Below are 49,962 nucleotides of genomic sequence, written 5' to 3' on the forward strand. Positions count from 1 at the left end.
CTACCCCCTCCCCGGGGAGGACATGGACGCCGCCGTGCTGCGCGAATGCGCCGCCGTGCGCCGCAGCATCGGCATCCTCGACGGCTCCACCCTCGGCAAGATCGACGTCCAGGGTCCCGACGCCGGGGTGCTGCTCGACATGGTCTACACGAACATGATGAGCACCCTGAAGGTCGGCATGGTCCGCTACGGCGTCATGTGCGGCGTCGACGGCATGGTCATCGACGACGGCACCGTGATGCGCCTGGCCGACGACCGGTTCCAGGTCTTCACGACCACCGGCGGCGCCGCGAAGATCCTCGACTGGATGGAGGAATGGCTGCAGACGGAGTGGCCGCACCTGTTGGTGCGGCTCACCTCGGTCACCGAACAGTGGGCCACGTTCCCCGTCGTGGGGCCGCGCTCGCGCGACGTGATCGGTGAGGTCTTCCCCGACCTCGACGTCACCAACGGCGCGTTCCCGTTCATGGCGTGGCGCGACACCTCCCTCGGCGGCGTCCACGTACGGGTCGCGCGGATCAGCTTCTCCGGCGAACTCGCGTTCGAGGTCAACGTCGACGGCTGGCACGCACCCGCGGTGTGGGCGCGCCTGATCGCCGCGGGTGAGAAGTTCGACATCACCCCGTACGGCACCGAGACCATGCACGTCCTCCGCGCCGAAAAGGGTTACCCGATCATCGGTCAGGACACCGACGGCACGGTCACCCCGCAGGACCTCGGGATGAGCTGGGCCGTGTCGAAGAAGAAGCGCGACTTCATCGGGAAGCGCTCCTTCACCCGGGCGGAGAACCAGAACCCGCTGCGCAAGCAGTTCGTCGGACTGCTGCCCCTCGACAAGCAGACCGTGCTGCCCGAGGGCGCACAGATCATCGAAGAGGCGTTGGACGGCATCCTGCCCCCCGCACCGGTGCCGATGCTCGGGCACGTCACGTCGAGCTACCTCAGCGCCGAACTCGGCCGCCCGTTCGGGCTCGCCCTCGTCAAGGCCGGCCGGGCCCGGCTCGGCGACACCCTGCACGTCCCGGTGGACGGAAACCTGGTCGCCGTCGAGGTCACCAGTTCCGTCCTTGTCGATCCCGAAGGAGCACGTCGCGATGGCTGACACCCTCGTCCCCCTCAGCCCCCTGCACGGCTGGGACCAGAAATTCTCCGAACTCCCCGAGTCGGTGACCATCACCGAGGAGCCGTTCGTCGCGATGGTCGACCTGTGGGTCGACCCGGCGGGACCGGGAGCCGCGGCCGCCGCGGCGGTCCTCGGGTTCGACCTCCCCACCGCGGCGTCGACATCCGCCGGCACCGACGCGACGACCGCGGTCTGGCTCGGTCCCGAGGAGTGGCTGATCACCACGCGGTCACAGCCGGCGCCCGCGCTCGAGTCGGACCTGCGGGCGGCGGTGACACCCCACGGCGGTGCCGCGATCGACGTCTCCGGACAGCGAACCACCCTGCGGCTGCGCGGCGCTCACGCCCGCGACGTCCTCGAGAAGGGGTGCTCACTGGATCTGCATCCCACGGTGTTCGTCCGCAGCACTGCGGCGCAGACCATGCTCGGCCTGGCGGGCGTGATCCTGATCGCGCTCGACGACCGGGGAACCGACTACCGGATCCTCGTGCGGTCGTCGTTCGCCCGGTATCTCGCGGAGTGGCTGATCGACGCCGCCGAGGAGTTCGGCGTCGACCCCGTGTAAGCGACAGCGTCGGTTCGGTGGACGGCGCGGCGTCGTCCACCGGACCGATTCCCCATTCTGGAAGGAGGTGCGCCCGAATGGTTCCGTTGCCGACGCTCACCGCCACCGGCCCCGGCCGACTGCTCGAGGCTCTCGCACGCGATGTTCCCCTGGTCTGCGGGATCGTCAACGTGACCCCGGATTCGTTCTCCGACGGTGGCCGGTACCTCGACACCACTGCGGCGGTCGAGCACGCCCTGTCTCAGGTCGCGGAAGGCGCCGATCTCCTCGACGTCGGGGGCGAGTCGACCCGCCCCGGGTCCCGCCCGCCGTCCGTCGCGGAGGAGATCGCGCGCGTGGTGCCGGTAGTCGCGGCCCTCGCGATGTCGACGTCGGTCCCGATCTCGGTCGACACCTCGAGACCGGACGTGATGCGGGAGGCGGTTGCGGCAGGCGCGTCGATGATCAACGACGTTCGTGCCCTGCGACTTCCCGGTGCGCTGCGCGCTGCCGCCGATCTGGACGTGCCCGTGTGCCTGATGCACATGCGCGGCGATCCCGAAACGATGCAGACGTCGCCGGAGTACGGCGACGTCGTGTCCGAGGTGCGCCGGTTCCTCGTCGACCGTGTCGGCGCCTGCCGGTGCGCGGGAATTCCCCTCGAGCACCTCATGGTCGACCCGGGGTTCGGCTTCGGCAAGACCCTCGCCCACAACCTTGCACTGTTGTCCGAGCTTGGGCAGATCACGGATCTCGGTGTTCCCGTGGTGGCCGGACTGTCCCGGAAAGGCATGCTGGGCACGATCACCGGTCGCAGCGTCGACCACCGTCAGGCCGCCTCGGTGGCCGCTGCGCTGATCGCCGCACAGAACGGGGCAGCTGTACTCCGGGTGCACGACGTGGCCGCCACCGTGGACGCGGTGTCCGTGCTCCGCGCGCTCGTATATCCTGGTCGCGCCAACTCCAGTCACCCGTCGAATCGAGCCTCCGCACTGTGAACACCTCCGTGTCCGCCGCCGGTCTCGCGACCATCGGAATTGCCGAGGCACAGCTGATCGGTGCCGGTGCACAGCTGATGGAGACGATGTATCACGATCCGCGGACCGGCCTGCGGCACGCGGAGCGTCACCTGCGGCGTCTGGCCCGTTCCGCGACCGTGCTCGGGTACGAGTTCCGGGAACGAGACGTCCGGCGCCGACTCACCCAGCGGCTGTCCGGCCTCGGCGCGGCTCGGGTCCGCGTGCGCCTGCACCGCGACGGCGGTGTGGACGTCGACGTCTTCGGGCCGCCGGTCGCACCCGCGTCGGTGTCTCTCGTGCTCGACGACGAGCCCGTCGACTCCCGGGACGTCCTCCTCGGACACAAGACGACGTTGCGCGAGCGATACGACCGCAGACGGCACCGCCATCCCGGGGCCGGCGACGTCGTGCTGGTCAACGAACTCGGACATGTCACCGAGACCACGATCGCCAATCTCGCCGCCCGCATCGACGGCGTCTGGTGGACACCACCATTGGCGTCGGGGTGCCTGCCGGGTGTCGAGCGGTCCTGGCAGCTCGACCGCGGGCTGATGCGCGAACGCGTTCTCACGCCGGGCGATCTCCTGACCGCCGAGGCGCTGGCCGTGACGAGCTCACTCAAAGGCATGCTGCCCGCGACCCTGCAGCCGTAGCCGCTTCGTTTCCGGACGTTTTCCAGACCACCTCTTGACCCGCCTCCGCGGCTGACCTACTGTTATCGCACACACTGATATATCAATATCAGACCTATTGGATCACATGCGCGACTCCGCGACCACAACGCCCGACTGTCAAAGGAAAAGGCATGAGAGCTGGAAAGATTCCCTCGGATCGACGGTTCACGGCAACGCACAGCTGGTTGGCCCTCGCACCGGGACAGAGCTTCTCCGACTACCCGCTCCGGGCCGGGGTCACGGACACGGCACTCGACGAGATCGAGGTGGTCGGGCTGGAACTTCCGGCAGTGCGCAGCACGATCGAGGCGGGCGCACCCTGCGCGCTCGTCTGGACGTCCGCGCGGACCGTCGTCACGGTGTTTGCGCCGATCAGCGGACTCGTCACGATGACGAACACCGACGCCCTCGCAAACCCGCAACTCGTCGCCGACGATCCGTTCCACCGCGGCTGGCTGTTCGCCGTCCTCCCCTCGCCGACGTCGTCCGCCTACGGACTTCTCACCCCAGCGCAATACGCGAACGAACTCAGTGAGGCGGTGTAATCCCATGACCATCAGCGTGTTCGACCTGTTCTCCGTCGGCATCGGCCCCTCGAGTTCGCACACCGTCGGACCGATGCGGGCCGCCGCACGGTTCGTCTCCGACGTCCGCGCCCTCGACGCTCTGCCCGCAGTCGCGGATATCCGCGTCGACCTGTACGGGTCGCTCGCAGCCACGGGAGCGGGCCACGGAACGATGTCCGCGGTGCTGCTCGGACTCGAGGGGTACTTTCCCGAGAAGATCGAGACCGAGGAGATGGAACGACGTCTCGAGGAGATGCGCAGCACCCGGCACATCAGGGTCGGCGGATCCCACGAGGTCGCGCTCGCCGAGGACGAGATCGTTCTCCATCCGCTGACCATCCTGCCGCTGCACCCGAACGGGATGAGAATCACCGCGTCCACCGCCACCGGCGTCGAGATCCACAGCGAAACCTATTTCTCCATCGGCGGCGGCTTCGTCGTGACCGAAGCGGAGAGCGCGGAGCCACCGGCCACCGCCACCGGCGGACTGTCGTTCGGGTCCGCCAAGGAACTCCTCGACGTCGCGGCACGCCACGGCTACGCCATCAGTGACGTGATGCTCCAGTTCGAACGCGAAACGCGGTCGACCGTGGAGATCTACGAACGGCTCCTCCATATCCGCGACGTCATGGTGGAATGCGAGAAGCGCGGGATCGCGCGCGACGGGATCCTTCCCGGCGCTCTGCGCGTGCGCCGGCGTGCACGGGACTGGTACCTCCGCCTGAATCAGGAAGATCCGCACCGTGATCCCGCCTTCGCCGAGGACTGGGTCAACCTCGTCGCACTGGCCGTCAACGAGGAGAACGCATCCGGCGGCCGGATCGTCACCGCGCCGACCAACGGGGCCGCGGGCATCATCCCCGCGGTGCTGCACTACGCGGTTCACTACACCCCGGCCGGGAAGTCGGATCCCGACGACACCGCGATCCGCTTCCTCCTCGCCGCCGGCGCCGTCGGATCGCTGTACAAGGAACGCGCGTCGATCTCCGGAGCCGAGGTCGGCTGCCAGGGCGAGGTGGGTTCCGCGGCGTCCATGGCCGCTGCCGGGCTTGCGGAGATCCTCGGCGGCACAACGGAACAGGTGGAGAATGCCGCGGAGATCGCGATGGAGCACAGCCTCGGACTCACCTGCGATCCCATCGAAGGGCTGGTGCAGATTCCGTGCATCGAACGCAACGCGATCTCGGCGGGCAAGGCCATCAACGCCGCTCGCATGGCCCTGCGCGGCGACGGCACCCACCGGGTCAGCCTCGACCAGGTGATCGAGACGATGCGCTCGACCGGCGCAGACATGCTGTCGAAGTACAAGGAAACGTCGACCGGCGGTCTGGCCGTCAACGTCCCGGTCAACTATGTCGAGTGCTGACGTGATCACCGACGAACTTCGCCTTCTCCCCGCCCGCGCCGCGCAGTTCATCCGGCGGCACCCGGTTCCGAAGCGCGGCGACTACACGCCCGAGACCCGGCTGTCGGTGCTCGACGTCCTCGTGCACTGTGCACCGGTCCGCGGCGACGCCTTCGTGGCCTTCCAGCTACTGAGCCGGCGCGAGCTGCCCGGCTCGTACCTTCTCCACGTCGACGTCGTGGACGACGCGCTGTCCGCCCTCGACACGTTCGCCGTCACCGAGAACGAATGCGAGCAGAGTTTCGGCCCGAACTGGCAGGACGTCGTGCGACACGCCGTGGAAGCGGCAGCCCTTTTGCACGGGGACTTCGGAGCACTGACGCGGACGACAAGCGTCGTCGACAGCCGCAGGCGGCTCGGCGCGTGGGCCTGCGCACGTGATGCGGCCTGGGAAGCGGGCCGGATCAAATCCTGGTACCGCGCCCAGGACGCCGCGTGGGAACGGCACTTCATGGACGAGGCGACAGTGCGCGAGGACGAGCAACTGTGCGCGGACATCGCGACCGCGGTGCGCGACGCGGCAGCAGCGCACGCCGTGTCGGATCTCGTCGGGCGGCACGATTTCACCAGCGCGCACTTCGACACCCTGCTCGCCCCGTGGCGGACGGCCGCCGCGCACCTGCTGCCGCGAGGCGATTACTGCGCGGCCGCGAGCACGGTGTCGACGAACGTCCGCGGCAGGTCGGGATGACCGTTCTCCCGCAGCGCCGCCAGCGCCGCGACGACGTTCGGGCCGCCGTCGGGTAGGAACCGGGTAAGCCCGTGCCGGGCGCACTCCGCCGCCGCCGGCAGCAGCATCGCCTGCGCCTCGTCGCGACGTCCGGCCGCCCACAGGCACGACACGAGCAACCGGACCGCCTGCAGCCGGGCCCGGTGCCGCCCGGTCCCGTCGAGTTGCCGAACCCAGTCGTTCGCCCATTCGCACGCGAGATCCGCGTCCGCCGGATCGCCCTGCGCCGCGAGCAACGTGATGGCCGCCTCTTCCTCGAGTTGCGCCGTCGCCAGGTCGAGCCCGTTCGCCGGGGTGCGCCGGGTCTCGCGTGTGACGGGCACGAACCCGGGTGCCGGGGGCAGCCCGATCCGCACCCGCTCGTTGTCGACGGCGGCCCGCAGCCGGGGCAGGGAGAACGTCTCGGCCGTCCGCACCCCCTCGTCGAGTTGTCGTGCCGCGGCGTCGCGATCGCCGCGCACCGCCATGATCCGCGCCCTGAGGCAGTAGTGGCGGATCATGAAATCCGGTGCGCCACCGAGCGCGGCGGCGTCGAACGTCTCGTTGAGCAGCTCGTCCGCTTCGTCGATCCGGCCCTGCTCGTAGTGGACTTCGGCGAGAAGCGTGCGGGTGAGCCGCGCATGCTGCGACTGCGTGTTCTCCGCCTCCCGGACCAGCTGGAACGCCTTGCGGTACAGCTCCATCGCACCGCCGACATCGAGCTGCTCGAACTTCGCGAGTCCGGCGAAACAGTACCCGTACGCAACGGAGTACGGTCCCGTGTTCTGCCGGTGGTACGGGGCCGCCCAGCTCTGCCTGCGGTAGGCGTCCTCGAACCGGAATTCACACGTGTCCACGAACGTCTCGATGAGAGCGGCCATCGACACCACGAAGGGGTGGTACTCCGTGGGATGGGCGAGGCATTCGGTGACGAGCTCCCGCACCCCCTCGATGCGGTCCGCGGTCGCCTCGATGTCGCCCTGCAGGACATCCGCTTCCACCCGGAGCTGGGCGGCGCGACGCTCGGGCATCTCGCCGCCGTCGATCTGCTCTAGCGCGCGGGTTCGGGCGGCTTGCGCGAGTCCGAGTCGCTGGAGTTCGCAGTTCGCCCATCCGATGGTGAGCTGCAGCCGCGGGCTGGCGGCCACCAGGTCGGCGGGCAGTTTCCCGATCAGGCAGAGCAGCGTCGACATCTGTGACCGATCGAGGAGGTACAGGTCGTCTTCCTCGAGCAGTTCCACCGCTCGCTGCGGTTCCCCGGCCGCGAGGATGTGGTCGACGGCCTCGCCCAGCAGGTGCCGCTCCCGGAACCAGTCGTATGCCCGGCGGTGCAGGTCGGTGATGCGCCCGGGGTGGTCCCGTTCGAGGCGCTGATGGAGGATCTGGGCAAACAGGTGGTGATAGCGATACCACTGGCGGTCGTCGCCCGTCCTCCCGAGGAACAGGTCACGGGCGGCGACCTGCTCGAGTCTCGCTTGCCCGTCCTGCACGCCGCCCAGCGCCGACGCCAGGTCGCCGCACACCTTGTCGGGGACGGACGTGGCGAGCATGAAGTCGAGCATGTCGGGTTCGAGGGCGTCGAGCACGTTCTCGGCGAGATACTCACCGATCGCGTCGGTCCCCGTCCGGAGCTGTTCGATCAGGTTCTCCGGAGTTCCGGCTTCGCGCAACGACAACGAGGCCAACTGCAGTGCCGCGATCCAGCCGTCGGTCGATTCCCGGAGTTGTTCGATCTCGGTGTCCTTCAGGGGAACCTGCACCCGGTCCGACAGGAAGTTCTGCGATTCGCCGAAATCGAAACACAGGTCGTCGGACGCTATTTCGTTGAGTTCATCGAGCACCCGCATCCGGCTCAGCGGCAGCCCCGACCGGCTCCGGCTCGCCACGACGATCTTCAAGTGGTGGCAGCCGTTGTCGAGCAGGAACTTCATCGAGTCGATCGGCCCGGAGTCAGTGATGCGGTGCCAGTCGTCGATCACGACGACGAGGGCCTCCCCGCTGTCGTGAAGCCGGTTGATCAGGGACGTGAGGACGAACCGTTCGACCGCGTCCCCGTGCTCCTCCAGCGACTGGCCCAGATCGGTGACGACCTCCGGGCGTACCCGCCTGATCGCCTCGACGAGGTGGGTGAGAAACCACACCACGTTGTTGTCGTCCCGGTCCACGGTCAGCCACGCGACCGCCGTCCCGGCGTCGACCAGGTCGTCGCGCCACTGGGCGACCAGACTGCTCTTGCCGAACCCGGCCGGCGCGTGGACGAGCGTCAGCCTGCGGTCCCGGCCTGCGCGGAGGACGGCGAGGAGCCGCCGGCGCGGCACGAGCTGCCGGGTGGTGGTGGGTGGGCGGAACTTCGTCACCGGCGCGGGCGGGGTCGGCGGCGTCCGCACGTTGTACGGGAGCCCGGGGCCCCGGGACCGGGTGGATTCGGCGGCATGATCGTGCAGCTGCTCGGGTGCCCGCCGAACCGGGATGTACATGTCGTCGACGACGACACCGTTGCGTCGCTCGACCGCCCGGAGCTCGTTGCCGAAGTCGGCGGCGCCGCCCGGCCTGTCCTCGACCGCGCGGGCCATGGCATGTTCGACTGCGCTGCACACGTCGTCGGGGATTCCGGCATCCCGCAGGTCGGGGACCGCCTGCGTGGAGATCCGCAGGAACTGCCCGACGACCTGCTCACCGCTCCGGCGCTCGTACGCCGCATGCCCGGTCAACGCGCAGAACAGGGTGGACCCGAGACTGTAGACGTCCGACTCCACCGTCGGTGGCCGTCCTTCGAGCACCTCCGGCGCGGTGAACGCCGGGGACCCGGTGATCGAGCCTGCCGTCGTCTCGAATCCGCCGGAGACGCGGGCGATGCCGAAGTCGGTCAATTGCGGTTCGTCGTATTCGGTGAGCAGGATGTTCGCGGGTTTGACGTCGCGGTGGAGCATCCCACCGCGATGCGCGGTCTCGAGGGCGCCGGACATCTTGATCCCGAGCCGCAGCACCTCCTGCCACCCGAGGGGACCCGACCGACGGATCTGCGCCTCGAGGGAACCGAACGAGTGGTACGGCATGACGAGGAACGGCCGCCTGCTCCGGGTCACACCGACCTGGTAGACGGCAACGATGTTCGGGTGCCCGGACGTGCGGCCCATCGCCCGTTGCTCGCGGACGAACCTCGTCACGTTGTCGGGGTCGAGGTTCGACGTCAGGACTTTGACGGCCACCGTGCGGTCGAGGTCCTCCTGCAGGCAGCGGTAGACGACCCCGAACCCGCCGCGGCCGATCTCCACGGCATCGTCGAACCCTGCCGCGGCCAGCTCGGTCGTGATCTCCGGCTGGCGCTGGGTTGCCCACGGATCGTCGTTCGTCATCGGCCCTGCACCACCTCTGACACGCTCCACCCAGAATAGTCCGCGGAGTCCATCCGACGAGCGGAGGCGATGCGGTCAGTCGCGGGTCGCGACGGGTGCCCCGAGTCGGGCCGACACCCGCCTGCCGGATTCCGCGACCGCCCGCCCGAGCGACTCGAGCATGGACTCGGGGACCCGGAACCGTGGGGCGGACAACATGACTGCCGCGACCAGTACGCCGCGATGATCGCGGACCGGCGCCGAGATGCCGACCTCCTCGATCGACGTGCGGCCGTCGTTGACGGCGTATCCGCGGTCGCGGGTGTCACTCAGCTCGTCGAAGTACTCGCCGCGTGACTCCTGCTCGTCGGGTCCGACGAGCAGACGCCGGTCGAAGAGCCGCTCGGTCTCCGCCCGCGGCATCTCGGAGAGGAACACCTGGACGGACGAACTCGCATAGGTGTCGTAGCGGGTGCCCACCGCGGCGGTGTGCTTGACCTGTTTGGGACTGGGAATCTGTTCGACGACGACGGATTCGTGCCCGTTCCACACCATGAGCGCGCTGGTCTCGCCGGTGCGGCGGGTGAGTTCCTCCAGTTCCGGCTGCGCCACGCGGCGGACGTCGAGGTTGGCCAGCAGTGGCCCCGCGAGGGCGATGAGACCGAGGCCGAGCCGGTAGCGTCCGGTGCCCTCGTCACGCTCGACGTAGCCGGCTTTCTCGAGGGTGGCGAGCATGCGGGAGACGCTGCTCTTGTGCAGGTCGACCTTGCGCGCGATCTCGGTGACACCGAGCACCGGTTCGGCGATCGAGAAGGATTCGAGCACCCGGAGACCGTTGAGCAGGACGGACGGGGACGGCTTCGCGTCGGCGTCCTGGCCTTCGAGTCGATCGACGTCGTCCACACTCATGATCGTTGCGCTCCTTCAGTTGTGCATACGCCACCGCCGACCCTGCCACACCCGTGGCAGGGTCGGTGTACCGGTCAGACGCCGAGGATGTTGTGCTCGGGTCCGAACGGGAACCGGGTGATGTTCTCCGCATTGTCCTCGCCGACGACCAGGATGTCGTGTTCGCGGTAGCCCCCGGCGCCCGGCATCCCCTCGGGAACCATGATCATCGGCTCCATCGACACCACCATCCCGGGTTCGAGGACCGTGTCGATGTCTTCGCGCAGTTCGAGGCCCGCCTCGCGTCCGTAGTAGTGCGAGAGCACCCCGAAGGAATGCCCGTACCCGAACGTGCGGTTCGGCAGCAGACCCTCGGCCTCGTAGATCTCGTTCAGCTCGGCCGCGATGTCCTTGCAGACGGCGCCCGGCTTGATCAGGTCGAGCCCGCGGCGATGCACCTTGACGTTGATCTCCCACAGCCGCAGGTGCTCCGCCGACGGCTCCCCGTAGAACAGGGTGCGCTCGAGCGCCGTGTAGTAGCCGGCGATCATCGGGAAACAGTTCAGCGACAGAATGTCTCCGCGTTCCACGCGGCGGCTGGTGGCCCAGTTGTGGGCGCCGTCGGTGTTGACGCCCGATTGGAACCAGACCCACGTGTCGCGCAGTTCGGCGTGCGGGAAGGTGGCCGCGATCTCCCGGATCATCGCGTTCGAGCCGGCGATCGCCACCTCGAATTCGGGGACACCCTCGGTGATCGCCGCACGGATCGCGTCGCCGCCGAGGTCACCGATCCGCGCCCCGTGCTTGATCAGTTCGATCTCCTCGGGCGACTTGATCATGCGCTGGCGCATCGTGGCCTTCGCGACGTCGGTGAACGTCATCCCGGGCAGAACCGCCGCGATCCGGGTCCGCACGTCGGGGGTCAGGTGGTCGTCCTCGACACCGAGTGCGCCGCGCGAGATGCCCTGCTTCGCCAAGACCTGCTGCACGGCGTACTCGAAGTTGTCGCGGCGCCAGTCCGTGTAGACGACGTTCTCGCCGAACGACCGCCGCCACGGCATCCCAGCATCGATGTTGGCGGACACGGTGGTCGAGCCGCCCTGGGTGACGACCAGTGCGTACGGACGCCCGAACGCCGTGTAGAGGAAGTCGGAGTAGTAGTTGATGTTGTGGTAGCTGGTGAAGAGCACGGCATCGAACCCGTTGTCCGCCATGTGCTTACGCAGGGCGACCAGCCTGCGGTCCATTTCCACCGGGGAGAACGTGGGAACGACCTTCTCGCCGTTGGGGATGCTCTTGATGCGCTCCAAGTTCATGATGTTCCTTTCGAGTTGCCGGCGGCATCGCGTGATGCCGCACTTCTGTGGGATGTACGGGTGGTCAGGTGTCGGCCAGGGGGCGCCGGGAGGTTTCGCGGGCCATGAGCATCGCCACCATCGCGACGAGGGCCGCGGCGACGAGATACCAGGCGGGCGCGAGTGTGCTGCCGGTGAGTTCGATCAACAACGTGGCGACGAACGGCGCGGTGCCGCCGAACAGTGCATTCGCGGTGTTGAAGCTGAACGCGAAACCGCTGTAGCGGACCTGGGTCGGGAAGATCTCGGCCAGGAAGGTGGGAAGCGTGCCGTCGTTCATGGTGAGGAACGCGCACAGCACGATCTGGATGAGGACGATTCCGACGATTCCGACGGCGCCGAGCGCACTGAACAGCGGGACGGTGAACACCGCGAAGCAGACCGACGCGGCAATGAGAACTCGCTTGCGGCCGAAGCGGTCCGAGAGCGCACCCATCCCGAAGATGAAGACGATGTAGCAGGCGAGAGCGATCGACGCGGCGACGAACGAGGCCGTGTGGCCGACGTTCAAGACCTCCGACAGATACGTCGGCATGTAGCTGAGGATCAGGTAGAAGCCGACCGCATTGAGGCAGGTGACACCGAACGCGATGGCGATCGCGCGCCGATGGTGGGTGAACAGGATCGACAACGGCGCGTTGGACTCCACCTTCTGTTCCATTTCCTGGAACTTCGGGGTGTCCTCGAGCTTCAACCGAATGTAGCGGCCGATCAGGCCCATCGGCGCCGCGAGCAGGAACGGCAGCCGCCAGCCCCAGCCCTCGAGCTGTTCCGTCGACAGCACCGCGGTCAGCAGTGCCGCGATCAACGATCCGAACAGAAGCCCGGCGGCCGTGGACGCGGGCACGACGCTCGTGAACAGCCCGCGCTTGAGGTCCGGGGCGTACTCGGCGAGGAACGCCGAGGCGCCCGCGTACTCGCCGGCGGCGGAGAATCCCTGCACCATGCGGACGAGCAGCAGCAGGACCGGTGCGAGGTAGCCGATCTGATCGAAGCCGGGGATCAGGCCGATGCAGAACGTCGACGCCGACATGATGAGGATCGACAGTGACAACGCCGTGCGTCGTCCGATCTTGTCGCCGAAGTGCCCCCAGACGAGTCCGCCGATCGGGCGGATGACGAACGAGATGGCGAACACGGCGAACGTGGCCAGCAGACCCGTCGTGGGCTCGGCCTCGGGGAAGAAGACCACCGCGATAACCGTTGCGAGATAGCCGTATACGGCGTAGTCGAACCATTCGACGAAGTTGCCGATGAAGCTCGCCGTGATGACCCGCCGGAGAACACGAGGCGAGGGGTTCACCGCGCCGTCCTCGTCCGATTGCGACGGGGCTGAGGGGGAATTGAGGTTTTGGGCCATGCCCACTCCTTCTCGGGGCGTCGGCGCTTGCCGACTGCGACGAATGGCATTTGTTGCTTTCATTGCAACGGCAATTCGTTCACCGACCATATTGTGCCTAGCGTCACATGTCAACGGTGTTTTGCTTCTCATGACCGGACGGTGGTTGCAATGGATGAACCAAGCCGAAACCGCAGCAAACACGGACGGGAGCGGTTGCGCTACCCCGATCCGCGATTCCCGGCGATGTTCACGGGAATGCAACACCGTTGCAACAGCTGAGTCCGGAGGTGGCTTTCCCGGTCACCCGTGAAAGTCAGAGCGCGCTCGCGTCGACCGCACCGCCGAGATAGAGGCGGGTCGCGAGGTGCACGGCAGCGAGACGTGGCGAACCCGTCGGATCCTCGCCGAGTAGCGCGAAGATCTGATCGAGCCGCTGATACAGCGTCTGACGCTGCACGTGCAGCCGGGCCGCCGCCTCGGTCTTGTTGCACCCGCACTGGAGGTAGACGTCCAGCGTGTCGATCAGACGGCGAGCACGTTCGGGACCGACCGCGAGAAGCGGCCCGAGCAATTCCCTGACGAACGACGTCAGCAGGGCCGGATCGCCGATTCGCCGGCCGAGGCGTTCGAGAGCGAGTTCCGCGGCGTCCACGACGGTGTCGGCGATACCCAGATCGGCCGCGAGGTCGAGCGCGAACCGCGCCTCCGCCAGCGTCTCGGGGAGCCCGATCAGACCGGTGACCACCGGACCCACCGCAACCCGCGCCAACTCCGCCTGCGGTGTCACGCGCAGCGATTCGACCAGCGACGCGCAGGAACCGACTCGGTCGTCGGCCCGGAGCACGACGATCGCGTGCAACTCGTCGCCGGCGATGGACGACACCGTTCCGGCCGCGTACCGGTGCAGTGCCGCATCGACAGCGCCGAGCGATACCGGACCGTCGACCGAACGTCCGACAACCCCGACGTACGACACTCCGTCGGCCATCCCGGCCGCGCGCGCCGCCGCAACGAGACGCTCCGGGGCAGGATTCGGCTGGCAGGCGATCCGCAGCAAGGCCTGCGAGGCGCGGACCGCGGCCGAAGGAGGAAACGATCGCAGGAGGGAGATCGCCAGCGCTGCCGGTGCTCGCTCGACGATCGCCTCTGCGGTGACGCGATCGGCCGGGTGAGCCGGAGAGACCATGAGCGTCGCCACACCGACACCCTGGACGGACACCGGCACGGCGAGCACGCCCGAACCGGTGGCAGGGGCGGCGATCTCGTTCCCGAGGGCCGCGATCACGTCGCCGGTCGCGTCGAGCAGGGTCACGTCACCGGGCAAGAGTCGCGCGAGCACCTCGAGCAACTCGTCGGGTCCGCCACCGCGGGCCAACTCCTCGGACAACGCGTGCGCGACCGCGTCACCACGACGCAGTCGCTGCACCGATTCGTTGACCAGCAGGCCGTTGATCGCCTCGGCTACCTCGACGAACGGAACGACACCACGCAGTTCGACGACCGGCAAACCCGCCTCCGACGCCTCCTCGACCAGCGCAGGCGGGATCTGCGGCAGTTGCGGCCCGGTCTCGATGGCCACTCCGGCGACACGGCGGGCCGACAGTTCACGCACGTACCGCCGCAGTCCGGCCGGGTCGGCAGACGCGAGTGCGAACCCGCCGGTCAGCAGCAACTCGCCGCCGCGAAGGAGGTGCGCGATGTCGATGACTTCACTCGAATGCACCCAGCGCACGGGCTGGGCCAGCAGGTCGGCTCCGGCCCGAACGACCGGGCGTCCGGCAGCGAGGCTCGGGTGTGCGAGGACATCGGCTAACGACAGCGACATGACATTCCGTTCGTTGACGGCCCGAATTTATTGACAAAGTGTAAATGGTGTGATGTGGGTCACGCACCGCATGATGGGAAGCCCCACATGGCCTCACACACCACATGGCCTCACAAAGGAGTCCGATGGTCACCGACACTCCCGCAGACAGTCCCCACCTCCACGACTTCGAAGAAGTACTGCAACCCATCCCCGACGAAGCACGCACGACGCGCGTGTCCGGCCAGTTCTGGATCTGGGCGGGGGCCAATATTGCGCCCATCAACTGGGTTCTCGGTGCCCTCGGCATCGGACTCGGGCTCGGGCTGCGCGACACCCTCATCGTTCTGGTCGCCGGAAACGTCATCGGCATGGCACTTTTCGGCGTCTTCGTTCTCATCGGCCAGCGTACGGGTGTCACCGGTATGGTCTTGTCGCGGGCCGCGTTCGGTCGGCGCGGCGCATACCTGCCGGCCGCGATCCAGGCCTGCCTGGCGGTCGGGTGGTGCGCGGTGAACACCTGGATCGTCCTGGACCTGGTCATGGCACTGCTCGGCAAACTGGACCTCGTCGACCCGCACGAGCGGAACCTGGCAGCGAAGATTCTCGTCGGCGCCGTCATCATGACGATCCAGGTGACCATCGCATGGTTCGGCTACCGGGTCATCGCCGCGTTCGAGCGCTGGACGGTTCCGCCGACGCTGGCGGTACTCGTTCTGATGTCCGTCGTCGCCTGGTTCCACCTCGACATCGACTGGTCCTACGCCGGGCCCACCGGCGAAGTCCTGCACGGCGGCGCCCGGATCGCGGCGATGTCCACGGTGATGACCGTGATCGGAATCGGCTGGGGAATCACATGGTTCACCTACGCCTGCGACTACTCGCGGTTCGTGAGCCGGACGGTGTCCCGTCGCAAGCTGTACCTCGCGAGCACCCTCGGTCAGTTCGTCCCGGTGGTGTGGCTCGGAGTGCTCGGCGCCAGTCTCGCCACGACCAACGGTTCCATCGACCCGGGTGAGCTGATCGTGTCGAACTTCGGCGCGCTGGCGCTGCCGGTGCTGTTCCTCGTGATTCACGGGCCGATCGCCACCAACATCCTCAACATCTATACGTTCTCGGTCGCCGCACAGGCCCTCGACATCAAGGTGCACCGCCGGAAGCTGAACCTGCTGGTCGGCACGTTCGCCCTGGTCGTGGTCATCGTCTTCATCTTCCAATCGAGCCTTGCCACCGTGCTCGAGACCTGGCTGGCGGCAATCGTGGCCTGGATCGCGAGCTGGGCAGGCATCATGCTCGTCCACTACTTCCGCGTCGAGAAACGACAGATCGACGCTCGACGACTGTTCGAGCCGATCGGATCTCGCAGGCTCCCCGACGTCAACTGGACCACGATGGGATGCTTCGTCGCCGGAATCGCCGCAACGTGGCTGTTCATGTACGGCGCCACGAGCCTCACCCAGGGCTTCGCGGCTCGAGCACTCGGCGGGCTCGACCTGTCCTGGCTGGCCGGTGGCGGAGTTGCCGCCGCCCTCTATTCAGTCCTCGGCCCCCGAGCACACCGCCCCTACCGCATCACCGGCCAACCCCCGACACGATCGTCCGCGACCACCGACTCCCCCGACGTCCTCGCCGGCAACTGAACCCTCCCGACACCCAGGAGCACACCGTGAACAACGACTTCACCTGGCCGCAGGGCCACACCGCAGCCGCCGCCTTCACTTTCGACGTCGACGCCGAATCCTGCGTCCTCGCCCACGATCCCACTTCGGCGAACCGTATGTCGCTGATGAGCCACCAGTCGTACGGGCCCCGCGTCGGTGTCCCCCGCATTCTGCGAATACTCGAACGTCAGGACGTTCGCGCAACGTTCTTCGTGCCGGGATTCACCGCCGAGTGCTATCCCGACACGGTCCGCGCCATCATCGACGGCGGTCACGAGGTGGGGCACCACGGGTATTTACACGAACCGATGAAGGGCCTCGACCCTGCGACCGAGGCACGCTACCTCGACCGGGGGCTCGACGCGCTCGAGGAGGTCGCGGGCATCCGCCCCGTCGGATATCGCGCACCCTGGTGGGAAATGAACTGGCACACACCCGAGTTGCTCGCCGATCGCGGGTTTCTGTACGACTCGAGCCTGCTCGACGGCGACAAGCCCTACCTGATGGCGACGAGCCCGGCGTCGGAACGAACACTGATCGAGATCCCCGTCGACTGGGCACTCGACGACTGGGAACAGTATGCGTTCTACCCCGGTGTCACCGGCAGCGGCGTCATCGAAAGCCCCGCCAAGGTCCTGGAGATGTGGACCCTCGAAGCGGAGGCCCACCATGCCGAAGGCGGGTGCTTCGTCCTCACGAACCACCCATTCATCTCCGGAAGACCCTCCAAGGCAGCCGCATTGGAACGACTCATCGAGAACGTCAAGGCAATGGACGGGATGTGGGTGACCACCCTCGGGGACATCGCGGCACACGCCCAGCGTGTCTGCACCGAACCCTTCGTACACACCCGATTCGAAATCCCCACCTTCCCCGACGTCCAGCTCCGGCGGACTTCCCCGGCCCCCGAAACTGTTCGTTCCGAACGGTGAGGGATCCTCAATCGTCGACCGTCACCCCGTACTCGGTGGCGAGCGTGGCGAGATCGTATTCGTACCCCTGCCCCACCGCGCGGAGACGCCACTGCCCGGCGCGTCGGTAGATCTCGGCGAAATGCATCGTCCGTTCGGTCGTGCCGGCGTCCAGAACGAACGATGCGATCGTGCGGTCCGGAGCGTCGACGGTCACCGAGATCGGACCGAGTTCACCGAAGGCGCGATCTCCGCCGATCGCCGCCGATACGGACACGCACTGGTAGTCGGAGTGCAGGGCAGCCAGTTCGATCCGCACTCCTTGCTCGCTGCTGCCGTCGCAGGACAATTCCACGGTGCCGTCCGAACTCGTCGGCGAGTTGTAGAAGAGGAAGTCCTCGTCGCAACCGACCCGGCCGTCTTCGCCGAGAAGAAGCGCAACCACATCCACGTCGAACGCATCGTCCTCGGTGTGGGCGCGCCAAGACGCGTTGACCGTCAGCGATGTCGTCTGTGGTGGCAGGTCGATCACCTCACCGCGAGCGAGCAACGGCGCAACCCACTGAGAAGGCGGTCGGATCGGCTCGCGGAGCGCCCCCCGCTCGGGTGGTGCCGCCGGTTCGAGTGCGGAGTTCACATCGGGGGCGGTGAGCAGAGGCAACTGACGGGCCGACACTCGGTCCATGCGGGGATCGAGTTCACCACCGTCGAGAACGAGGACATCGGTGACTCCTGCGGAGAGATTGACCGACGGCTTGGCACCCAGCTGCACGATGCGGGAGCGCATCAGAACGGAGTCCGCATGCGAGCCACCGACGATGAGCACCCTTCTTCCGTGCCAAGGCTTCGTGGAGGGAACAGTTGTCGCAGGTCGAGGCCGCTGAACTTCGGACGGTGCCGCGGCCCCCTTCGGCTCACCCGGTGTCACGTGCAGCAACATCTCGCCGAGCTGCCGCTCGGTCAGGACAGGAATCCCGTCGGCCACCGCGCGGCGCACCTTTGCACTCGACGAGTGCGGGTCGTTGCAGACGACGACACTCGTCTGACGGCTGACCGAATTCATGACGTCCAGGCCGGCGGCGGTCAACCGTGCGGCGAGCGCAAGACGGGGAACATCCGTACTGCCGCTGACGACCAGTTTCATGCCCTGGACCAGTCCCGCCCCCGGATCCAGCCGACCCGGATTCCGCCACGGAGACTCCACGCGCGGAACCCGATCGGGGTACACCGCCCGCCGATCGGCGCAACCGACGACCGGCAGAGGAAGTCTGAGAGACTCGGCCAGCGAGGCGCTGTGCGCGAAGACCTCCGTCAGCACGAGGGCGTCGTCGTAAGCGTCGTGAGCCCGGTGCTGACGAACCTTCCAGTGCGCGGCCAGAGTGGACAACTTGTGATTGGGGACGTCGATCTCGAGGCGGCGCGACAGGGCGAGGGTGCAGAGCCTCTGCCGTGTCGGCATCGTCATCCCCGCCCGCCGTGCCTCGGCGTCGAGGAAGCCGTAATCGAATGACGCGTTGTGCGCGACCAGCGTCCGACCGTCGAGAAGCTCGAGCAGATCTTTCGCGACCTCTTCGAAACGGGGCGCCCCCGCCAGACGCTGTGGCGTGAGATTGTGGATATGGACCGGCCCCGGGTCGCAGCCCGGGTTGAGCAGAGTCACCAATTCACGCTCCACCGAACCGTCTTCACGCAACGCCAACGCCGCGACGCTGAGCACTCTGTGCGTGGACGAACGAAGACCGGAGGTCTCGACGTCCACGACGACCCAGCGGTGCCCCGTCGGCAATCGCGCCGGCCGGGTCATGGTCGAGGAGGCAGATGACAGCACAGAGCGACTATAGAGCCCGGTTCTCGCCGTTCTGATCGACGACACGGAAATCTCCGGCACATATCGTGCCCATTCTTAATTTCTCGGTAGTTTTTTGTTCAAGTACAGGTCGAGGGTTGTGTCATTCGAGTGAATGACACAGAGGGCCATTGCGCCTCAACAGCTTTCGAAGTCCGTTACCAATTGGCTACTATCCTCGTCACACCGGATGGATTGGCCGTCGTGGCATTTCTCGACCATTCCGTGGAAGCCCCACCCCAGCCCTGAACGAGGTAAACATGAAGGCTCGACGGTTAGTTCTCAGCGTCCTCGGTTGCGCCGCCATTTCGATGGCGGCCGCGCCCTCCGCACAGGCGGCGACGATCTTCGATTTCCTCCCCCCGGAGATCGCGTCCCTGATTCCGAGCGGTTCGGCCGACGCCGTGAACCCCCTCCTGCCGCCCGCGCCCGCCGCGCCGGCAGCACCGGCACCCGCGCCGCAGGTCGCGCCGGCCCCGCAGGCAGCCCCCGCACCGCAGGTGGCTCCGGCACCGCCTGCACCCGCGCCGCGGGCGGGGTACAAGAACTGCACCGAGGCCCGCAATGCGGGTGTGACGCCGATCTACCGCGGCCAGGACGGTTACGCGTCGCACCTCGACCGCGACAACGACGGCATCGCCTGCGAGTAGCCCATCCCCGGCGCGCCATCCGACAGACGCACCCCTCCTGTGCCCACGCACCTCTTTTCGAGCCCGGGAACGGGTGCGTCTACCGGGAAGGGGCGTGTCGGTGTCTCGCAATGCCTCACCCGACGTGCCGGTGTCGCGATTCCCCGTGCGGCGCAGTGCGCTCGGCACTAAGTTCGGCGATGACGGTTGAGGTTCTACGCGAGGGGGCGGTCCGGCATGAGCAGGACACATTTCAGGGCTCTGGCACTGGGCGCGGTCGCGCTGGCCGGGGGTGCCACACTCACTGCGGGCGCCGGAACGGCCGCGGCGGATGTTCTGACCGAGATCAACGGCTGCAGGATTGTGGCGAATCCCGATCCCGACGATCGCACGACCTGCCCCGGCGCGGATCTGAGTTCCGCGAATCTCGCGGGCCTGAACCTGAGCTTCGCCGACCTGTCGGGCGCGAACATGAAACGGGCGAACCTCACCGGCACCAACTTCGCCGCCGCGAATCTGTCGTACGCCGACCTGAGCGACGCGAACATCACCGGAACGAACTTCACGGATTCGCAGCGCAATGCGGTGATCCTGTACAGCACGGACATCGACATCCTCGGCACGATCGTCGGAGACATGAACATCACGACCGAACCCGAATGGTCCACCGACGCCCACGAGCGGGCACTCGCCTCGGTTGTCCCGGTGGCCCCGACACCGACACCGCCGTCGCCGTAATTCACTACTGACCCAGTCACCCGGGCCGCGCACTGCGCGGTCCGGGTTTTTGCATGCCCACACCCCTTGACATTGGATACTCTCACTATCCATTATTAGATAGTAGCGGTATCCAACCTTGGAGGCATCCGATGACGACGATCGACCCCACCCGTTCGACGCACCATTACGACGGCGAACTGGTGGTCTTCCTGATCGGGATGACCATCAACCGACCCTGGCGACCGGACCTGTGGCTGCCCACGTTCCTCGCGATGCCGAGGATGTTGCGCGAGCTGTCCGAAGACCCGGATTCGGGTCTGATGGGCTACCGCCTGACGTTCGAGGGCCGCGGCCCGACAGTGATCCAGTACTGGAACTCCGTCGACAAGCTGTACGCCTACGCCAGTGACAGCCAAGCGAAGCATCGTCCGGCCTGGGCCGCATTCAACCGGCGGGCCCGCAAGGCACCCGGTGCGGTCGGCGTCTGGCACGAGACCTATCCGGTGGACCGCGCCGAGTCGATCTACGTCGGCACGCCGGCGATGGGTCTGGCCCGCGCCACCGCACGTGTGCCCGTCGCACAGAAGTTCAGCCGCGCCCGAGACCGGCTGTCCCGCAGTAACAACACCCACGAACAGTGATCGATTCAGGAGAAGGACCATGGAACCCTTGATCGCCCTCGTTGCCGTCACTCTGGCACTCCTCGTCGCAGGCGCGGCGGGTGTGCGCCGATTCCGGCCGTGGCCCGTTGCCCTGCGGGGCGGACTCGCGGCCATGTTCACACTGACCGGCATGGCCCACTTCGTCGGGATGCGTGCGGAACTCGTCGACATGGTCCCGCCGTCTCTGCCGAACCCCGAGCTGCTGGTGACCGTGACCGGTCTGCTCGAACTGGCCGGCGCCGCGGGACTGCTGATACGACGCACCGCGCCGTGGGCGGCGGGCTGCCTCACCGCCCTGCTGATCGTGATGTTCCCGGCGAACGTGTACGCCGCCGTGGAGGGACTCTCGACGGGACCGTTCGAAGCGCTGATTCCCCGCACCCTCCTGCAGGTCGTCTTCGTGTCGGCGACTCTCGCCGTCGTGATCTCCTCCCTGCGGAGCCGTGCTACGGAATCGCCCTCCGAAGCCCACTCGCCCTCAGCACCCGGCGTTGCACTCCCGCCCGCACTGCATCCTCGGACCCGATGATCCGCACGTGCTTCCGTGCACGGGTGATCGCGGTGTACAGCAATTCGCGAGTCAGCAGCGACGACGCCTCGCCGGGAAGAACCACGGACACCGTGTCGTACTGACTGCCCTGACTGCGGTGAATCGTCATCGCGTACACCGTCTGCACCGCGGACAGATGCGTCGGATGCAACAGGAACGGTTCGTGGCCCCGCACGAATGCGGCGACGAGTTCGTCGTCGTCGCGGCGCACGATCACCCCGGTGTCGCCGTTGTAGATCTTCGTTTCGTGATCATTGGCAGTCACCATCAGCGGCTGGCCCGGATACCAGCGATCCGGGTTCAGCCGCTGCCCCGTCGCCTCCCCCATCCACTCCATCGCCTGCCGCGCCCACCGCTGCACGCCGTACGGACCTTCCCGGTGCGCGCACAACAGGCGATGCTCCTCCGAATGCCGCAGTGCAGCAAGGGCATCACCGGATTCCGCGGCTGCGGTGACCGCGGCGGCCGTCCCCACCACGTCCGTCCGCAGTGCGTCCAGGTCTTCGGGACCGTGGAACGACACCTCGGGGAAACCGCTCGACAGGATCTCCATGACCTCGTCCGGTTCGCCCTTCCGTACCGCGACGGCCAGCTGCGCGATGCCGCCGCCGAACCGCCGCCCGCGGCTGAGCCGCACCACTCCGCCCCGCAATCTGTCCCGTTCTCCCGCACTCAAGGCGGCTTCGAGCGGGTCGTCGGCTGCCTCCAGGTCGGCGCCGACGATCCTGGCGAGCACCGGATTCTCGGTTCCCGTCACCGGCCGGGCCACGAGATCGGCCAGGACCGCGCCCGCGTCGACGGACGTCAGCTGATCGGGGTCGCCGACGAGCACCAGCCGGGTGTCCGGGCGGACCGCCTCGAGGAGCCGGCACATCATCGTCAGCGACACCATCGACGTCTCGTCGACCACGATCGCGTCGTAGGGCAGGTGATTGTTCGCGTTGTAGCGGAACCGGCTACCACGTCCGCGCTGCCAGCCCAGCAGCCGATGCAGCGTCATCGCGGTCAGGTCGGGCGGCAACCCGAGTGCGTCGGACTGCTCGCGCACCGATTCCTGCAACCGCGCCGCGGCCTTCCCGGTGGGTGCGGCGAGCGCGATCCGGAGGCTCGGGCCGGGCTGCCTGGTCAGCAGCGCCAGCACCCGGGCGACGGTGTGCGTCTTGCCTGTTCCGGGTCCGCCGACCACCACCGACGTCCACTGTGTGGCGGCGACCGCGGCGGCGATCCGCTGCCGATCCGGAGCCGGGGCCGGCGCCCCGTGGTCGTGCTGGTCGCGGAACAACGCGTCCAGGCCCTCCTGCAGCGACTGCTCGTCGACGAGGGGATGCCCGACGGCGCGCTGGTCGAGTACCCGCCGGATGGTCGCTTCCTGCCGGAAGTACCGGTCGAGGTAGAGCAGCCCGCCCTCGGCCGTGTCGACGAGCCGCAGCGGTCGCAGCGGACCCGCCGAACCACCCGCGACCAGCGGGCTCCGCCGCAGTGCCTCGACGACGGTGCCGTCGTCCGGCCACGGCAGTGCGTCGAGATCGACTTCGGACTCCTCGTCGACGGTCACCTCACGAATCCGCGTCAGGTCCAGGCACACCGAGCCGGACCGCACCGCCCGCACCGCCAGCGCCGTCGCCAGTACGACGTCTTCCGACGATTCGCCTCCGAGCGCCGACAACCGCAACGCGACGTGCACGTCCGCGGCGGCCAGCACACCGGCCTCGTTGAAGACCCGCAGGATCCCCTTGCCGCGCTGCGCCACCTGCACCTCGGTCATCGCGTCCCCTCGCGCTCGGAGGCCGACCCGGACAGCAGATCGGACAGCTCGGTGATCAGCGCGGCGGGTGGCGCCCAGTCGAAGACACCACAGCCGGGTGGGGTGCCGGGGCCGACCATTCCGCGAACGAACAGATACCGGACGCCCCCGAGGTGCACCGTCGGATCGTAGTCGGGTTGCCGCCAGCGCAGGTAGCGATGCAACGCAACGGAATACAGCAACGCCTGCAGCGGGTAGTGTGCCCGCAACATTTCGGCGGCCATCCTCTCGCGGGTGTAGTGCGCGGTGGTCAGGTCGCCCTGCGCGAGGCGATTGGTCTTGTAGTCGACCACGACGTACCGCGGTCCGGGCAACCGCAGCACGACGTCGATGCTGCCGGTGAGGTATCCGCGCAGCGGGGTCGGTTCGAGTGTCTGCACGGCATCGGCGTACGACCGCAGCGGATCGTCGACGGGAAGGTGGGTGTGCAGCAGCCTGCCGACGCCGTCGAGCATCACGGTGAGCGAGGGTGTGTCGCCACCGGCGAGCGGCAGTTCGAAGTCGAGCTCCGCCAGCAGGTCTGCGGGGGCGATGTCGGCGAGTGTCGGCTCGCCCCCCGCGCCGAGGGGAGTCCGCAGCACGGGCAGCAGCGCCGTCGCCAGCTGGGCGGGGTCGATGTCCGACAGGGTCGACGCGATCACGTCGCGGCAGCACCGCAGGACTTCTTCCTCCAGATCGGGTGCCGCGGTGTCGACGTTCTCGAAGACGGCGTGCACGAGCGTGCCGAACGTCGCGCCGCCGGGCAGTTCGTTCATCGTCGACGGCACCCCCGAAGTGACGTCGGCCGGCGCCTGCAACGGAGGCTCGGCCGGTTCGTCCGTCTTCTCCTCGACCTCGGCCTCACTGCCCACCGCGGGCGCGTCGTGCGCGGACGCGGTCAACGCCGAATACGACGTGCGACGCCAGCGCGTGTCGAGCAGCCGCCGGAAACGCGCGGCTTCCAGGTCTCCGTGGGGCTCACGTTGTGGTGTCCACCCGACCCGCGCGATCGGGTCGGAACCCACCGCCTCGACGGTCACCGTCTCCGGAGCTTCCGCACCCCACGCGGACAACCGTTCCGCGACAACCGGATCCTCGGGGACGGTGACCTTCGGCGGGACCTCCCGCTGCCCGGGCTGCCGCCCCAGGATCATCCGGTGCAGCGGTGCGCCCGCTGTCGTGAACGCCGGTGCCCACCACACCACGAGCCCGCACATCGCCCGGGTCACGGCGACGTACAGCAGCCGCAACTCCTCCCCCGCCTCTTCGGCGTCGTGCCGGTTCCTGCGGTCCGCGTAACCGGGGCTGCCCGGACCGCCGACATCGAGGATGCGTCGCCCGTCGTCGTCGTGCAGCAGCAGTTTGCTCGGTTTCGAGATCTTCGCGGCGTCCCAGGCGTACGGCAGATAGACGAGCGGGAATTCGAGGCCCTTGCTGGCGTGGACGGTCGCGATCTGCACCGCTGCGGCGTCACTGTCGAGCCGTCGGCTGCGGTCCACCCCACCCGAGGACGGATCCTTCATCCGTTCGGTGAGCCAGCGGGTGACGGCCGTCAGACCGAGCGACTGCTCGACGGCGGCACCGTTGAGCAACTGCGCGACGTGCCGGAGATCGGTCAGTGCCCGCTCGCCCGCCGCCACCCGAAGCAGTCTCGCCTCGAGCGCGCCGACCGCGGACAGTCGTTCGAACAGGGCCGCGAAACCGGACTGCGCGAACACGTCGCCGAGCTCGCGGAGCTGCCCGCCGACCTCGGCGACGATGTCGTCGCCGCGAGCGTCGAGTTCCTCGGCGGTGTGTCCGAGCAGCGGGGTGAGCGCGGCCAGCCGCACCCGGTCGGAACGGTGCGGTTGCTCGATGGCCTGCAGAAGCCAGAGCCAGTGCTGCGCAGCCGGAGTCGTGAAGACGCTGGCCCCGCCGGCGAGCACGGACGGCACACCCGCCCGGTCGAGGGCGTCGTGGACCAGCGTGATCTGCGCGTTGGTGCGGACCAGGACGGCGATGTCGCCGGGTTCGACGAGTCGGATGCTCCCCCCGACGTCGAGTGTCGCGCCACCGTCGAGGAGGGCGACGATGTCGGCCGCGAGGTCTGCCGCGATCCGCTTCCGGAGCGGTACCACCGCGGGGTATCCCGACTTGTTGATCGGCCCGGCGCCGGTCCTCGGCAGATACCGCAGCCGCAGCGGCACGGTACCCGTCAGACGCGACTTCGGTCTCGCACCGTCGACGCGGTGCACCACGATGTCGGTATGCCCGAGCGCGGCGCCGCCGTGCAGATATTCGAGCCCGTCGAGGAGTTCCTGATCGCTGCGCCAGTTGGTGGTCAACTCCTGGTGACGGTCCGCCGACCGCACCGCGTCCAGGTAGCTGAGCACCTCCGCCCCACGGAATGCGTAGATGGCCTGCTTCGGGTCGCCGACGAGCACCAGCGTTCCGCTGCCGTGGAACGTTCGGCGCAGAATGTCCCACTGCAGCGGGTCGGTGTCCTGGAACTCGTCGACGAGCACGACGCCGTAGCGTTCGCGGACCCGCCGGCAGGCCGCCGCACCGTGCTCGGGATCGCTGAGGACGCGATGGAGCAGCATCGGGAGATCGTCGAAGTCACGCAGACCCACCGCACGTTTGCGCCGCTCGACTTCGGCGCGCACCGCCTCGGCGAACGCCACCCGATCCCCGGCCGGGGTGCCCCGCGCATCTTCCGGGGCGAGCACCGCCTGCGGGTCGAAGATGGCGGCCCGGGCGGCCGCGGTGGCCTCGGCCGGAGTGAACGGCGCGGCCTCGACCCGACTGTAGGCCCGCAGGTACAGGTCGGCGATCACCTCCGTCGTGAGGTCGTCGGCGGCCTCGACCAGCACCGTGTCGGGGTCGCGTTCGCCCGCGATGCCGAGCCCGTCGAGCATGCGCTGACAGAAGCTGTGGGTGGTGACGATGGTGGCGGCGTCGAAGTCGGACAGCGCCTGCAGCAGGCGCCGGCGGCGCAGCGTCACCTCGTCGGTGTCGGCTTCGGCGAGATGCCGGATCAGTTGATCCGCGCTCAGCCGCGCCGCTGCGGGATCGGCCAATGCGGCTGCGGCGGACCCGAATCGTTCACGGGTGCGTTCCCGCAGCTCCTGCGTGGCCGCCCGGCTGAACGTCACCAGCAACAGCTGCGACAGGTCCACGCCCCCCTCGGCGACGAAGCGGGCGGCCAGACCGACGATCGCGTACGTCTTGCCGGTACCGGCGCTCGCCTCGAGCACCGTCGTCCCCTCCGGCAGCGGACCGAGGAGGTCGAAGCCTCGCGCGCCGGTCACGGCTGCGCCAACGTCTCGGCGGCGAGCAGCGGCGCCCACAGTTGCCGGGCGTAGTTCTCGATGGTCACCGTGTCGCCGAGGACGTCGATTCCTGGTGAGGACCCGTACACGTACGTGATGTGCCGGTCGCGTGAGTCACCGAAGTCACTGCTCCATTCCTTCCGGGCCGCCTCGATCGCGTCCTCCATGCTGCTGCCGCCGTGGCGTCGTTCGGCATAGGCCGCCGACGCGCCCGTGGCGATCGGCAACGGCGCGTGCAGCCCCAGATCGCGCAGTTCGACGAGTCGCACCAACTCCTCCGCTGCGTTCTCGGGTGCGGTGAGGGTCGACCGCCACGCCGGACGGCTGTACGCGCCGCGGCCGGTCGTGACGGCAGTCCACTCGGTCTCGTTGTCGGACGCCGCGACCGCCAGCAACTGCGCCCAGGCGGCGAGACGGTGTTTCGGCCCCAACTTCGAATACGTGGTGCTCGCGATCACCGACCCGTGCACACCGCCGACGGTGCCGGTGAGGCGCCGTCCGGAGCCGACATCGACATCGACGTCCACGGTCTCCGCGCGCCCGACGTGCACGGACCCGCTGACGGCGACGAGCGACTCGACCGCGTGCTCGATACCCCCGAGCACCGCCTCCCCCAACTTGAACGGTGGCAACGTCCCTCGGCGCCACTCCGCGGCGCGGAAGTCGGCCAGTTCGACTCCCGCCAGCCTCGCGACGAGCATCCTCTGGCCGAGATCCCACCGGGCCAGCGGATCGGGCGCCACGTCCAATGCATCGGCGAGGTCCTCGTCCACGTCGGGGACCCGTAACCCGAGCCGTTGCCGCAGAAACGCCTGCGTCGGGTGCACCAGGAACGCGATGAGGTCGGCGAGATCGACGTCTCCCAGCGGCGGCGGCACCAATGGCGCAGGCATGAACGCGGGCTCCGGTTCGGGCGGGTGCTGCGCGGCGCGGGCACCGGCCAGCGCCGCCCGGTCGAAACTGAACGGGTGCCCGGGCCGGAAGTTGCGTGCATCGAACGGCTGCAACGGATGCCGGGTCACGATTCGGGGCAGGGCATCGCTCCCCACGGTGGCCGCCACCGCGTCGAGCAGCTCGGACAGCGGGATCGCCGGCGGCCGGGACATGCCGGTGACGGGGTCGGCGCCCGTGTAGAACAGCAGGAGTTTCTCACTCGCCGACATCACGGCATCGAGCAGCAACTGCCGGTCCTCGCTGCGCGGGTCACGTTCACCGAGAAGGGGATTACGGGCCAGCACGTCGTCGCCGTCCACGCTCACGCCCCGCGGGAAGACCTCGTCGTCGAGGCCGAGGAGAACGACCACACGGTGCGGCACCGACCGCATCGGCACCATCGTGCACACCGTCAGCTCGCCCGTGCGGAAGTTCGCGCGGGTGGGGCGGCCCGCGAGCCGGGTGGCCAGCATGGCGCGCACGTCCGACAGGCGCAGGACCGCGTCGCCGCCGTGTTCCATCGCCGCCCCGAGTTCTCGTCGCGCCTGCGCGAGTTGCCACGTGTCGGCGGCGCTGACGTCGACGACGAGGTCGATCGCCCGGGTGAGCGCGCTCGACCATTCCGCGACCGATTGGGGCCCGCCGAGCCCGCGCAGCGCGACGTCGAGCCGGTCGACGAATTCGGCCAGCCGCCCGGTGAGGTCGATGTCGTTGCTGTCGACGTCGTCGAGCGGCAGCGCCAGGGCGAGCCATTCGCCTTCGGACTCGTCGGCCGCGGCGCCGAGCAGGATGCGGTCGAGCGCGGTGGTGAACGTGTTCTGGGGGAATTCGCCGAGACCGAACGCGGCGCGCTGCCGCGGCCCGATTCCCCAGCGGGCGCCCGTCGCGGTCGCCCACTCCCGGATCCGTTCGAGGTCGTCGTCGCCGAACCGGAACCGTCTGCGCACCGGCGCCGCCGCCGACAGGTCCAGGACCTGACTCGCCGTCACCCTCGCGTCGGCGAGTTCGAGGAGAGCCGACACCACGGCGAGAACCGGATTGGTCTGGTGCAGGGCACGATCCGCGAGCCGGACCCGAAGCCGATGGCCGGGATGCCCGAGCACGTCCTGCCCGAACGCGGCCCGGATCAGCGGGGCGTACGACTCGACGTCGGGGCACATGACGAGCACGTCGCGCGGTTCGAGAGTCGGATCGTCCTCGAAGAGATGCAGGAGGCATTCACGCAGGACCTCCACCTGGCGGGCCGGTCCGTGGCACGCGTGCACCTGGACGGACGCGTCGGCCGTGCACTCGGCGAGCGCGGGCGCCCGGTCGTCCCGGACGTCCGCCTGCAGGCACCCCAGCAGGGAGTCGCGCGGCGGAGGCCCCTCGTGGTGGAGGTCGTCGACGTCGAGGCGGGTCAGCCTCGACTCGAGTTCGCGGACGTCCCGCGCGAGGCTCGACAGCAGCGGATGGGCGACGGACAGCGCGGTGTCGTCGTCGGAGCGTGCGAGAACGCTGCCTGCCGTGGACAGCGACGACCACATCGCGGGACTCGGATGCGGAAGCCACAGGTGCACATCACGATTGACGGCGAGGGCGGCGAGGACGGCGATCTGATCGGTCGCGAGGCGCGTCGGGCCGAACAGCGACAGTCGGACGGGGAGTTCGACGAGGTCCGGTTCCTCGCGCAGCCGGGCGCAGGCGGAGTCGAGCCGCTCGGCGGGAGCGGGGCTGCCGATCCGCTCACGCAGCCGCCGCCACAGTTCGGCCTGCCAGAGAAGGTCGTCGTCGAGTGGACCACCCGCGCCGTCGGTGTCGCGGCCTCCGGCCCAGTCGACCAGCATCGCCGGCCGCTGTGCGGCGTAACTGCGGAACAGATCGGTCAGGTGTGAGGCGGTGGCGTAGCGCCGGCCCGTCCGATGATCGTCCGGGTCGCGGTCCGGGAGGCCGTGCCCGAGGTGTTTCGCGAGGACGGCACACCAGGGCTCACCGAGACAGTCGTCGACGACGCCGAGCAACGACCACAACATGCGGGACGGATTCCACGGGTCGTCGTCGGCGGTTACCCCCGTGGCGGCGGCGAGGCATTCGTCGACGAGCCGGGTCGGGGACGGGAAGTCGATGTTCGCGGCCACCCCGTCCCCGACATCGGGTCGGGCACCGAGCGCGGTCGAGAGTCGCTGCGTGAGCCAGCGCTCCACCCCCTTCGCCGGGACCGCGACGACCTCCCGGGCGAACGGATCGGGCAGCGGGGTCGCGAGCACGTCGCCGAGAGCCGACGCGAGAGTGGTGGAACGCTCGGCGCGATGCAGTACGAGCACGTGGCTTCCCTTCGCTCCCCAACTCCGGTCGGCTCAGACTTACCACAACCCACCGACTCGGGAGGCCCACTCCGCAGGTGAGTGGCAAAGTGTGCCGGGGCACGCTTCGCCACTCACGTCAGCGGCCGGGGCGCGCCTGGGTGAGATGCGGGACCCAGCCGTGGTTGGGCCACTTCTTCAGACCGACCTTGGCGGGGACGATCCGCTTGTTGACGAATTGGCTCTCGAGTTCCGTGTCGGGCTCGCCCGCGAACCGCCACAGGGCCGCGTCGCCGGGCCGTGCGACCGACGACCAGGACTTGGCACGGTATGCGGCACGAACGATGTTGTCCGCGAACACGATCACCGGGATGTCGTCGGTGTTGCGGACGGCAGCGCCTGCCGCCCACGCGCCGCGGGACAATTCGTACACCTCCTCCTGCGTCACGCCGCGCCGGGACGCGGCGGGCACCTCGAGGACGACGCAGGGGGTCGGCAGGTTCGGCACTGGTTCTGCTGCGTACTGCAACACGAGGTCGTCGACGGGTACCGCACGATGCTCGCCCGTGCCACCGGCGAGATTGCTGAGCAGCGCACCCTCGTTCAGCCCCAACGCGCCCACGACTCCGCGCCGCACCGCGCCGGCGACGTCACCGGTGTCGGCGATCCGATGCGCCACGATGTAGTGCTCGACCTCGTGGCCGGAGTCGTAGATCTCGCGGATGCGGGCGATGGTCGCGGCCTTCACCTCGGCGCTGTCGGTCTCCGGATCCTCGAGCGTCTGCCGGTGCTCGTTCTCGGCCAACGCCTCCCACACGTAGCCGTACACCCGGGGGCCCCGCCCGGCGCCGACGTAGAACACCGACCTGTTGCGGGGATCGAGGAGCGCGTAGACGTAGGTGCCGAGTTCCTCGCCCACCCGCTTCGGGAACGGCTGCGGCGCGTGACGGGTCTGATACACCTCTTTCAGGATCAGGCGCAGCGCCGCCAGTTTCAACGCGACGGGGACACCGCCGTCGATGCCGTCGAAGAGTGCGGTGGCCGCGCCCTGCACCGAGGAGAAGGTGTGTCCGATGTGCCGTTCCAGCGACTTCGTGACGTCCGCGAACTGTGCGAACCGCACCCGGGGGTCGGGTGCCGCGTTGTCCAGGTCGTTGGACGCGAGGAAAGTCTGGACCTCGGAATTGTCGAGCCAGCGAGAAGTGATGTCGATCGGGATCGTCCAGACGGTAGCCATGCCCCTACCGTAAGGGAAAACCTGGGTGAAGAACTCGCACGAGGAAGGCTCGAGGAGATTCGAACCCTTTCGACGTCCTACCGAGTGCGGGAGGATGGAGTAGTACCCATTCCGACGCAGGTTGGGAGAATATTCATGACAGCGCCCAGCTACTCCACCCGCACGGCCGTCGACATCGCGGTCGGCATCCTCATCGCCTACCGCGGATGCTCTGAGAACGACGCGTTCACCGAACTCGCGGAGACGTCCCGCCGGCACAAGGTCGCCCTCGCCCGCACCGCCCGCGCACTGATCGCGTTCATCCAGACCCATCACCACGACCTTCCCGCGTCCGACGTCACCGCTGCCGCTCTGCAGTGGAGCCACGCCACTCCGTACCGTGGCGCGTTCGGCACGGCGGCCTGAATTCGGTCGAAGTCTGAGAATTCTCTGGCTTCGACGGCGCGACGCTGCCCAAACCTTCAGACTCGATGTGAGACCGAACGACCAGCGCACCGAGATACGAAGAGGTAACTGAGTTGACGATCCGCAAAATCACGGTAGCCGCGGTAGCGATCGCCGCAGCCCTCACGATGTCCGCCTGTGGTTCCGACGAGCCGTCCGGGCCGAGCGCGACCACCACGTCCACGACCACCGCAGCGGCCGAGACCACCGACGACCTCGTTCTGCCGACCGCGGCCGAACTCAACGCCCTGCTGGCGAAGGGCCTCGACCCGGCCACTCCCCTCGAGGAGAAAATCGCCATGGTGGAGGGTTCGGAGCAGGACCCGAACCTGTTCAATCAGGTCGCGGCCGCCGCCCAGCAGGCGGGTGCGCAGGTCACGGTCTTGGACCCGGTGATCGACAACGGTGACGGCAGCGCCAGCGCGCAGCTGCAGTTGACGATCAACGGCCAGGTGCAGCAGAACACCCTGCCCGCCATCTTCGTGCCCGGCGAGAACGGGACGTGGAAATTGTCGAAGGCGACGGCATGTTCCATCGTGGCGATCGCGCAGCTGACGTCACCGGCCTGTCCGCCCGCCTGATCCGGACTTCCGCGTCACGCGCCTTCCAGGGCCTCCCCGATCTCCTGGACGGCGCGGTTGTGCTGATCGGTGATCAGGATGTGTCCTGCCGCGATGGTCAGGGCAACGGGCCATTCGATGATCTCGACTGCGGCGAGCAAGCCGATCGCCGCGAAGAATGCCAGTTGCTCGGGACGCGGCAGCGCCACCCTGCCGAGGATCGGTAGCTGCACCGCGAAGCTGTGGGCCTCCCGCACCCGCTGGACGGCGTCGCTCTGCGATTCCGCCTCCGACGTTCGTTGGGCCATAGTTCGTCTCCCTTGTCCGTGCCGTTTCCCGGTCAGCCACCTTGATCGCGGACCGTGTCAGCTGTGCTGAGTTCCGTCGCCCAGACCGCTGCCGGTGTCTTCTCCGCCGCCGGGGACCCGTTGACCGGGGTGGTCACCCGCGTCCTCACCCCACCGCTGCGGGAGGTGTACGCCGTGCTGTTGCGGGCGGGCGTGATCGAGATCGTCGACTGATCGCCCACAAACTTTTCGAGCAGCCCCGGTGCGAACGCGGCCGCCGCGGTCGCGGCGCCCGCGCAGCCCAGCGCCTGGGCCCAGCCGACCGGTCCGAGCGGAGTGCAACCGAGGAGCTGACTGACACCGGGAGTACTGACCATGACGGTGAGTGCGGCGAGTGAACCGCCCGCGGTGAGCACCACGAGCGGACTCCGCGAATCGATGAGTGTCTGACCCAGCTGCGTGCCGACCAGCGCCACCAGCCCGACCGTGGACGCCCGGCGTTGCCTGCCCGTCACGCTCGCCAGCGCCCACGCCGTCGTCGCGCCCGCCGCGGTGGCGGCGCCGCGGATCGCGACGGTCCGCCACAGTGCCGCACTGTCCGGGCCGCGACCCTCTCCCCGGGCCTGTTCATTGGGCGGACTGACCGCGAGCGCGGCCGCGGGCAGGGCGTCCGTGAGCACGTTCACCAGCAGGAGCTGACGCGCCGTCAGCGGCGACCGTCCGGCGATCGCGCTGCCGATCAGGGCGAACGCCACCTCCCCTGCGTTCCCACCGAGCAGCACCGACACTCCCGCCTGCACCCGCCGCCACAGCTGACGGCCCTCGTCGAGGGCGTCGAGCAACGCGTCGACACGGCCGTCGAGGAGCACCACGTCCGCGGCGCTGCGGGCCGGGTCGCTGCCGCGCGAGCTGACACCGATCCCCACGCTGGCCGCCCGGATCGCGGCCGCGTCGTTGGCGCCGTCGCCGACCATCGCGCAGACGTGACCGACACGTTCGAGGGTCTGCACGATCTGCACCTTGTTCTCCGGCGACATCCGGGCGAAGACGACGCACTTCTCGACGGCATTCTCCTGCCCCCGGTGCGACAGGGTGTCCCAGTCGCACCCGCTGATCACCTGCTCGGACGACACCGCCAGTCCCAGCTCGTTCGTGATGGCGGTGGCCGTGACGGGATGGTCGCCGGTGATCAGCCGGACCCCGACCTGTAGCCCTTCCAGTTCCGGGAGCAGTCCGGCCGCTTCGGGGCGCGGGGTGTCCGCCAGCCCGAGCAGTCCGACGAGTTGCAGCCCACTGCCGCACAGGTCGTCGAGCACCGCGGTGTCGTCGGCCGCGCGACGCGCCTGGAAGGGCGTGACGGTCCGGCGGGCGACGGCGATGACGCGTAACCCGTCGGCAGCCATCCCGAGAACGGTGCCGTGGACCTCGTCCGCGTCGATGCCGGTGCACGCCGCGACCACGACCTCCGGTGCACCCTTCAGCGACACGTGTGTCCCCGACAGCGAGGCGGAGTAGGACCGTCCGGAGCGGAACGGAAGATAGCTGCTCGGGTCGTCCTCCTGCGGTAGCAGGTCCACTGCCGCGTCGGCGATCGCGACGTCGGTGGCGTGTGCGGCCGGACTGCCGTCGGGGGTCACGGCGCTCCGGCCGGCGCACACGAGCACGTCCTCGCGATCGAACCCCGGCTCCGGGACGGCGGTGACGACCCGCAGGCGGTTCTCGCTCAGGGTGCCCGTCTTGTCGAAGCACACCACGTCGACGCGGCCGAGCGCCTCGACGGAACGGGGCGCCCGCACCAGCGCGCCCGACCTCGTCAGTCGGCGTGCGGCGGCCTGCTGCGCCAGGGTCGCGACGAGCGGCAGACCCTCGGGAACCGCCGCCACCGCGACCGCGACACCACTCGTGACCGCCTGCCGCAGTCCGGTGCCGCGCAGGAACCCGACGGCGGTGACCAAAGCGCCACCGCCCACGCTGACGGGCAGCACCCGGTCGGTGAGGCTTCTGAGCTGCGCCTGCAGACCGACGTGCGACGCACTCGCCGGGGTGAGCGCGCCCGCGCGTCCCGCTTCGGTTGCGTCGCCCACCGCGGTGACGATCGCCGCCGCCGTGCCGGTGAGGATCGTGGTCCCCGCGAACGCCATGCAGGAACGTTCGCTGAGCGGTGCGCCCGGAGTCGGCGACGTCTGCTTGCTCACCGGCAGCGATTCGCCGGTGAGCGAGGACTCGTCGACCTCGACGCCCGACGCCTCGACCAGCCTGCCGTCGGCGGGAACCACCTCACCGGGACCGATCTCGATCACGTCGCCCGGCCGCAACCGCGAGGCCTCCACCCGCTCGGTCGCCCGGTTCTCCGGGGACCCGGCGACGCGGTGTGCGGGCGGATCGCCCGCCGCCAGCAACCGGTCCAGCAGACGTTCCGCGTGCAGGCGTTGCACGGCCGACAGCGCGGCGTTGCCCGCCAGTACCGAGCCCACGAGCACCGCGTCGATCGGCGACCCCAGCAGGGCGCTCGCCGCCGATCCGGTGGCGAGGACGGGGGTCAGCGGATCCGACAGTTCCGTCCGCATCGCCCGGCCGAAATCCCAGGCGAGACCGACCGGCCATGCCGTGAGCCGCCCGATCGCCTCGACCGGGGTCAGCACCAGATTCACCGAGGGACGCCGGGGCGCCGCGGCATTCTCGTCGTCGCGCGGGGGCAGCAGGCGGCGCACGTCCGGCACCGGCATCTCGTGCCAGGCGTGCACCGGGGCGGCGGGTGGAACCTCGGCCCGCAGCACACTGCGCGCGAGGGAATGCCCCGTCCACAATCCTGCCGCCGCGCCGACCGTGACGGGTCCGGGGCCGCGGCCACGCACTCCGGGCAGCATGACGAGCGCACCGAGCATCGACGCCGCCGTTGCGATCTCGACGCCGCGCCTGCTCGCCGTCCGCGCGTCCGGCAGGGCCCGCAGCACCCGCCAGACTCCGACGAGGTCGTCGACCAGCAGGTCCGCACACCACGGCGGCGGGGCGTCGTCGGCGAGGACACCGATCCCGACGTCGGCGGACGACAGTGCGTGCGGCGCCCGGCCGGCGACCACCGCGACCGTCGCTCCGTTCGCCTGCAACTGCGCGACGGCGTCGCGAAGGTCCACATCCAGTGACCCGCTCGAGGGCAGCAGATCGTCGAACGCCGAGCGGAGTCCGCCGAGCGTGTCCACGTTCACCGACACCACCTGGGCGCCCGACGTGCGAGCCTGCGCGAGCACGGCCGCCGCGCTCGGGTGGTGGGCGGGGGTCACCAGGACAGCGGAATCTTCGTCCACGGCGAGTGCGGCGATATCATCCGGAAGGTCGGTCAACGGGTGCCAGCCCACCCCGAGAGCGCCGGCCCCCACGGCAGAACGCGCGGCCTCCCACACTCTCGTCCGGTCGGCGTCCCGAACCGCACGGATACCGCTCACCCGGAGCTCGGCCGTGTGCAGCACCGACGGGTCCACGACCACCGCGTCGACCCGGTCCAGGCAGCGCAGCGCGCCGGGACGCAGAGCCAGCACGGTGTGGCGATCGGCCAGTCCACGGCCGAGCGTCGCGGCGAAGGCCTCGCGTGCGGTGCGCGCCGCCTTCGGCGCGGCGACCAGGGCCGCGTCCGCGGCGCCTGCGACACTTCGGGTCGCTGCCCCCACCGCGGTCGCGCCCACCCACTGCGCGATCGCCGCCCGGTCGACATCCCGCTCCACCGGTCCCGATGTTCCGCGCGCGCGGGCGGAACGACCCGTGTCGTCCGCGGGGTGCCGGGCCAGTTCGGGTTCGCGGCGGTGCCACACCCGCCGGCCCGACCACGCCTCCGCCGTGATCGCCGACCGCAGTGCCACGTCCACGGCGAGTGACGCAGGCGCCCGCCGCAGCACGTCGCCGACGGCCTGAGCGGTAGCGAGCAGCAGTTCGGCGGCGTCCGGCCCGAGCCGGTTCTCGACCATGCTGCGCAATCGGGGCTGATAGTTGACGAACGTGACGGCGGCGGCAGGCAACGCCGCAGGCAGTGCGGGCATCGGAAGCAGGCGAAGGCCGGCGGCCGCGACCAGTCCGGTCGTGACGGCGGCCAGTGCGAGCGCGCGTTCGGCGAGTGCGACGTCGTCGCCGGGAAGTTCTCCGGGCCGGTCACGGACGGCACCGCGAGCGATCGGTCGCGCGACATCCTCCGCGCCCGCGACCACGGCACACAGCGCGGCCACCGACGGTCCGCGCTCGTCGACCGTCACCACCAGCCGGGACAGCGCGCGGTTGAGTTCCGCTCCCACCACACCGGCGGTCTCCCGGACGGCGCCGAGAACGGTCGCGGCCACGTCGTCCCCGCGAGGTCCGTCGAGTCCGCGGACCTCGATCCAGGCACGGCCGTGTCCGGAACTCGTGCGGCGGGCGGGGGTTCCCCCGAGCACCTCGGTGGCGATCTGCGACGCGGTCCGTGCGGTGGTCGCCATCAGATCGGCAGCGACCGTGCCCCCGTAGGACGCCACCCCGAGTCCGACACCGGCGCCGCGCACCGGCAGGGATGCGACGGCAACGAGGTATCGACCGAGTCCCACGGCAGCTACTGCCTGGAACCTGCGCCGAACTGTCGCAGCACGAGCGCCGCCCCGCCCACGGTGACCAGCACCGGCCACTCGACCAGTCCCGCCGCACCGACGGCGGCCAAGGTGAGCGCGGCGGCGGGGGTCGAATGACTGCCGCTCTCCATGCCGGACCGGACTCCGCTCGCCGCCCCTCGGACTCCGCCGACCACACCGCCGATCGCGGCGCCTCCGACCGCACCGACCGCACTGGTCGTCGCGTTCGCAGCACCTGACACGGCGTGCACTGTGCCGTCGACGATTCGCATGACGAGCTCCCATCGGCCGTGGCCACTACCGCCGATGCGCGGCGGATCATGTCTGCGGTACCCACCTCAGGGTATTCTCAACCGTCGCGCGCCGGAACAGTTTCAGGGAACTCTCAGCGATTATCGGATACTGTTCTGCCCCATAGGAATTCGCTCGCCTTGTTCGGTTCGCCAGAATTCCCAGCCGTCGTGGGTTTCGATGTCTCCGCTGATGTGACTGGCAACGGCGGTCGCCGCCGTCGTGGGGTCGGGAAACCGGCGGCCCTGCATCGGACCGCGCATGATCTCCAGAGTCTGCGTGTCGGGGTCGAACCGTCCGACCAGCCGATAACCCTCGAAGTCGGCCACGACCTCGAGGCGGTTGTCGATCAGTTCCTCCAACGCCGCGGTCGCTTTGGCCGGCTTCTTCCGGGCGGATGCGCGGGCGGCGGCGTCGGCGCGCAACGTGGCCGCCGTCGTGGCGCGTTGCGCGTCGCTGTAGCGGCTGGGGTCCTTCTCCCCCGCCAGCCCGAGAAGATCCCAGCGCCCGCGACCGTGCGCGACCCGGCTCAGCGGGATCGCGTGGTGTCCGGTCCGCGTGCGGCCGGGGGTGTCCATCATCCACAGATCCACCTCGGCGCGGATGTCGTCGGCGACCTCGGACGAGGGCACGACGAAGAACTCCTCCGGCGAACTCGCGAGATCCACGAACACCCAGAACTGCGAGCCGGTGTCGTCGTCGTCGAGCGATTCGTCCTGTTTGCGGGCCTGCCAGTCACCGCTGAGCTTGGAGCGCACCCGCACGATGCAGCTCGTGCCGTCGTCGCCCCAGACCTGGACGGGGTTGCGTCGCGAGTGGGTGAGCCGGACTGCCTTGCCACCCCGTTCCACGACATCGGCGATGAAAGCCTGGATTCCCCGGCTGGCGGTGTCTTCCACTGTCTACGTGTCCGTCCCTGATTCTGCGTCCCGTACGCAGGTGGAGAGAGGTGTGGCGACGGGTTTGCGCAGCACGACTCGGCGTTCTTCTCCTCACCTTACGTGCCGAGCCCGGCGCACGGTGACTACCCGACCGCGCGGGCCGCTTCCGCCGCCTCGGCGAAGAACCACGACAACACCAGGGCACCGGGGTCCACGACGCCGCGCGCCGCCTCACCGATGTAGCTGGCCCGGCCGCGCCGCGCGGTGATGTCCGCGGTCGCCTCCGCGCCACGTGCGGCGGCGTCCGCGGCCTCGGCCAGACCGTCGGCCGGACTCTTCCCGGCCGGGGCGGCCGATTCGAGGGCGGCGACGGCCGGGGCGATGGCGTCGATCATCGTCTTGTCTCCGGGTTGCGCCCCGCCGAGTTCCTGGATCGTATCGAGGCCCGCCCGTGCCGCGGCGGCGATCGCCTTCAGGTCCAGACCGTGCGGTGCGTCGGCGGCCACCCGGTAGAACTGCCGGAACCAGACACCGAACAGCGCGCCCGACGTGCCACCCGCATGACCGAGATAGGCGTCGGACAGTGACTCGAACACCGTCTGCGGGGAGTAGCTGTCACGGATCCTGGGAACGTCGACGTGGTCGAGTGCGGCCGCCATGTTGGTGCCGAAGTCCCCGTCGCCTGCGCGGCGGTCGAGGTCGGTGAGGTTCGCCTCCTCGGCGAGCACCTTCTCCACGAACGCGCCGATCCACGCGCCCACCGCCGCACGGCCCAGCGTGTCGGCGGTGCCGGACACCTCCGGCTCGTCCTCACGGGAGGCGACGTTCGACCGGAACCGCACCTCGGATTCGTCTGCGATGCCGCGGAATTCACCGGCCGGGGCGTTGGGCCATCCCGGTGCGGCGGTCGGTGCGTCCCACAGGTCGAGGAGCTGGTCGTCGCAGCGCACCAGTGTGATGGATGCGCCGTCCATGTCGAGGGCGGTGACGAAGCTGCCGACCAGCGAGCGCCGGATCACCACACCCCGCTCCGCGAGGTGGTCGGCGAGCTCACCGAACAACAGTTGCAGCTCCAGCGGATGGGCCGCGCCGAGCCCGTTGACGATCGCGATCACCGGCTCGCCCCGCTCCACGCCGAGCGAGGCGAGCACGGGGTCGGTGAGCCGGCGGACCAGTTCGGCCGCCCCCATCGCGTCGACCCGTTCGGTTCCGCGTTCGCCGTGGATGCCTATCCCGAGTTCGATCTGCCAGTCGGGGAGGTCGAACGACGGCGCGTCCGCCCCCGGGACCGTGCACGCTCTCAGCGCGACCGCCATGCTGCGGGAATTCCGGGCGGTGCGTCGCCCGAACTCCGCGACGGTGGCGAGGTCGTCTCCGCGTTCGGCCGAAGCGCCGCAGATCTTCTCGACCGCGATCGTGGCCGCGGTGCCGCGACGTCCGGGCCCGTCCTCCCGTTCGGAGGCGACGTCGTCGTCGACGAGCACGTGCTCGACCGTGATGCCGTCCTCCGCCGCCAGTTCGCCGGCGATGCGGAAGTTGAGGACGTCGCCGGTGTAGTTCTTCACGATGTGCACGACGCCGCCGCCCGCGTCCACGGCCCGGGTGGCGGCCCGCACCTGCAGCGCGTTGGGCGAACTGAAGATGAGGCCGGGGCAGGCTCCGGTGAGCATGCCCCGGCCGACGAACCCGGCGTGCAGCGGTTCGTGCCCGGACCCGCCGCCCGACAGCAACGCGACCTGCCCGGACGGCAACGGTTCCCGCCGGGTGAGATATCCCGGTTCCGGATGCCATTCGAGGTCGTCGGTGGTGGCGACGGCCCCGCGGAGCGCGTCGACGACGAAGGACTTGGGCGAGTTCAGGAACTGTGGGTACGCCATGCTCCCAGGCTAAGCGTCCGCATGTGAGTGCCGCGGCGTGCCGGAGGACACTGTGCCACTCACGTGGGAGGCGGCGGCCAGTGCTTCCTCGAACTCCCGCCGGCCCGACTGCGATCCGAGTAGGAGCGCGAGCCGGGTCAGGAATCCCTCGCGGTCCGACTCCTCCGCCTGGTCGAGCGCCTCGGACAGTCCCATCCACACGTTCTCGCGCAGCAGTTCGTCCGGCGTCGCCGTCGTCTCCGTGTGCGCGGGGACGACGCCCAGCGTGGGGGCGGTTGCCGTTTTCAGGTGGTCGTGGACGTCGCCGAGCAGCGACAGGTCGCGGACCCGGCACAGGACGAGTCCGTCCGGGCGGATCACGAAGCACTCACCCGCGGACGCGCCGAGGGCCTGCGCCAACGCGCCGTCGGGGTCGTCGAGGACCGTCAGGTCGGCCGCCCCGTCCACCGCCGCCCCCGGTGCCGGGACGACGACCGCCCGCACCGATTCGGGCGACAGCGCCATTGCGAGCGCAGACGCGTGTGCGGCGAGCATCCGAGCACCGGCCGGGTCGACTCCGACACCGAGCACCGCGAAACCCGTTCCCCGGACACGGTTCAGCGAAGACTCCACCGACCCGTCGGCGGTGGCGACGCGGACGCGCCGGTCCTCCATCGGATCCCCGGGCAGCACGCCGGTCGTCCCCTCGGCCACCGGCCACGTGAGCGGCGACAGGTGCGCGTGCGTCGCACTCGACTGCCGCGGATTGACGAGGTGACCGAACTCCGGACGGGTCGTGGCCAGCGCCAGCACGGCGTCACGAGTGGTGCGGTAGCCGTGGCTGCCGGGCGACATGATGAGCGTCGACTTGCCCGCGTTGTCGACGTTCTGCTGCCAGGCGGCGCGCCGTTCGGCCGAATATGCCTGCAGGAGGGACTCGCCCGCGGTCCCGTGGACGACGGCGGCCAGTGTCCAGGCCAGGGTCTCGGCGTCCTCCATGCCGGAGTTCAGCCCGCGGACTCCGAAGATCGGCACCAGGTGGGCGGCGTCGCCTGCGAACAGGATGCGACCGTGCGTGAAGTCGTCCAGCGCGAGCGCGTGCGCGCGGTAGAAGCCGTGCCATTCGAGGGTCCACGGCACGTCGTTCTCGAGCCAGTCGAGGTGCCGGGTGATCCGGTCGCGGATGCGGTCTTCCTGCGTCTCGAGTTCGGCGTCGTCGGAGCTGTCGAGTTGGTAGTCGATGCGCCAGATGTCGCGGGGCTGCTGATGCATGATGATCGTCGAGCCGGGGTTGCTCGGCGGGTCGAACCACACCATCCGCTCGGCGGGCAGCGTCGATTCCCAGTGGATGTCGGCGATGACGTAATTGCCCTGATAGCTGTTTCCCTGCAACCGGATTCCGGCCAGTTCACGCATCCGGCTGCGACCGCCGTCGGCGGCCACCACCCAGCGCGCGCGCAGGCGGCGCGCACCGAATGCGGTGTCGACGTCGAGCGTCACGTCCTCGTCCGACCGCAGCACCCCGGCGACGCTCGACGACCAGTGGAACGTGATCAGCGGGTGCGCGAGCAGCGTGTCCGTCATGATCTGCTCGATCTCGGACTGCGACACGTTGACCATGGGCCCGCGGACGTCGTGGTCGCCGTGCGCCATCTCGAAGTGCAGCACCTGCTCGTCGCGGTAGAAGCTGCGCCCACCCACCCAGGGGAGCACGATCTTCTCGAGTTCCGGCCCGAAGCCGAGCCGGGCGGCCACCTCGAGGCTGTGCCGCGAGATGCAAATGGCGCGGCTGCCGAACGACACCTGGTCGGCGGCCTCGAGCACGGTGACGGGGATGCCGCGCTGCGCGAGGCCGAGCGCCACGCCCATGCCGACCGGTCCCGCGCCCACGACGACGACGGGCAGGGCCTCGTCGGTTGCACCGGTCGACGCGAACTCCGTCGCCGGGTACTTCTGTGGCTGAAAGTAGGTGGACATGTCAGGCGGCCTCCGCTTCCCGGCGGTTGGTGTTGGTTTCCGGCAACAGCAGGATCGAGACGAGACTGACCACGGCGATCACCACGAAGTAGGCGGTGACGGCCGTCGAGGTGCCGAACGCTTCGAACAGCCACGTCGCCATGAACGGTGCGAGTCCACCGCCGAGGATGGCGCCGATCTGGTAGCCGAGAGACGCACCGCTGTAGCGGATGTGGGCGGGGAAGAGTTCCGCGAACAGTGCCGACTGCGGCCCCGCGGTGGTGCCGAGCACCGCCGCCATCACGATCATCGCGAGCAGCATGACGGGGATCGACGCCGTGTCGATGAGTGGGAAGAACACCGCGGCCACGATCACGAGCGCGATCGAACTCCACGTGTACACGCGGCGCCGGCCGAGCACGTCCGACTTCCAGGCCGACACGGCCATGCCCGCCATCCAGACCGGGCACGCGACGATCAGCAGTGTGAGCATGGTGGCGCGGCTGTATCCGAGTTCCTTGGTGCCGTACGTCAGGACGTACACCATGAACACGTAGGCGATGCCGTTGGTCGCGATGAATGTGCCGGCCGCGAGCAGCACCGTCCGCCAGTTGCGGGTCAGCACCTCGACGATCGGCATCTTCACGATCGTGTCGCTCTCCTTGGCCTCCGCGAACGCCGGGGACTCGAAGACGCCGAGGCGAATCCACATCGCGACGCCGACGAGCACGGCGCTCATCAGGAACGGCACTCGCCAGCCCCACGTCTGGAACGCGTCGTCGGACAGCAACTGGGTGACGGCGAGGAACACGACGTTCGCCATGATCACTCCGGCCGGAACGCCCATCTGCGGTGCCGCGCCGTACAGGCCGCGCTTGCCTTCCGGGGCGTGTTCGGTGGCCATGAGCACCGCGCCGCCCCATTCGCCGCCGACGCCGATGCCCTGAACGAACCGCAACGCCACCAGCAGGATGGGTGCGGCCACGCCGATGGCCTCGAAGTTCGGGAGCAGGCCGATGCCGACGGTCGCGGCGCCCATCATGGTCAGCGACAGCACCAGCATCGACTTGCGTCCGATGCGGTCGCCGAAGTGCCCCATGACGACGCCGCCGATCGGGCGGGCGATGAAGCCGACCGCGAACGTGGCGAATGCGGCGAGCGTTCCGGCGAACGTCGACGCGCCGGGGAAGAACTGCGGTCCGATCACCAGGGCTGCGGCGGTGCCGTAGATGAAGAAGTCGTACCACTCGATCGCGGTACCGACGAAGCTCGACAGGACTGCCCTGCGCGCTTCCTTGTGGGACACCGGCGGTGTCGCCTCGGTGATTGCCGTCATCGTCTGCCTTCCCGGTTCTGCTGCGCGCACACTCATCGCGCTACCGGAAAACAATGACCCGACTCACATACATCTGAAAAGCGGGACTATCCCCACATGAATTGCAGAAAAACCGTGGAAGGCGTGAATGCGCAGCTCAGGCAGTGACGAACCGGATGAATGCTCGCGCGACCCGGCTCAGCGTCGCCTCCTGATGCCACGCCACCACCACGGCCACCGACGCCGGTTTCGGGTCGGCGATCGGTTTCACGACGACGGGCAGACCCTCGTACGTGACGTCCACCCGGGGTCGCTGCAGCAGCAGCGTCCACCCCAGACCGCGTCCGACGAAGGCCCGCGCCGTCTCGAAGTTCGCGGTCCGATACGCCACCCGGGGCGCGAATCCGGCCTCCCGGCAGACGTCTATCGCATGGTTGGTGCTCGGTGGCGCGTCCAGCAGCACCATCGGGTGCTCGGCCAGATCCGCGAGGCGCACCGGCCCGTCGACTCCCGCCAGCGGATGCTCCGCGCCGAGCACCACCATCGGCTCGCGGGTCATGAGCGGCACCGTCTGCCACTCCGGGGACAGGTCGAGGTCGTAGACGATGGCGACGTCCAGTTCGCCGCCCTCGAGCTGCGTCCGCAACCGGTTCTGCGTGTCTTCCCGGAACTCCACGGACGCCCGCGGGTACTCCGCGGTGAACGCGTACAACATCGACGGCAGGATCGTCGGGCCGAGCGCCGGGTAGCAGCCGACGGCGATCGGCCCCGCGACGACACCGCCCTCCCCGGATGCGTCGGCCTGCAACTCCCCCGCCTGCTGCAACAGGGCACGCGCCCGCGACAGCACCGCCTCCCCCGTCGGGGTCAGCTGCACACCGCGGGCGCGCCGGCGCACACACAACTGCGCCTTCAGTGCCTTCTCCAGATCCGTCACCGCCGCGGACAACGCCGACTGCGACAGGTGCATCCGCTCGGCCGCACCACTGATCGTCCCGGTCTCCGCCACCGCCACGAACGCCGCCAGCTGGCGCATCGTGTACACGGGGACGTTGTCGGGGCGGGGCATGCAAGAACGGTAGCGCGGAAAATTCAGCGTCCGGTGGCCGCCGGGACCTGCGCGAGCACCTCCCGGGTGGCGGCGACCAGCCGCGCGAGCCACGCGTCCGTGCCGACGGCCCGCCGGAGCGGCTCGTTGGGGAGTTCGATGCTCACCGGCAGGCCCGCCGGCAACGTCGACCAGATGTCGGCGAGCGGGATGCCGCCCGACCCCGGAACCAGCCGCTCTTCGCGGGCCTGACGGATCAGTTCGGCGTCGTCCGTGGGCGCAGGCACCGAGCCGTCGCACATCTGGGCGTAGTGCAGCCACTCCCGGGGGATCGCCGCCAGGTCGTCGAGCGTGGTGCTCGACCGTCCGACGTGCAGCCCGTCCACCAGCACGCTGCGCGCCGGCCCGTCGGCCTGCGACACGATCTCGACCGCGGTGGCCGCGTCGGGCACGGCCGTCCACGGCATGAACTCGAGGCTCGCGACGATGCCGTACTGCGCGCACAGTTCCGCGAGCCGGGTGTAGGAGTCGGTGAGCCGGGCGCGGTCGCGGTCGTCGCCGCCGACGAGCACCGCCTTCGCGCCGAGGCGTGCGCCCGCCTCGAGTAGCGGAACGTACGACTTCGGGTCGAAATCGGCTCCCAGCCGGATGATTTCGAGGTCGAACACCTCGATCGGCGAATCGTCGAGACGACGGATCAGCGCGTCGAGGGCGGCGTCGTCCTCGTGCAGCGGGTAGGCGGTGGTGCCGGGCGCGGCGGGCAGCAGCCGGATGCCGATGGTGTCGAAGCCGTGCTTCTCGGCGAGGTCCACCTGCCGCAGCGGCGCGGTGTCGAGCACGGTGAGTGCGGCAAGGCCGAGTGGGGCGGTCATCGCAGATCTCCTGTCGTCGAGGCGAGGCGGCGACCGGTGAGGTAGCCGAAGGTCATGGCCGGGCCGAGGTTGATGCCGCCGGACGGGTAGTGGCCGCCCATGACGCTGGACTGGTCGACCCCGACGGCGAACAGCCCATCGATCGGCTGGTCGTCGTCGTTCAGCACCCGGGACGCCCTGTCGGTGACCAGACCGGCGAACGTGCCGAAGCTGCCGGGGACTACCTTGACCGCGTAGAACGGGCCTTCCTCGAGCGGTGCGAGGGAGGCGTTGGGCCACGGATTGTCGGCGTCCCCGGAGCCGACGGTGAACGGGGTGGTGCCACGACCGAACTCGGGGTCGACACCGTCGCGGGCGCCCTCGTTGAACGCTGCGACCGTCTTCTCCAGGCCGTCGGGGTCGACGCCGATCTTCTCGGCCAGCTCGCGCACCGTGCGGCCGCGGGTGAGGTAGCCGGACTTCAGGTACGGCCACGTGGGGATCGGCAGCGGCTTGGCCATGCCGAGCGGGAAGTACCGCAGGTACCGCTGGTCGGCGATCAACCAGGAGCAGACCTCTTCGCCGTCGGGGACCTGTTCGACCATCGCAAGGGTGTAGTCGTGGTAGCCGAGGGCCTCGTTGACGAAGCGGCGGCCGTCGGCGAGAACGCCGATGGCGCCGGGCTTTCCGCGGTCGAGGATGTGCGGGAACACGCCCTCCTTGCCGTTGCGGTACCGGATGATCGACACCGGGCAGTACGCCACCGGCGACGCGACCGAGCGGTCGAGTCGCCCGCCGACCGACTCGCCGAGGGTGATGCCGTCGCCGGTGGTCGTGGACGGGGTGAGGGTCCAGTGTTCGCGGCCCGTGGGTGTGCGGGGAAAGAGTTCGCGGCGCCGGTCGACGTCGCGACTGAAGCCGCCCGTCGCGAGGACGACTCCGCGGCGGGCGGACACGGAGTAGGCCCCGTCCGGGCCCTCCAGCCGGACACCGGTGACGGTGCCCGCGGAGTCGGTGGTCAGCGCGGTGGCCGCCGTGTTCACGCGGATCTCGACGCCGGCGTCGAGCGCCGACCGCAGCAGCCGGCCGACGAGCGCGGTGCCGTTGACGAGTTGCTGGCCGCGGCGTGTGATGGCGAGGTCGAGCAGGTGCGTGGACACCCTGCGGGCGCAGTGCACGAACGCCTTCGCCGAACGCGTCGAGTGCAGGAAGGCCTGCAGGTCCGGGCCGGCCATGATGCCCATACCGAGGAACGACGTCTCGTAGAGCTGCCGCCGGAGCAGCGCCGCGACGTCGGGGCCGAGCTTCCGGAGGCTCACCGGTTTCGGCCCGACGGAGCGGTGGCCCGTGCCCGCACCCGGTGTGTCGCCGTGGATGTCGGCGATCTTCGCGCCCGGAACGAACTGCAGCGCCGTCTTCTTCTCGAAGAACTCGACCATCTCGGGTGCGCCGTCGAGCAGGGCGTCGACCTTGGCGGCGTCGAAGTTCTCGCCGAGTCGGTGCTCGAGATAGGTGCGCGGCAGCGAGCGGTCCTCGTTCACGCCGTCGGCCTGCGCGAACAGGTTCCGCGGCGTCCACATCCAGCCGCCGGACCACGCTGTCGCGCCGCCGCACGTGTCCGCCTTCTCGACGACGAGGACGGAGGCTCCCCCGTCGGCTGCGGCGACGGCGGCGGACAGACCGCCCGCTCCGGACCCGATGACGACGACGTCATAGGTGGCGATGGTGTGTTCGGGGGTCATAGCGTCTCCTGAGCGGATGTCGTTGCGAAAGTCGGTGCGGGCGTGAGGTCGACGACCCGGCCGGTGCGCGAAGACTCGTAGATCGCCGCGATGATCGCCAGCGAGGCGCGCGCGTCACGTCCGGTGACGGCAGGGTCGCGACCGGCCAGGACGGCGTCCGCGAAATCCTGCACCTGGAGTGTGTGGAAGTCGGCGAGTCCGGCATTGACTTCCGTGACGTCGAGATTGGCACGGATGTCGGGTGTGAACGGGGCACGGAACTCCACTTCGCCGGGGACCGTCCAGATCTCGTTGACGCCCTCCCGGCCCTCCGGGAACTCCAGGACGCTCGCAATCGCACCGGTCTGCCCTATCACGGTGACCCGGTTGCCGAGGTTGTGGTTGGCGCCGGTGGTCGCGGTGACGGTAGCCGTGCCGCCCGACGCGAACGAGACGACGGCGGACGCGCTGTCCTCGGTCTCGATGTGGTCGCCGTGTGTGTGGGTGCGGATGAAGCCGCTCACCGACACGGCCTCACCCATCAACCACTGGAGCATGTCGATCTGGTGGACGGCCTGGGTCATCAGGACACCGCCGCCGTCGGTGTCCCACCGTCCGCGCCACTCGTCGGCGGAGTAGTAGGACGACGGGCGGTGGAGAAGCACCGACGCCTCACCGAGCATCGGAATGCCGATCCGGCCGTCGTCGATGGCCGTCCTGATCCGCCGTACGGCCGGCCAGAACCGGCGCTGGAACAGCACACCGAACGTGATGCCCGCGCGGTCGGCGGCCGCGATCATCCGGTCGGCCGCGGCGACGTCGACCGCGATCGGCTTCTCGCACAGCACGTGGATCCCGGCCTCCGCCGCAGCGACGACCACTTGCTCGTGCACCGGATGCGGGGTGCAGACGGTGCACGCATCGAGGCCGAGGGCGATCAACTCCTCCACCGAACCGACGGCCCGCGCGATGTCATGCGCGGATGCGAACTCGCGGGCGCGGTCGACGTCGGGGTCGCAGCAGCCGACCACCTCGACGCCGGGCACCTGCTGCAGGGCCCGGGCGTGGTTGCCGGCGATCTTTCCGCAGCCGACGATGCCGATTCGTAGTGCCATCAGTAGTGCTCCTCGGTTTCGACGTCCCGGGCCGCGGACTCGCCGCGGTCGAGACGGTTCAGGGCGTCGACGTCCGCGGCGGTGAGCCGCACGTCGAGTGCAGCCAGGTTCTCGGCCTGGCGGGCGGGATTCGCGGATCTCGCGACCGGCACGACACCCTGCGCGAAGTGCCAGGCCAGGACCACCTGTGCGGGGGCACGGTCGAGGCGCCGGGCGATGTCGGTGACCACAGGCGAGTCGAGCACCTCGCCGCGGCCCAGCGGGCTCCACGACTGCGTGAACACGCCGAGTTCGTCGTTCGCGCGCCGGACGGGCAGCCGGGCGAGCGACGGGTCCATCTGGATCTGGTTGACCGCGGGCGCTTCTCCGGTTTCGGTGACGACGCGACGCAGGTGCGTCTCCAGGAAATTGGAGACGCCGACGTAGCGGACGAGGCCGGCGTCGCGGCACGCGAGCATCGCCTCGAACGCCGCCACGTACCTGTCGTGGCGGGGCAGCGGCCAGTGGATGAGGAACAGGTCGAGCCGATCGAGTCCCAGATTCTTCAGGCTCCGCTCGACCGCGCCGCGGATGTCACCCGACACGTGATCGCTCCCACGCAGTTTCGTGGTGACGAACAGCTCCTCGCGGGGCAATCCGCACTCCGCGAGCGCCACACCCACGGCGTCCTCGTTGTCGTAGATCGTGGCGGTGTCGACGAGCCGGTAGCCGGCTTCGATGCCGGACAGCACGGCCCGGGTGGCGTCCGGGCCGGTCAGTGGCCAGGTCCCGAGACCGAGGGGCGGGATGTCCATCACGCGCTGACCTCCTCGCGGGCTTCGGCGGCCGCGGTGATCTTCGCGGCGACGTCGGCTGCGGTGACGAGAGCGGCGTGGATGGAGCCGCCGTCGCCACTCGCGTCACCGACCGTGTGGACGCCGAGTCGCGGTGCCAGCGCCCGCACTGCGGCGAGCAGGTCGGTGCGCGGCTCGACGCCGTGCGAGATCAGCAGTTCGCCGGGAGCGTCCACCACCCGCTCGTCCCCGGCGGTCGAGATCACCACCCGGTCTTCCTCGATCCGCGTCACGATCGACGACAGGTGGGTGGTGAGGTTCGCACTCGCCGCGAGCCGCGGCAGCAGCACGATCTTGCCGCGTCGGCCGACGTCGTGGGCGATCGTCTCCTGCGGGCCGATCATGACCACCTCCGTGCCGTGCTGGAGCAGGTCGTCGGCGACCGCGGCCGCTTCCCGGTCGGCGCCGAAGATCGTGACCGCCTCGGGTGCAGGGTCTCCGGCTTCCAGGAACTCGCGAACGTCGCGGACCCTCCGGGTGTCGGCCCCGGGGAGGTCGACCTGGGGTCCGCGGCCGCCCGTTGCGAGCACGACGGCGTCGAAGTCGAGTTCCGCCAGTGCGGCGGCGTCGACCCGCGCGCCGGTGTGGCAGGTGATGTCGAGGTCGGCGATCTCGGCGAGGTACCAGTCGACGATCCGTGAGTACTCGGGGTACTCGTGCAGTCGCGAGGCCAGCGCGAAATCGCCACCGAGACTGCCGCGTTCGTCGTACAGGTCGACGCGGTGCCCGGCGAGCGCGAGGTCGCGGGCGGCAGCCATCCCCGACGGCCCGCCGCCTACGACGGCGACACGCACCGCCACGTCCGCCGGCTTCGACGGCTGCTCGAGTTCGCGGCCCACCCACGGATTGACCGAGCACGGAACGGGTCCGGCGGCGAGTCTGTCGATGCAGTAGTTGCAGGCGATGCAGGGCCGGTACCGGCCGCCGTC

The 49,962-nt window shown here is 69.3% G+C and carries 38 protein-coding genes; 15 read left to right on the forward strand and 23 right to left on the reverse strand.

What is annotated here, in order from left to right; genetic code table 11:
- The 7 genes from AZG88_RS37085 to AZG88_RS37115 all read left to right on the forward strand — a co-directional run.
- A partial coding sequence (locus AZG88_RS37085; RefSeq protein WP_231914327.1) for an aminomethyltransferase family protein occupies window positions 1–1,102 on the forward strand: 1,102 nt, incomplete at its 5' end.
- Entirely contained in the window at window positions 1,095–1,688 is a 594-nt protein-coding gene (locus AZG88_RS37090) for a sarcosine oxidase subunit gamma (RefSeq protein WP_005252384.1), read from the forward strand. The genes AZG88_RS37085 and AZG88_RS37090, both read left to right, overlap by 8 nt.
- Before the next feature lie 77 nt (window positions 1,689–1,765).
- Entirely contained in the window at window positions 1,766–2,665 is a 900-nt protein-coding gene (gene folP / locus AZG88_RS37095) for a dihydropteroate synthase (RefSeq protein ID WP_061700547.1), read from the forward strand.
- The gene (locus AZG88_RS37100) at window positions 2,662–3,339 is read left to right on the forward strand and encodes an aminotransferase class IV (RefSeq protein ID WP_025433076.1); all 678 of its coding nucleotides are present in this window, start codon (window positions 2,662–2,664) and stop codon (window positions 3,337–3,339) included. The genes folP and AZG88_RS37100 overlap by 4 nt, the downstream gene beginning before the upstream one ends.
- Window positions 3,340–3,491: 152 nt before the next feature.
- Window positions 3,492–3,905 (forward strand): glycine cleavage system protein H, encoded by a 414-nt coding sequence (locus AZG88_RS37105; protein WP_005252381.1) that lies wholly within the window; start codon window positions 3,492–3,494, stop codon window positions 3,903–3,905.
- 4 nt (window positions 3,906–3,909) lie between these two features.
- Window positions 3,910–5,292: an L-serine ammonia-lyase gene (locus AZG88_RS37110; RefSeq protein WP_061044367.1), complete on the forward strand. Its 1,383-nt coding sequence runs from the start codon at window positions 3,910–3,912 to the stop codon at window positions 5,290–5,292.
- 1 nt (window position 5,293) lies between these two features.
- Window positions 5,294–6,022 carry a hypothetical protein gene (locus tag AZG88_RS37115; protein ID WP_005252379.1) on the forward strand — a complete coding sequence of 243 codons (729 nt, stop codon included), beginning with the start codon at window positions 5,294–5,296 and terminating at the stop codon, window positions 6,020–6,022.
- Here the strand turns inward: AZG88_RS37115 and AZG88_RS37120 are convergent.
- The 5 genes from AZG88_RS37120 to AZG88_RS37140 all read right to left on the reverse strand — a co-directional run bounded on the left by AZG88_RS37120 (window position 5,968) and on the right by AZG88_RS37140 (window position 14,785).
- Window positions 5,968–9,396, reverse strand: a complete 3,429-nt coding sequence (locus AZG88_RS37120) for a serine/threonine-protein kinase (protein WP_061700548.1) — start codon at window positions 9,394–9,396, stop codon at window positions 5,968–5,970. The two genes, AZG88_RS37115 and AZG88_RS37120, sit on opposite strands and share 55 nt — an antisense overlap.
- Window positions 9,397–9,471: 75 nt before the next feature.
- Complete coding sequence (locus AZG88_RS37125; protein WP_061044364.1) at window positions 9,472–10,284, reverse strand: IclR family transcriptional regulator; 813 nt, start codon at window positions 10,282–10,284, stop codon at window positions 9,472–9,474.
- 74 nt (window positions 10,285–10,358) lie between these two features.
- Window positions 10,359–11,579 (reverse strand): M24 family metallopeptidase, encoded by a 1,221-nt coding sequence (locus tag AZG88_RS37130; RefSeq protein WP_061700549.1) that lies wholly within the window; start codon window positions 11,577–11,579, stop codon window positions 10,359–10,361.
- Window positions 11,580–11,643: 64 nt separating this feature from the next.
- Window positions 11,644–12,978 (reverse strand): MFS transporter, encoded by a 1,335-nt coding sequence (locus AZG88_RS37135; protein WP_061700550.1) that lies wholly within the window; start codon window positions 12,976–12,978, stop codon window positions 11,644–11,646.
- Between the two features lie 295 nt (window positions 12,979–13,273).
- Window positions 13,274–14,785, reverse strand: coding sequence for a PucR family transcriptional regulator (locus tag AZG88_RS37140; protein WP_061700551.1), 1,512 nt, complete (start codon window positions 14,783–14,785; stop codon window positions 13,274–13,276).
- A gap of 104 nt (window positions 14,786–14,889) precedes the next feature.
- Between AZG88_RS37140 and AZG88_RS37145 the strand changes: the two genes are divergently transcribed.
- Together AZG88_RS37145 and AZG88_RS37150 are read left to right on the forward strand one after the other, a co-directional pair.
- Window positions 14,890–16,404 carry a purine-cytosine permease family protein gene (locus tag AZG88_RS37145; protein WP_005252373.1) on the forward strand — a complete coding sequence of 505 codons (1,515 nt, stop codon included), beginning with the start codon at window positions 14,890–14,892 and terminating at the stop codon, window positions 16,402–16,404.
- 26 nt (window positions 16,405–16,430) lie between these two features.
- Window positions 16,431–17,357 carry a polysaccharide deacetylase family protein gene (locus AZG88_RS37150; protein ID WP_061700552.1) on the forward strand — a complete coding sequence of 309 codons (927 nt, stop codon included), beginning with the start codon at window positions 16,431–16,433 and terminating at the stop codon, window positions 17,355–17,357.
- 7 nt (window positions 17,358–17,364) lie between these two features.
- Here the strand turns inward: AZG88_RS37150 and AZG88_RS37155 are convergent, their stop codons facing one another.
- Entirely contained in the window at window positions 17,365–19,140 is a 1,776-nt protein-coding gene (locus AZG88_RS37155; protein WP_061700553.1) for a TerD family protein, read from the reverse strand.
- Window positions 19,141–19,442: 302 nt separating this feature from the next.
- On the opposite strand from AZG88_RS37155, the gene AZG88_RS37160 reads away from it, so the two are divergent.
- The 4 genes from AZG88_RS37160 to AZG88_RS37175 all read left to right on the forward strand — a co-directional run bounded on the left by AZG88_RS37160 (window position 19,443) and on the right by AZG88_RS37175 (window position 21,722).
- Entirely contained in the window at window positions 19,443–19,832 is a 390-nt protein-coding gene (locus tag AZG88_RS37160) for an excalibur calcium-binding domain-containing protein (protein WP_025433080.1), read from the forward strand.
- A 216-nt stretch (window positions 19,833–20,048) separates the two neighbouring features.
- A complete protein-coding gene (locus AZG88_RS37165; RefSeq protein ID WP_061044362.1) occupies window positions 20,049–20,549 on the forward strand; it encodes a pentapeptide repeat-containing protein in 501 nt (166 codons plus the stop codon).
- Between the two features lie 131 nt (window positions 20,550–20,680).
- Entirely contained in the window at window positions 20,681–21,172 is a 492-nt protein-coding gene (locus tag AZG88_RS37170) for a DUF4188 domain-containing protein (protein ID WP_005252368.1), read from the forward strand.
- 19 nt (window positions 21,173–21,191) lie between these two features.
- Window positions 21,192–21,722 carry a DoxX family protein gene (locus AZG88_RS37175; protein ID WP_061044361.1) on the forward strand — a complete coding sequence of 177 codons (531 nt, stop codon included), beginning with the start codon at window positions 21,192–21,194 and terminating at the stop codon, window positions 21,720–21,722.
- On the opposite strand, the gene recD is transcribed toward AZG88_RS37175, so the two are convergent.
- The 4 genes from recD to AZG88_RS37195 all read right to left on the reverse strand — a co-directional run bounded on the left by recD (window position 21,640) and on the right by AZG88_RS37195 (window position 31,289).
- Window positions 21,640–23,508 (reverse strand): exodeoxyribonuclease V subunit alpha, encoded by a 1,869-nt coding sequence (gene recD / locus AZG88_RS37180; RefSeq protein WP_061700554.1) that lies wholly within the window; start codon window positions 23,506–23,508, stop codon window positions 21,640–21,642. The two genes, AZG88_RS37175 and recD, sit on opposite strands and share 83 nt — an antisense overlap.
- Complete coding sequence (locus AZG88_RS37185; protein ID WP_061700555.1) at window positions 23,505–26,855, reverse strand: UvrD-helicase domain-containing protein; 3,351 nt, start codon at window positions 26,853–26,855, stop codon at window positions 23,505–23,507. The genes recD and AZG88_RS37185 overlap by 4 nt, the downstream gene beginning before the upstream one ends.
- Window positions 26,813–30,073: an exodeoxyribonuclease V subunit gamma gene (recC, locus tag AZG88_RS37190; RefSeq protein ID WP_061700556.1), complete on the reverse strand. Its 3,261-nt coding sequence runs from the start codon at window positions 30,071–30,073 to the stop codon at window positions 26,813–26,815. The genes AZG88_RS37185 and recC overlap by 43 nt, the downstream gene beginning before the upstream one ends.
- Window positions 30,074–30,191: 118 nt before the next feature.
- Window positions 30,192–31,289 carry a GIY-YIG nuclease family protein gene (locus AZG88_RS37195; protein ID WP_025433083.1) on the reverse strand — a complete coding sequence of 366 codons (1,098 nt, stop codon included), beginning with the start codon at window positions 31,287–31,289 and terminating at the stop codon, window positions 30,192–30,194.
- A gap of 135 nt (window positions 31,290–31,424) precedes the next feature.
- Between AZG88_RS37195 and AZG88_RS37200 the strand changes: the two genes are divergently transcribed.
- Window positions 31,425–31,694 carry an ANTAR domain-containing protein gene (locus tag AZG88_RS37200; protein WP_005563493.1) on the forward strand — a complete coding sequence of 90 codons (270 nt, stop codon included), beginning with the start codon at window positions 31,425–31,427 and terminating at the stop codon, window positions 31,692–31,694.
- A gap of 113 nt (window positions 31,695–31,807) precedes the next feature.
- Entirely contained in the window at window positions 31,808–32,314 is a 507-nt protein-coding gene (locus AZG88_RS37205; protein ID WP_005252352.1) for a hypothetical protein, read from the forward strand.
- 14 nt (window positions 32,315–32,328) lie between these two features.
- On the opposite strand, the gene AZG88_RS37210 is transcribed toward AZG88_RS37205, so the two are convergent.
- The 13 genes from AZG88_RS37210 to AZG88_RS37270 all read right to left on the reverse strand — a co-directional run.
- Window positions 32,329–32,601: a hypothetical protein gene (locus AZG88_RS37210; RefSeq protein WP_061700557.1), complete on the reverse strand. Its 273-nt coding sequence runs from the start codon at window positions 32,599–32,601 to the stop codon at window positions 32,329–32,331.
- Between the two features lie 32 nt (window positions 32,602–32,633).
- A complete protein-coding gene (locus tag AZG88_RS37215) occupies window positions 32,634–37,145 on the reverse strand; it encodes a cation-translocating P-type ATPase (RefSeq protein WP_061700558.1) in 4,512 nt (1,503 codons plus the stop codon).
- Between the two features lie 5 nt (window positions 37,146–37,150).
- Window positions 37,151–37,438 carry a hypothetical protein gene (locus AZG88_RS37220; protein WP_005252344.1) on the reverse strand — a complete coding sequence of 96 codons (288 nt, stop codon included), beginning with the start codon at window positions 37,436–37,438 and terminating at the stop codon, window positions 37,151–37,153.
- A 120-nt stretch (window positions 37,439–37,558) separates the two neighbouring features.
- The gene (locus AZG88_RS37225; RefSeq protein ID WP_061700559.1) at window positions 37,559–38,356 is read right to left on the reverse strand and encodes a hypothetical protein; all 798 of its coding nucleotides are present in this window, start codon (window positions 38,354–38,356) and stop codon (window positions 37,559–37,561) included.
- A gap of 125 nt (window positions 38,357–38,481) precedes the next feature.
- Window positions 38,482–40,215 carry a dihydroxyacetone kinase subunit DhaL gene (gene dhaL / locus AZG88_RS37230; protein ID WP_061700560.1) on the reverse strand — a complete coding sequence of 578 codons (1,734 nt, stop codon included), beginning with the start codon at window positions 40,213–40,215 and terminating at the stop codon, window positions 38,482–38,484.
- A 9-nt stretch (window positions 40,216–40,224) separates the two neighbouring features.
- On the reverse strand, window positions 40,225–42,171 hold the full coding sequence (locus AZG88_RS37235; protein WP_005252339.1) for an FAD-dependent monooxygenase: 1,947 nt from the start codon (window positions 42,169–42,171) through the stop codon (window positions 40,225–40,227).
- A 1-nt stretch (window position 42,172) separates the two neighbouring features.
- Window positions 42,173–43,486: an MFS transporter gene (locus AZG88_RS37240; protein WP_061700561.1), complete on the reverse strand. Its 1,314-nt coding sequence runs from the start codon at window positions 43,484–43,486 to the stop codon at window positions 42,173–42,175.
- A gap of 136 nt (window positions 43,487–43,622) precedes the next feature.
- Entirely contained in the window at window positions 43,623–44,534 is a 912-nt protein-coding gene (locus AZG88_RS37245; protein ID WP_025433090.1) for a LysR substrate-binding domain-containing protein, read from the reverse strand.
- Window positions 44,535–44,557: 23 nt separating this feature from the next.
- Window positions 44,558–45,385 (reverse strand): sugar phosphate isomerase/epimerase family protein, encoded by an 828-nt coding sequence (locus AZG88_RS37250; protein ID WP_005252335.1) that lies wholly within the window; start codon window positions 45,383–45,385, stop codon window positions 44,558–44,560.
- A complete protein-coding gene (locus AZG88_RS37255) occupies window positions 45,382–47,106 on the reverse strand; it encodes an FAD-dependent oxidoreductase (protein WP_005252334.1) in 1,725 nt (574 codons plus the stop codon). The genes AZG88_RS37250 and AZG88_RS37255 overlap by 4 nt, the downstream gene beginning before the upstream one ends.
- Window positions 47,103–48,200: a Gfo/Idh/MocA family protein gene (locus AZG88_RS37260; RefSeq protein ID WP_061700562.1), complete on the reverse strand. Its 1,098-nt coding sequence runs from the start codon at window positions 48,198–48,200 to the stop codon at window positions 47,103–47,105. Before AZG88_RS37260 ends, AZG88_RS37255 begins: the two co-directional genes overlap by 4 nt.
- A complete protein-coding gene (locus tag AZG88_RS37265; protein ID WP_061700563.1) occupies window positions 48,200–48,994 on the reverse strand; it encodes an aldo/keto reductase in 795 nt (264 codons plus the stop codon). The genes AZG88_RS37260 and AZG88_RS37265 overlap by 1 nt, the downstream gene beginning before the upstream one ends.
- On the reverse strand, window positions 48,994–49,962 hold a 969-nt coding region (locus AZG88_RS37270; protein ID WP_156517719.1), incomplete at its 5' end, for an FAD-dependent oxidoreductase. The genes AZG88_RS37265 and AZG88_RS37270, both read right to left, overlap by 1 nt.

The organism is Rhodococcus sp. LB1 (genome assembly GCF_001583455.1).
Taxonomy (GTDB): Bacteria; Actinomycetota; Actinomycetes; order Mycobacteriales; family Mycobacteriaceae; genus Rhodococcus_F; species Rhodococcus_F opacus.

Bases quoted from the DNA above. Each gene is read 5' to 3' on its own strand.
- AZG88_RS37090 (WP_005252384.1), top strand. From the start codon at position 1,095: ATGGCTGACACCCTCGTCCCCCTCAGCCCCCTGCACGGCTGGGACCAG.
- folP (WP_061700547.1), top strand. From the start codon at position 1,766: ATGGTTCCGTTGCCGACGCTCACCGCCACCGGCCCCGGCCGACTGCTC.
- AZG88_RS37105 (WP_005252381.1), top strand. From the start codon at position 3,492: ATGAGAGCTGGAAAGATTCCCTCGGATCGACGGTTCACGGCAACGCAC.
- AZG88_RS37110 (WP_061044367.1), top strand. From the start codon at position 3,910: ATGACCATCAGCGTGTTCGACCTGTTCTCCGTCGGCATCGGCCCCTCG.
- AZG88_RS37120 (WP_061700548.1), bottom strand. From the start codon at position 9,396: ATGACGAACGACGATCCGTGGGCAACCCAGCGCCAGCCGGAGATCACG.
- AZG88_RS37125 (WP_061044364.1), bottom strand. From the start codon at position 10,284: ATGAGTGTGGACGACGTCGATCGACTCGAAGGCCAGGACGCCGACGCG.
- AZG88_RS37130 (WP_061700549.1), bottom strand. From the start codon at position 11,579: ATGAACTTGGAGCGCATCAAGAGCATCCCCAACGGCGAGAAGGTCGTT.
- AZG88_RS37135 (WP_061700550.1), bottom strand. From the start codon at position 12,978: ATGGCCCAAAACCTCAATTCCCCCTCAGCCCCGTCGCAATCGGACGAG.
- AZG88_RS37140 (WP_061700551.1), bottom strand. From the start codon at position 14,785: ATGTCGCTGTCGTTAGCCGATGTCCTCGCACACCCGAGCCTCGCTGCC.
- AZG88_RS37145 (WP_005252373.1), top strand. From the start codon at position 14,890: ATGGCCTCACAAAGGAGTCCGATGGTCACCGACACTCCCGCAGACAGT.
- AZG88_RS37155 (WP_061700553.1), bottom strand. From the start codon at position 19,140: ATGACCCGGCCGGCGCGATTGCCGACGGGGCACCGCTGGGTCGTCGTG.
- AZG88_RS37160 (WP_025433080.1), top strand. From the start codon at position 19,443: ATGAAGGCTCGACGGTTAGTTCTCAGCGTCCTCGGTTGCGCCGCCATT.
- AZG88_RS37165 (WP_061044362.1), top strand. From the start codon at position 20,049: ATGAGCAGGACACATTTCAGGGCTCTGGCACTGGGCGCGGTCGCGCTG.
- AZG88_RS37170 (WP_005252368.1), top strand. From the start codon at position 20,681: ATGACGACGATCGACCCCACCCGTTCGACGCACCATTACGACGGCGAA.
- AZG88_RS37175 (WP_061044361.1), top strand. From the start codon at position 21,192: ATGGAACCCTTGATCGCCCTCGTTGCCGTCACTCTGGCACTCCTCGTC.
- recD (WP_061700554.1), bottom strand. From the start codon at position 23,508: ATGACCGAGGTGCAGGTGGCGCAGCGCGGCAAGGGGATCCTGCGGGTC.
- AZG88_RS37195 (WP_025433083.1), bottom strand. From the start codon at position 31,289: ATGGCTACCGTCTGGACGATCCCGATCGACATCACTTCTCGCTGGCTC.
- AZG88_RS37200 (WP_005563493.1), top strand. From the start codon at position 31,425: ATGACAGCGCCCAGCTACTCCACCCGCACGGCCGTCGACATCGCGGTC.
- AZG88_RS37210 (WP_061700557.1), bottom strand. From the start codon at position 32,601: ATGGCCCAACGAACGTCGGAGGCGGAATCGCAGAGCGACGCCGTCCAG.
- AZG88_RS37220 (WP_005252344.1), bottom strand. From the start codon at position 37,438: ATGCGAATCGTCGACGGCACAGTGCACGCCGTGTCAGGTGCTGCGAAC.
- dhaL (WP_061700560.1), bottom strand. From the start codon at position 40,215: ATGGCGTACCCACAGTTCCTGAACTCGCCCAAGTCCTTCGTCGTCGAC.
- AZG88_RS37235 (WP_005252339.1), bottom strand. From the start codon at position 42,171: ATGTCCACCTACTTTCAGCCACAGAAGTACCCGGCGACGGAGTTCGCG.
- AZG88_RS37240 (WP_061700561.1), bottom strand. From the start codon at position 43,486: ATGACGGCAATCACCGAGGCGACACCGCCGGTGTCCCACAAGGAAGCG.
- AZG88_RS37245 (WP_025433090.1), bottom strand. From the start codon at position 44,534: ATGCCCCGCCCCGACAACGTCCCCGTGTACACGATGCGCCAGCTGGCG.
- AZG88_RS37250 (WP_005252335.1), bottom strand. From the start codon at position 45,385: ATGACCGCCCCACTCGGCCTTGCCGCACTCACCGTGCTCGACACCGCG.
- AZG88_RS37255 (WP_005252334.1), bottom strand. From the start codon at position 47,106: ATGACCCCCGAACACACCATCGCCACCTATGACGTCGTCGTCATCGGG.
- AZG88_RS37260 (WP_061700562.1), bottom strand. From the start codon at position 48,200: ATGGCACTACGAATCGGCATCGTCGGCTGCGGAAAGATCGCCGGCAAC.
- AZG88_RS37265 (WP_061700563.1), bottom strand. From the start codon at position 48,994: ATGGACATCCCGCCCCTCGGTCTCGGGACCTGGCCACTGACCGGCCCG.